We start from the raw sequence: 55970 nt of genomic DNA on the forward strand, positions 1-55970 counted from the left end.
ATCATTGTGGATGGTTTTATAGCCAATCAAGCTTTCAGCATCAAGATCAACCGAGCAGTTCACACTGTGCATCGGCTGCTGAAAGAAAGCGGATAATGTTTCTGCTAGTTTTGTTTTACCTGAGCCGGTCGGTCCCTTTAAAAGAACGTTTTTTCCTAGTGCTAATGCAATCATGGCATCTTGAATGATAGAAGTATCCTGTGATTCATAGCCGCCTGTTCCAATAAGTGGACGAAATTCTTCTTCCAGCACTTTTGCTTTTGCTTTAATCATTGCTTGAATTTCTTCTGGGAGTGATTGTTCGTTAAACATGTATGATTAATTCCTCTCTTCGATCATTTTCCTCACCAAGTATACTAAAAAAACCTTTATGCACTCAATACATAAAGGTTAGACTTCTGTTATTTTGCCATTTCTTTTGTTATCGCTCCGCAAGCGATACGTTTTCCTGAGTTACCAGAAGGGTTACTTAAGTAATCATCTGCTTCTGCATGAATGATAAAGCTTCGCCCATTTTGATCGATTAATTGATTCGGGCCTCCCTTTAACATCACATCTGGTACATTCACGACAACATCAATTTGTCCATCTGCTCCCACCTCTAAATTAGGCATATCTCCAGCATGGTGCCCCTTTGGATTGTCAAAACCATGCTCTCTATGGGTTGGATTAAAGTGAGCTCCTGCCGTTTCAAAATCTGGCGTTTCACATATTCCTGTTTCATGAATATGAAAACCGTGAGGACCTGGTGGCAGCCCTTTCGCTTTCACATGCAGATCCAGCCCATTTTCTGAGGACTCTCTTATTTCAATGCTTCCTATTTTTTGCCCGCTTTCGTTTATGAGTGGCGTCGTGACTGGTGCTTGTTTAGGTGCTGAAACTTCGCTTGTTTCTTCGGTCGTTTCTTTTTTCGGCGGTGCATGACATGCTGATGCGGTAAAGATCAAACATATCATGATCATCCACACTGACTTTTTCATTTATGACTGCCCCCTTTTGTTATCAGTATGGACAATCACAGCAGCAGGCAAACAAAAAAAGCCGAAAATCGGCTTTTTTTAGAAGAAACGTTTTGCACCTAAGTAGGCTTTTTTCCAATATGGGTTGCTTAAGTTCGAAATTCCTACTCCATTGTCACTTGCATGAAGGAAATCTCCTCCGCCAAGGTATAGTCCCATATGAGAAGGGCCTGCTTTGTACGTTGTAAAATAAACAAAATCTCCAACTTGTGGTGTGCTTACAGGAGTCATCATATTCCAGTAGCCAGCTGTGCTTAATCTGGATACAGATGAAACTTTGTTAATGAGATAGTAAACAAAGCCGCTGCAGTCAAATCCTGCTGGTGTATTACCGCCCCATCTGTAAGGAACGCCTGTCAGCTTTTTCCCCTCTTGAATCATTGTCGTGATCTTTGCATTCATTGGTACATCATTTTTGTTATTGTCGACTGGCTTTGTTGAACCGTTAGACGTAGAACCATTCGATCCAGTTGAACCGGAAGCTGCACCATTGATTTTTAATACTTGTCCAATTCTAAGCACATCACTTTTTAAGTTGTTGGCTGTGCGGATTGATTGAACCTGTACTTTGAATTGATTCGCAATTTTCCATAACGAATCACCTGATTTTACAGTATAAGATGTTGTTTTCCCGCTAGAAGACTGGTTACTGTTTGAATTGCTTGGTTTAGTAGGTTTCGGCTGACTTGGTTTTGATGCAGCCGTCCCTTTTACTTTCAATACTTGATTCGGATAAATCATATCAGATTTTAATCCGTTCAATGTTTTGATTTCACCAATCGACATATTTAGCGAATTCGCAATTTTCCAAAGTGAATCCCCTAATTTAACCTTGTATGTACTTGATGATGAACTATTTGAATTCGTTGTCTTATTGCTTGAGCTGGAATTTGAAGATGAGTTTGAATTTGATGACTGGTTTCCGCTCGTCTTCGTGCTGCCAGATACCTTTAGCTTTTGACCAGGACGAATCAGGTCGCTGTTTAAGCTGTTTAGGCTTTTTAAGCTCGCAACTGACATTTTATGATTTTTTGCAATCAGCCATAAAGAATCGCCAAGCTTTACAGTATAGCTGGAAGTCTTTGAAGCACTTGATTTCGTTGCTTTTGACCCTGTTGATGAACTGGATTTCTTGCTTTTTTCGCCAGGAATTTTCAAGCTTTGTCCTGCAAAAATCATTGTCGTTTTTAATTGATTAAGAGATTGAAGCTCCGAAATACTTGTATTGTACTGTTCGGCAATCTTCCAAAGTGAGTCACCGCTTTTCACCTTGATCGTCTGTGCTTCTGCCGGTGCAGCAAACACAGCTGAGCCAGCGATCGCTGAAACTGTGAGGCCGGTTACTACTTTTTTCTTCATAGAGGAATCTCCGCCTTTCATGATTTTGTTCAATAAGACTTATGTACTAGTTTTGAGTTTAGCATTTAATGGTTCTGCTTCTCTTGCACTATTTTATCTTTATTTCTATTATATTACTCGACATGAAGACGTTGGGCAATAACAAATAGGCTAAAGCAGCCAACTCAAAATGCTAAAACAAAGCCATATCGTTTCTATCGGCTGTTTGTTGTATTTATAAACATTTTTTAAGGAATTTTTAAGTTGACGTTTAGAAATTTGTCAAAACAAGCACGCTGCTAGTTTCATAGTTCTATTCTACATGACAAATTTTTCTGTATCAAATGACTTTTTACTTAATTGGCTGATTTTTCTCCGCAAATAAAAAAGCATCCTTCCGAATGAAGAATGCAGCGTTCGTTATTATTTTCTTATTTCCGGATCTTTTACGGTAAGCGGGTAAAGCACGCCTTCTTTCGCAAACGACATTTTTCCCGTTTCTTCTGACACGACAAGAACAAGTGCATCGGTCATACCAGAGAGTCCGATCGCTGCCCTGTGCCTTGTGCCAAGCGAAGGACTCACTTTTTTTGATGTAAGCGGCAGCACATTTGCAGCAGAGACAAGTGTATTTTCTTTGACTAAAAGTGCACCGTCATGCAGTGGATTTCCCGGATAGAAAATGCTTTCTATTAAGGAAGCACTAATTTTCGCATGAAGGTTTGTCCCTTTTTGAATAAAATCCTCAACCTCATCGCGTCTTTGAATCACAATGAGTGCTCCATGCTTTTGTTTTGATAAATTCTCAATGGCTAAAGAAAATTGAGCAAATCCTGGTGTGAATTCTTCCATATACGCTTGTAAATAAAACGACGAGGCCTCTGCATGCATTTCATTAAACTGATCATGCAATGCTTCGAGATCACAAAGTAAACACTGCTCTGTTTCATCAAGAGAATCAATGATGTCACTTGCATCCTTCATAATGTTCATCAAATGTGTTCTCATACCGGCTTTAAATATCACTTCTTCGTTCGTCCGATGGATCATCTGACCTTTTCCCTCCTTCTTTCGCTTGTTGTTATAAAATAGCAAATTGTGCACATTCTATTTGTATGGAGGTGAGCTTAATATGACCATTCAGAAAATCATCCAATATGCTTGCAGCATTTTAGGTGTTGTCAGTCTTTCTTTTATTTATGCCCAAATGTTTAAAAAAACGAAGCCATCTAAGAAAAATAATCCGACGGAGAATTGATTTTTTTACATAGCGTGGTATAATTCCTCTCGTTATTTCTGTTCAGAGAGGAACTTATAATGAGAGAAACGAATAGCATTCGAGCAAAGCTGACACTATTTTTAACCATTTTGATTCCGATTTTAATTACCCAAGCAGGTCTTTCGCTTATTACCTTTTTAGATACGGTGATGTCTGGAAAAGTGAGTGCAGAAGACCTTGCGGGTGTTGCGATCGGTTCTAGTATTTGGACACCTGTTTATACGGGACTTGCCGGGATTTTGATGGCCGTTACTCCGATTGTGGCTCAGCTGATGGGCGCTGGGCATAAAGAAGATGTTCCCCGGGCTGTCTTTCAGGCGATCTATTTGTCCTTTCTTTTAAGTATCGCTGTGATTGTGATTGGTACGATTAGCGTTCCTTACATACTAGGAGGACTTGGACTCGAGCACTCTGTAGAGGATATTGCCCGGCATTTTCTCAGCTTTCTTGCTTTTGGCATCCTCCCGCTATTTGGTTATTCGGTGCTACGGTCATTTATTGATGCATTAGGGAAAACACGTGTGACGATGTTCATCACGCTCACAGCACTTCCTATTAACTTTGTTTTAAATTACGTATTTATTTTTGGGAATTTGGGCTTTCCAAAGCTTGGAGGTGCGGGTGCCGGTCTTGCATCTGCAATGACGTATTGGGCGATTTTCATCATGAGTATTTGTATTGTCATTAAAGCAGAACCATTTGCCTCATTTCGTTTGTTTCAAAAACTGCCTCGAATGAATATCTCCCGTATAGGGCAAATACTGAAAATTGGCCTTCCTATCGGGTTTGCGATCTTTTTTGAAACGAGTATCTTTGCAGCAGTGACGCTATTAATGGGTCACTTTGATACCATTACAATCGCCAGTCACCAAGCAGCGATGAACTTTGCTTCTATTCTTTATATTTTACCGCTTAGCATCTCAATGGCGTTAACGATCGTTGTTGGGTTTGAAGCGGGGGCTAAGAGGTATCAAGACGCGCAAAGCTACAGCTATATCGGCATTGGAACGGCGGTTTTATTCTCATTATGTACGGCCGCCCTCATCTTGTTATTCAGACCAGAGATCGCTGGTTTATATACAGCTGAATCAGCTGTTTTACAAATGACACAGCACTTTTTGATTTACGCGATCTTTTTCCAGCTGTCAGATGCGATTGCTGCACCCATTCAAGGGGCTCTGCGCGGCTATAAAGATGTGAATTATACGCTCATTGCTGCTTTTGTCTCTTACTGGGTCATCGGTCTTCCTGCCGGTTATCTCATTGGCACATATACCTCATTTGGGGCGTTTGGTTATTGGATCGGACTGATTGCCGGACTTGCCGCAGGTGCCATCGTCCTCTTTATCCGTCTTAAGTTGATTCAAAAACGTCAACTCAGGCATGTATCGAATCACTAAATACAACACAAAAAAGCAACTGACATACATCAGCTGCTTTTTTGTTTAATCATTCCATTGATACGTCCAGAAAATTTCTTCATCAAACCATTTTTGGACGACTGGTTCTTTGTTTTTCAGCTTTTGTTCAAGCTCTCTCAGCATGCCCTCTGTTTGCGTTCTATGCGCTCTCAGTGCATTTAATTTGATATCTGCCACATCTGTAATATCAATCACAATATCCGCATGTCCAAGCACTTCTTCTCTATTTTTCGTAATGGCCATGCAGTATGTGACAGGACGGTCTTCTTTTCTCTTGCGGTATAGAGCACGAATCACAGCTTCACCTGTCGCATCATGATCAGGGTGTACACCGTGTCCTGGATAAAACGTCACAATGAGTGTCGGTTTGACTTCATCAATGATGGTTTCCATCACATCTGCCAAATACTCGTCGTCTTCAAATTCCAATGTTTTATCACGCAGTCCAAGCATACGTAAGTCAGTGATATCCATTTCTTTGCAGGCATTGATTAATTCCTGTTTTCTTAATTCAGGAAGTGTTTCACGGTTAGCATATGTTGGGCTTCCCATATTTCTGCCCATTTCCCCAAGTGTCCCGCATGCATATGTGACGGGAATTCCGCGTTTTCTGCTTTGTGCAATGAGACCAGCAACCCCAAAGGATTCATCATCGGGGTGAGGCAGCATCACTAGTACATGTTCGTTCATGACTTGTCACCCTTTCTTCTACACCTGAAATGGTGTTTCACTAATTTGTAATGAGATCGCTAGTTTGCCGTCTGGCAAATGTCCAGCTAATAGCAGGCGGCCTTGGTCATCAAACACATAATCGGTTAATCCTTCTGCGTAAATCCAGCCATCTTCTGTTTTCATTCCAACACGGTATGGACCTTGTCCTTTTATTTTCGCCTGTGAATAGACGACTTTCGCGTTGCGGATATACGCCACAACCGTCATATTTTGTTCATTTACATGAGCTGAATAAGAACCAGTTGTCGTTTCAAGATGAACGAAGACTGGACGATTTAAAAACGATTCAAGATGTGTTGTGACATCTTCCGTTTGAATTGGTTTCATGAGTGGTTCCTTCCTTCATTTTGAATTAATTCTCGCAGCTTTTTCGTATGTAAGCTGATCAGCTGCAGCTGATGATCATGCTTAAGCTCACTTTCTAAAATTCTTTCCACAGCAAGCACATACTTTTGGTGTAAGGATTTCCTCGCCCGCGGATGTGTTCGTGCATCGAGTAAATCATCACATATGGCCTCGTGTAAAGAAGACATATCATCAACATCAAGCTGACGATTTTTCCATAAAGATTGATAGGCGGCTGCAAGCTCATGAGCTGACGACATATGATCACCTCTACAGTTTTGTTAACAACTTATTATGACATGATCCGCCTGCAAAAAAAAGCAAACTGCTCGTTTGGCTTAATGAGAATTCGCTGTTTTTTTCATGCGTAATTGAGAGGTGGTAAACAGTAAAATTGCCACCCAAATACAAAGGAACGTCACAATTTTAGCTGCGGATAAGTGTTCGTGATAGACAAACAGCCCTAAAAACAGCGTAATTGTCGGTGCAATGTATTGCAAAATGCCCACTTGATAAAGTGGAATTCTTTTTGCGCCTTCTGAGAATAAAAGAAGCGGCACGGCTGTAAAAACGCCTGCAAAAAATAAGAGACCGAGCGACCCGAAGCTGTTAGGATTCATAGTCACCACAGGTTCTTTTAAGAAAAATAATAAGTACACAAGTGCAGCCGGTGCGAGAAGCAGCGTTTCAATCGTCAAACCAATCGCGCTCGTGAAGCTCATCCTTTTTTTGATCAAACCATAAAAGCCGAAGCTAAGGGCTAATAAGAAAGCAACGACAGGAAATGACCCGTATTGAACTGTTGAAAGGATCACCCCAAATGCGGCAATAAGAATGGCAATGGTTTGCCATTTATTTAGTCGTTCTTTTAAGAAAATAATCCCTAATAGAACGGATACAAGCGGATTAATATAATACCCTAAACTTGCTTCTAGCATAAGACCATGATTGACTGCCCAAATGTAGACATACCAGTTGACTGAAATTAAAATAGCAGATAAAAGTAATGAAAAAAATGCTTTACCATCCAGTATGAGACCCTTTACTGTCTGCATCGCTGGGCGGACTTGTTTTAAATACAAAAGAATACCGCACATAAACACAAATGACCATAAAATTCTGTGTGCTAAAATTTCGCCTGACGAAATATGTTCCATCAGCTTCCAATATAACGGGAATAAACCCCAGAGTGTAAAAGATGCTGCCGTGTAGAGAACACCTTTTGATTGCTGTTCGTTCAATATAACCATCCCTTTCTAAATCTAACGTATATTATAGCACGCACGCAGGCGAATGGGCATATACTAATTCAGGGCATTTAGAAAGGATGATTCGCATGTTCGACTGGAACCGATTATTCCCTTTTCAAAAGCAGTTCTCAAAAGAAGCCTTAAAGAATTCAGATCCTAAAGACGTTGAGCAGTATGTCAATCAAGTCATGGAAAGTGTATTCGGCTCCAATTATCCTGCTCAGTTCCCATTTCAGGACCCGCTTTCTCAAAATCAAAAAACGAGAGAAACTGATGTCGAAAAAGAAAAAGAGCCAGAAGTCGAAGTGTTCGAGACGACTGATCATGTGTTTGTCAAAATTGAAATTGCTCGTCCGAACACAGAAAAAGTCAAAATCAAACATACAGCCAATCTGCTGTTTATTGATCATTTTCCTGAAGAAGGGACGCAGAAGAAAGTCGTCCTCCCTGCTGCTGTGAAACGAAAAGGAACGAAGGCGTCGTATCAAGATGGTATATTGGAAATTATGTTTTTAAAGCATGATGATCCAGGAATTTCTGAAATTGATATTCCATTATAAAAAGCCTGCTTTAAGAACGGAAGCAGGCTTACTCTTTTTTCTTAATAATATGGTGGATATCCGCCGCCATAAGGTGGTGGAGCAGGCGGTGGTGGCGGCGGGTAATATGGACGGGGATAATTAAAAATCGCACTTCCTAGAAATCCGCCAAGCAGTCCGCCGACTAAAGGAGCGCCAAAACCAAAAAACAAAGGGACTCTGGATTCATATGGCGGAATGCCAGGGGCGCCGCCTCGAAAATACGGAGTATGAGGGTACATGCATTTCTCCTCCTTTGTCATGTGCCTAACATCAGCATATTCATCAGGAGTCAAAATGTTTGGGCAAACCTGAAACTAGGCTTGCTCCTTTTTCCCGTGAGAGTCTGTATACTCCCCTGCCCACCGAGATACCTCATGAAACACATCATGTAACGCATTCCCTTTTTCAGTTAAACTGTAAATGACTTTGACAGGCGTCTCAGGCAGGACGGTCCGCTCTATAATCCCTTCTTGCTCGAGCTCTTTTAAGCGCTCTGCGAGCATTTTTTGACTGATCGACGGGATCGTGTCTGTGAGGTCTTTAAAACGCTTTGGTCCATCAAGCAATACATGTATAATGAGACCGTTCCACCTTTTGCCTAGGAGTAAAAAAGCTTGCTGAATGTGTGGACATAATTGGAATTCCATAAATTTCAGCCTTTCTTTTCATGATTGTTTGACAAACTAACGGTGTACAATTTAAAATAACTCTAGTTACAATAAGTAAGTTTCTCACTTTTTAGTTATTGTACCATATTATTTGCAAAAACGGGAGGAAATATCCATATGGCGACCGATCAAAAAACGATTGATATCTTAAAACAAAGAGCTTCAGTAAAAGAGTATGATACTTCTCATGAAATGACAAAAGAAGAGTTAACAGAGCTTCTTGAAATCACAACAAAAGCACCATCTGCTTGGAACCTTCAGCATTGGCATTTCACTGTTTTCCATAGTGCTGAAGCAAAAGCAAAATTACTTCCAATCGCTTACAACCAAAAGCAAGTATCACAGGCATCAGCTGTTATTGCAGTTCTAGGTGACCTTGAAGCTAACCAAAATGGCGAAAAAATCTACAGTGAACTGGCAGAACTAGGCTTCATTACTGAAGACATTAAAGAAACATTGATGACTCAAATCAATGGCGCATACCAAAGCGAGCAATATGCACGCGAAGCAGCGTATTCAAATGCTTCATTAGCTGCTATGCAATTAATGATTGCGGCAAAAGCAATGGGCTATGATACATGTGCAATGGGTGGTTTCAGTAAAGACGCGTACATCAAAGAATTCAATGTAAGCGGCCGCTACGAGCCGGTTATGCTGATTTCAGTTGGTAAAGCAGCGAAAGAAGCTCATAAAAGCAATCGTTTCGACATCGAAGAAGTATCTGATTTCCTTTAAAAATTGGAAAAGCCTCAGCCTTTATGCTGGGCTTTTTTATTTGCTTTAAATATTATTTCTACATACTTTCTTTCACCTCCCCCCTCTTTACATCTTCACTCTTTCTCCTTTTTGAAGAATGAAAGCGTTATATTAGTATGATATTCACCAAAATGATTGTTTTTTCTGAAAATGGTCTTGTGATCTAATCTGACAACTGCTATTATTATGAAATTACAAAATATTCAGGAGGAAATCATGAACAAAAAATTGATGCTGGCACTACTTATCGCGATTCCATTCATCGGACAGCTCGCATTGCTGCCTTTTGCAAATCGCATTCATCCATTTGTCATCGGCCTGCCCTTTTTCCACTTCTGGCTCTTGCTATGGATTGTACTCACACCAATTTGCACATTTATCATTTATAAGATGCAACATTCAAATGGAGGAACTGACTAATGCAAGGAAATTTAACAGCTTTATTGATTACTGCAAGTATTATTCTCATCGTCGTGGTCATCGGATTTGCCGCTGGTCGTGACAAATCATCAAGACAGTCAGTAGAAGAATGGTCTGTCGGCGGAAGAAAATTTGGCGGACTGCTCGTCTGGTTCCTCGTTGGCGCAGACTTATATACAGCTTATACCTTTTTAGGGCTTACAAGTACAGCTTATACAGCTGGAAGCGTCGCTTTTTTCGCTATTCCTTATTCCGTCCTAGCTTATTTTATTGCTTATTTCTTTTTACCGAAACTATGGACTGTTGCGAAAAATCACAACCTTACAACACTTGCCGATTATGCACGTGAGCGGTTTGACAGCAAGCTGTTATCCAGTTTGATTGCGATTGTTGGAGTACTTATGCTGATTCCTTATATTTGTCTTCAGCTGAGCGGGATTCAAGATACGTTAACTGTCGCTGGAACTAGTTATATTAATGTGAATGCAGTTGTTATTATTTCATTTATTTTAGTTGCACTTTATACATTTTTCAGTGGTATTAAAGGTCCTACATATACAGCCATTATTAAAGATATTCTCGTTTGGGTGATCATGCTGTTTATGGTCGTTTCACTGCCGATCATTCATTTTAACGGCTGGACACCGATGATGAATACGTTAGCCAAAGAAGCACCTCAGCTTCTAACGATCCCTGAAGGCGGTCCTAAAGGCATTTTATGGTTTATTACTGCTTCAGGCGTTTCTGCTCTTGCTTTGTTTATGTGGGCACACGCAGCAACTGGGGTTTTTACAGCCAAAAGCGCAGATGCCATCCGTAAAAACAGCATGTTTTTGCCTCTTTATAATATTGTATTGATTTTGGTCATCTTCCTTGGATTTATTGCTTTTTTAGTCTTACCAGAAGATACAAATCCGAGATTTGCTCTTCTTCATTTAATTCAAACATCATATGGCGGCGTGATGCAGGGACTCGCCTATTCTACGATTGCACTGGCTTCCCTCATTCCATGCTCCATCATGGCCATTGGCGCATCGAATTTATTTGCCAATAATTTATACCGTGACTTAATTCATCCGAATGTGTCACCTAAAAGATTGACCATCATTACACGTTCGATGGTGTTTATCGTCATCGGACTCGCTCTTTTATTCGGGATGCTGTTCCCAACTGCACTTGTCACGCTTCAGCTCATTGGTGTTTCAGGAATGGTTCAAATCTTCCCAGCTATTGCCATCAGCTTATTCTGGAAAAAACAATCGGGAGAAGCAACGATTGCCGGGTTAGTCATTGGAATCATCGTTACCTTTACAGCGAATATCTCACAAGTCACGTTCGGCCTTTATGAAGGTTTTCTTGGTTTACTAGCAAACGTCATCGTCATCTTGATTTTGAATCCATTCTTCCAAAAGAAAGTCACATCCAATTCTGTCATGAATGATCTATTTGAAAAGGATCATGAAAAAAAAGAAGCGCTCATAAACGAAGTGTAAGGATAAGAAAAAGCAGTCCCCTGATGAGGACTGCTTTTTTTATTTCATTTCTTTTTTCAAGACTTCAATGGCTTTTTTCATTTGTGTATCGTTGTTCTTTAGCTTATCTTGGATCTTTGTCATCAGAACGTTCGTTGTATCTCCTGTCAGAATACCGTCTGATTTAAGATCGTTGTCTGTTTGGAAGCTTTTGACGATAGACTGGAATGCTTGATCGTACTCACCGTTTGCTTTTGCTTTGTAGCCAAGCGCTTGGAACATTTTTTGAGCTGCTTTGACTTCATCTCCATTGTCATTTAGCTCATATGATTTTTTCGGGCTTAAGTAAGGCAGCTTTGCATAACTCGGAAGAGCTGCTTTGACCTGTGGTTCGATACCTTTTTTGTGGATCCAAGAACCGTCTGGTGTCAGCCATTTTGCAATGGTTAACTTGACACTAGAACCATCATTATAGTTTTGCGCATTTTGAACAGTTCCTTTGCCAAATGTCTTTTCACCCACAATTTGAATGCCTGAAGATTGGTGCAGAGCCGCCGCCATGATTTCAGCAGCGCTGGCTGATCCTCCATTTACAAGGACAACTGCCGGCTGATGGACTTTGCGTTCTTTTTCAGCCTTGTACACTTGTTTCTTCCCTTTTTCTTCAACCTGCATGATGACTTTTCCTTTATCAATAAAGTCATTGCTCATTTCAATGGCTTCTGTCATGATGCCGCCTGGATTATCTCTCAGGTCAATGACAAAACCTTTTGCCCCTTTTTTCTCGAGGTCATCAATTGCTTTATCCAGCTCTTTCGATGTGGTTTCAGCAAAGGACGTAATTTGGATTTCTCCTATTTTGTCTTTTGTGAGTTTTGCATACACCGTTTCAAGCGGAATCGTGTCTCTTGTGATGGTCACATCTACATTACCGACTCCTTGACGATTGAGATGCAGCTTAACATCCGTTCCTTTTTTCCCTCTAATGAGAGAGACTGCTTTATTGACCGACATTCCTTTGGTGCTTTTTCCATCCACTTTTAAAATATGATCATGAGGTTTCAAACCAGCTTTTTCAGCAGGAGAGCCTTTAATCGGCGCGACAATTAAAATTTGTCCATCCTTCTCTTCTACTTGTGCACCAATTCCTTCAAATGAAGAAGAAATGGTATTGTTAAATCCTTCGGCTTCCTCCTGATCCATATATGTAGAGTATGGATCATCAAGTGATGCAATCATTCCTTGGATCGCACCATCTACTAGTTTTTGATCATCCGTTTTTTCGTAATACTCATCCTTTACCTTCGTATACGCAGCCATGAGTTTACTAAACTTCTCGTCTCCTGAGACGCTGACAGCACCTTGTTTTGTGATCACAAATGTAATCGCTGAGGACAGTGCAGCAGTCACCAGAATGGCTACCACGAACTTCATTTGTTTTTTCAAAAAAACACCACCTTTATCTCCTTTCATTATTATCAAGGACGATGCTTCATCCGTCAACCAAAGGATCAACTTCTATTTGAAAAGATAAGCCATTTGCCCCTCTATTGCATAATCTTTAGAGAGGAACAGGATAAGGAAAGAAGGGATTATATGAGTGATTATGTAGAAATGCTTGCTTATTTTGGCGTATCAGGTGCCCATCCTGGCGGAATTGAGTTAACAAAAACGATGATTGAGCATATAAAACTGCCGCCTCATGCACGAATACTTGACGCTGGATGCGGTACAGGACAGACCGCCGCCTATTTAGGAAATATAGGTTATCAGGTGGAGGCCATTGATACGCATCCATTGATGATTGAAAAGGCGAACCTGCGATTCAAACGGGAGGAACTGCCGATCCGTGCTTTAGAGGCATCCATTGAGCAGCTGCCCTTTCCAGATCAAGCGTTCTCTCTACTCATCAGTGAATCTGTTTTAAGCTTTACCAAGCTGCGTGATGCACTAGCTGAGATCAAACGTGTGCTTGCTCCTGGCAGTCAACTGATTGCAAATGAAGCTGTGTTAAAAGCCCCTCTTACGCCTGAAGAGCTTGCAGCGGTTCGGAATTTTTACGGCTTCCACTCGCTCTTGTCGCTTGAAGAATGGAAGGAGCAGTTAACCGAAGCGGGCTTCCGTGACATTCAGATCCTCTCATTCGATGAACATATGGGGCAGGAGGAGCCGACAGAGATGGAATTATCTGAACACATACCCCCTTCTCTTTACGAAACGCTGCAAACACACTACGATCTCATTCAAGCACACCGAAAGCAGCTAAGTCACATTCTATTTGAATGTACCGTATAAAATGAGCGAATCTCCTATATGTTTTGTCCAAACTCTATGAAGTCTCTCGCATAGGATAAGAGTGAAAAGAGTTTGTCATAAGGAGGAAAAACATGGAGCGCTACTACAAGCTTTGTCAGCAGCACATGGGGAAAGTCGCTAGAATCACTGACCGTAATGGCAGAGTACACGTCGGACGCATTGAGCGTGTGACAAACCGCAAAGTTTATATTCGTCCAGTCGGCGGGTCTCGCGGAGGCTTTGGCTTTGGCTATTGGGGCGGATATTATGGCTGGGGTGCAGCGTATGGCATCGGCCTCGGTTTCATTACCGGCTTCGCATTAGCAGGATTGTTCTTTTTTTAAAAGAAGAATAAGAGAAGGCCTCCCGAATAGCTGGGAGGCCTTTTACTTACTTGTTTAGATTTTCTTTACTTTGTTCATGTATTCTTCAAATGTTAAATCGTGATCATGCATCGCTTTTGCGGCTTCTTTTCCCACATAGCGCAGATGCCACGGCTCATATTCGTATTTCGTAATGTCTTCTTTTCCTTTTGGATAACGGATGATAAAGCCATATTTATAGGCGTTTTTAGCCACCCATTTGCCATCTGGTGTTTCACCAAACTTTTCAGAGATCTCAAAACCGGCACTTTTTGAGGAAATGTCCATGGCTAAACCTGTTTGATGTTCACTTTCGCCTGGTAAAGCGACTGCTTCTTGTGCTTTTTCTTTGCCTTTTAATTTGACCTCACTATCAAAAATGACTTTTTGACGGTCATAGGAGCGATAGCCAGATACTGCAGCAAGCTCGAAGTTTTCCTTTTTTGCACCTTTGAATAACTTCTCAAGCGCTTCCGCTGCTTCTTTGCGGATATATCGCTTTTCAATATCTTCCGAAAAAGAGAATTCTACTTTTGGTACAACGAGATCAGAAGGTTTATAGGTTCCTGGTAATGCATATTCTTTGTTGACAAGTGCTAGCACATTTTCAGGATTTTGAATGGTTTTCAGACCGCTCACAACCTTGATGTCATTGAAATATTCACTCTTTAACGTCAGCTCTTGATTCGATGAATCTGCCTTATCGTTTGAGTTGTGCTGGGGAGATGAACTTGCTGCGTTTTTTTGTTCGTTAGTTTTGTTTGATTCAGATGTACCGCTTTTTTGATCCAGCAACTGGCAGCCTGATAGCGCGGCTGTCAAACCAAGAATCGATGCGATTGAGAGTATTTTGTAGCTTTTCTTCATGACATACCTTCCTTTTGCTCTTCTAAAAAAATAAAGATGCGCTACATTGTAGCACACCCTTTATACTATTATAAAACGGAGTCTAGCGCAATTAAGATCATTTCATCAAACGTTGTTTGACGCTCTTCAGCCGTTGTTTCTTCTCCTGTTAGAACGTGATCACTCACAGTCAAAATTGATAAAGCTTTTCGATCAAATTTTGCTGCAAGAGAATAAAGAGCGGTTGTCTCCATTTCGATCGCTAGGATACCATATTGAGCCATGAGCTCAAGTGGTTTTTCATTGTAAAATTGGTCTGCTGTAAATACATTTCCGACACGTACAGCGACATTTTTTGCTTCTGCCGTGTCGTAGGCTTTCTTGAGCAGGCCAAAATCAGCGCATGGCGCATAATCAATCGGTCCAAATGCCACACGATTCATTTGTGAATCTGTTGATGATGTCTGGGCTAAAATGACGTCACGTACATTGACATCTCTTTTGATGGCTCCGCAAGATCCAACGCGAATTAAGTTTTGAACATCATAGCTTTGAATGAGTTCATTCACATAAATCGAAATAGACGGTACGCCCATCCCAGTGCCCTGTACAGAAACACGTTTTCCTTTATAGGTTCCAGTATAGCCATACATTCCGCGCACTTCGTTATAGCACTCAACATCTTCTAAATATGTATCTGCAATATATTTCGCACGCAGCGGATCGCCTGGCAGCAATACCGTTTCTGCAATTTGTCCTTTTTCTGCTCCAATATGTACACTCATTTTTTAGCCTCCACTTACGTTTACTATGTATTTTATCCTATTTATTATAAACGATTGAGCTAAAAAAAGAAAATACCAGCTGAATCTCAAGCTGGCATCATCAATCATCTATTTAACTTATCGTCATCATTCGTTCACTGCGTTTCCACCCTGCCGGAGAGAGCTGATAATAGCACTTCCCCTTTTTCTTATCATCAATCACAACAATATCACCTGTTGTGATAAACCGCGCATTGTAATCATTAGGGACTGTATCATGTACATTAAATGTCGAGAATGCTTTTTCCAGTACATCAAGGTGTGTTCTGCCGCCAATCTTTGTCCGGTACACAGGCAGATGCCCGCTAGCAGCGCCATATTCAGGTGTCTGATAAATGGTTAAGTGAAATGCTGAAGGTTTCTTTTGAAAAAATCTCAACGTCAATTGCATTCAAATCCCTCCCCTTTTATATAAAATTGGCTGGGATCTGTCAATTTCCTTCTTCTATTTTTGTCGAATGACAGGCAATCTTTCGTCAATCTTTTTACAAATGAGAAATAAAGCGAGTCCTATCGCAAAGCCTCCTGCAACATCTGTCAAATAATGCACCCCGATATACATCCGGCTGATGCCAATGGCCAGAACGAAAAGCCCTGTGATCAAATAGACGATTTTTTGTCTTTCTTTCAGCCATGGGATCATTTCAACTAATAGATAAGCCATAAAAGGGTAGATTGTGGCTGCATTCATCGAATGTCCGCTCGGAAAGCTGTAATACGTTTCACCTACAAGGTGATCAAAGGCCGGACGCTCTCTAGCAAACAGCCCCTTTAATTCATGATTGATTGTTTTTTCTGTGAGATATAGTAGAAAAAGCATCATGATAGAGTAGTAGCGCTTATACATAAACAAGACCACACTAAAAATGAGCATGATTGGAACGAGCAGCGCGCTGATGCCTAAGTCCGTCAAAGCCAGCATGACATCATTTAAAAAAGGGAGTCTGATGCTTTCAAACCATAAGATGATCTGGTTGTCCAAATCTTGAAAAACACCAGATACCATGAGCGCAGCAATGGCGCCAAATAAAATGAAAAGATATAGGATGTACACGCGAAAGATTCCCCTCCCTCTCTCTTCAGAATCTCTTCAAAGTATAGTACCTACCACGCCTCTTCTTCAACTATCATTGCTTTTTTCAGCATATATTCAAATGTAATGTCAGCCAGCTCAAATGTTTCAAGCTCAGCAGGTATGTACCCTCTTTTGATCAGCTCCACGTAGAAGAACTCCGCAATTTCCTCTGTATCAATCACCAAATCTGCTTCTTTCATTGCATTCCGCCTCCTTTTTTATGATGTATGAACGCCGGCTGTTTTTTATTACAGTTTGTCATAATGGCTCATTCCATACATATAAATGCAGTAAACAAAAAGAAAAGGGGCTTGAGGCAATGAAATGGTTAAGCATATTAGATGGAGAAACTTTTGATCAGGTGATGGGCCGTATCTTGAGGGGATGGTTTTATGTGATTGCATTTTTCTGTGTGCCTTATTTTTTATTCGTGTTAGGACAAGTCTTTTTTTAACCAAAATGTTCGTGTAAACTTTCCAAAATAAAATCCATCATATCCTTATATTCTGGATCTTTGAAAAATTCATAGAGAATTTTATAATCGTTATAAATATCAAGAAGCTCATCCACTATAGATACAGCCAGAAATTCAAGTGAAGATTCGCTTTCTTGTTTCTCTTCCAGCTGCAATAGAGCCGTTTGGACCATATCTTCTTCTAACTCTTTTGAGGTTTCTCCGACGTAATGCACAAAAAGAAGCTGATGAACAAACTGGTCCATCTCATATTTTCTTAGGACAAGCGTTAAATCTTCCTCTTCTGTTTCCAGCCACTCTCCGTCTTTCAGCCTCGTGAGTTCGTAAATGACATCTTCCCAGCCATCTTCAAGGTAGCGCCAAATTTCAGTCCGATGACCGATGATTTTAAACAGCTCTTTTCCGTAATCTTTTACATATACAACATCGCCAATGAGGAACTCATATTCAATGTCCAGCTTTTCTGTATCGACAATCACTCCGCTATACTCATCGTAAAGCTGAAGTGATGTTTCAAAATAAAGCACCTCATTATGATTGACCTCATATAAATAGTGCTGGTCAATTTGATGGACTTTTGTAATCGTTCCGACTGTGCCGTACATGACAACGACGACAATATCCCCTACTTGATATTTTGGTGCTTTCGCCTTCATTCTGTCTCCCCCTTGCCCGACTTTTGGTCTTAACGTATCGTATGCCGGCGCAAGGAATTCTGCATGGGCAACCAAACCATGCAAAACGCCATTTTATTTCTCATGAAAAAACCGCTTCTCCATCCGGATAAGCGGTTGCGTGTTATTTTTTTTTGACTTCTACTTCGTATTGCTCAAACGCTTCGTCAAATGTTGTCATTGAGCTTAAATAATCACCATTTAATTCTAAATAAGCGCACAGCTCATGATAATCTGTGGAAGCTTTAGGAAAGCTGTGATCCTCGTACGCAGCATTTGCGAAATGGCTGATTTCATCTTTCGGTTTTGGATGTCTGAACTTCATTAAATAATGGTAAAACGACTTCACCTGTTTTTCCCTCCGCGACACACTATTTTGTTGTTATATTATACAGCAATTTGATGACTTGTATAGGCGGAGGTACAACTTATGATGAAAAGTCAAAGTAATTTCGCTTTAATAACCGCTCCATGCTCATTAATTCTTCATAGGAGATTTTTTCTGGAAGTTTTGTCTGATCCACTAAAATTAATTGATCTTCAATCTCTTTGACTGTCTCATCCTTTTGATAGGTCATCCCGCAGTGCGTGCAGGAAATGGACGGCGTTTCGATGATTTCAATTGATTGTGTGCCCGTGATCAGTTCCCAATAGACTGTTGTCTGCTCCGCATTTGCTTTATTTTCCTCACACCAATCACATGTCAGCAAGGCTATTTCTCCTCCTTTACGGTTTGTTCTTTTTTGAGCTGCGCTTGATATTTCTTCTCTTTTAATTCATCTCGTTTTTCACGTTTGTTTTTAAGTGTGTCGTGCTCAGGATTTGTCTCATATGCTTCTCTACGTTTCATTCGGCTTAAATTCTCAGGCGTAAACGATCTCGCTTCATCCTCTAATAGTGCGGTAATACCAATTGCCGGTTCTTGTTTCTCTTCATAAATTTCATTAAAATACGCATCTGCCTGGCCTGCGACGTAATGCTCTGGTTCTGGATAAGAGGTGATGACACCTTCAAAGTTACGAAGGACGACTTTGTCAGGGCTTTGCGATAATAAATAATTTGGCTGTAAAGCAATTTTCCCTCCGCCTCCTGGCGCATCTACTACAAAGCTTGGTACTGCATAACCACTCGTATGTCCTCTTAAACCCTCAATGATTTCAAGCCCTTTTGATACCGGCGTTCTAAAGTGGCCAATGCCCTCAGATAAATCACATTGATAAATATAATATGGTCTGACCCGAATCTTCACAAGATCGTGCATCAGCTTCTTCATAATCGGCACACTGTCATTAATACCTGCAAGGATGACGGCCTGATTCCCTACAGGAACACCGGCATTCACAAGACGTTCGCACGCTTCTTTTGCTTCTTTTGTGATTTCAATACTTGTATTGAAATGGGTGTTCAGCCAAACTGGGTGATATTTTTTCAAAATCTCGCACAGCTCATCTGTAATACGCTGCGGAAAGACAACCGGCGCGCGGGTTCCAATCCGAATGATTTCAACGTGCGGAATATCCCGTAAGTTTTTCAAAATGTATTCAAGCACTTGATCATTGATTAACAGCCCATCTCCGCCAGAAATTAACACGTCCCGCACCTCAGGTGTTTCTCTAATATATCCAATTGCAGCATCTAACTGCTTTTTCGGCACACCCATACCAATCTGGCCGGAAAAACGTCTTCTCGTACAATAACGGCAGTACATGGAGCACTGATTTGTCACAAGAAACAGTACACGATCTGGATATCGGTGCGTGAGCCCCGGGACAGGTGAGTCCTCATCTTCATGCAGCGGGTCTTCCAGATCATATTTTGTTTTATGAAGCTCTTCTGCAATTGGCACAGATTGCATACGTATTGGACATCTTGGATCGTCTGGATTCATCAGTGAGGCATAGTAGGGTGTAATGTTGAGTGGAATGGTTTTAGTGGAAATCTTCACCCCTTCTCGTTCCTCTTCTGTTAAGTTTACGATTTTTTCTAAATCCTCAAGCGTTTTCACGGTATGCGTCAGCTGCCAAATCCAGTCGTTCCACTTTTCCTCAGGTACATCCTTCCAAAGCTCAATGTCCTTCCAGTGACGTGCCGGTTCATACAATTTCTGATTCATATCCATTCCCCCTATCAGCATTCACTTTATACTATGCAAGTTATGTGCCAACATGGGAAAATGCCCCTATTCTTTACAAAAGGAGCTTTTACCCGTCATATTCAATTGGATGTTGTGCCTATATTTCGGCATCTGCATATTTCTTTAATTTATATTGCAGCGTTTGTCGAGGGATTTTTAAAGCAGCGGCGGTTTTTTTAATATTTCCATTATGCTGATGTAAAGCTTCTTGGATCAATGTTTGTTCAAATGAAGACACTTGATTTTTTAAGGAGGATTCAGATGTTTCTTTTTCCAGCTTTTGCTCACGTAAATGAGCCGGAAGGTATAGAGGGATGATCTCTTCCGCTTCCTTTGGCATCATCAACACGGCATGCTCTATCGTATGTTTTAATTCTCTGACATTCCCAGGCCAGTGGTGCGCCATAAACAATCGTTCCGTTTCTTCAGAAAGGCGTGTAACGTTTTTTGAAAACTGCTGATGATAGGTTTGAATGAAGTGGCGGGATAGCAGCGTGATATCTTGCTTTCTTTCACGAAGCGGCGGGATATAAAAAGATGATACATGCAATCTATAAAATAAATCTTCTCTTAAAATTTGCTTTTTCACTGCTTCGAATGGGTCCATATTGAGCGCAGTAATGAGCCGAACATCCACTTGAATGGATTTTGCGTCACCGATGCGGCGGACAACGCCATCCTCTAACACACGTAATAATTTCGTCTGCAGCGTGAGCGGCATCGCTTGCAGCTCATCAAGAAAAAGTGTGCCCCCATCAGCTAATTCGAAAAGTCCCTTGCGATCAAGTGCGCCCGTATAGCTCCCTTTGACAGATCCGAACAATAAACTTTCAAGTAATGATTCTGGGAGTGCTGCGCAGTTTTGCGGAATGAACACTTGATTTTTCCGGTCAGATTCATGGACAATGGCTTGAACGAGCACTTCTTTTCCTGTCCCTGTTTCCCCGTAGACAACAACTGATGATGGATAAGCAGCTGCTTTTTTTGCCCTTTCAAGCATTTCTTTTAAAAGAGGATCATTTGTTAAAAATGAAGCAAAATCATGCATTTGTACGGCCTCAGCCGCGTCTTGTGTCCGCTTTTTTTGCCCTAACCGATTGGAAAGAGCCGACAGCTTTGATACATCTTTTGCGACTTCGACCGCGCCTATTAACTCGTTATCTTCGATAATAGGCAATGTCGTGTTCACTGTTTCAATCCTTTCTCCATTTTTATTCAAATAGGTTTGCAGCGAATGATAAATGGGCTTTCCTGTTCGCAACACATGCATGAGCGTACTTGTCTTTTCAGTTAAAGAGGGATACACATCAAGGATGTACTTGCCAATCACCTCTTCTTTTTGTAAAGAGTCAAACTTAGCGGCATTATGATTGTAAAAAATCGTCATCCCTCGATCATCTACAACGTGAATGGCTTCATCAATAGCTTCTAAAATCAATTCAAACCAATCTGCTCTTTCGACAACCTTCCCCATTCTTTCCCCCTCACTTTCAGTGCCAAAAAACCGGCATCAATTGCCAAGTTTTCAGCGGCTTGATCAATTCTTAAAGGTTCCTGTCCTTTTCATGTTTCGCTTTTTCCTTTCTACTTCCTGCAATCATTGCGAAAAAAGCACCCCTCTTATGAGGAGTGCTTTCGTCCGGATGTTTGATAAAGAGACATATCGAATTCTTGCAGCGATTCCCTATACAGCGGCACAATCGGCTTTCCTTCCTGAAAAAACGCAAATTGGGATGGGTACAGCTTAATCGGCTGATGATAAAAAGCGAATCGCTTCACGACCTCAGGATCAATACGGCAAAAGGCATAATGCACAAGTAAATAAACATCTTGTTTCCATTTAAACAGGCGCCTGTTTGGCGGACTGAAAACTGGAGAAGCCTGAATTATGCCGCCATCCTCAAATGCCTGAAGCTGATCATTTGAAATCGTATAGATCTCCTTAGGGTGAAACTGAAAATATTGCACGTCACGTTTTGAAGCAAACCGTCTTTTTTTCTGATCTTCAATATAAAAGAACGTTTTCCCATTATCTGCGGTAACGACTGTATAATTGGGTACTGCCAGCTTCTCTTTCATTTCATATTTCATCTCACATAACAGCGGAACACGGATCGCACGCCTGTTCTTTTCATTGATCCAGCGTTTTTCAATTCCATGAAGTTTCCCGTCTGCGATTTGATAATAATCTTCTTCTTTTTCAATGACCGTTCCGTCAATTAAATCATACGGCATACTCGAAAACAGATGATGAAAGGAATGGGGCGTTTTATACGTTGTATCCAGTACATCTTTTAATGGAAAAAACGCAGCGAAGTGATTCAGCCTCATCCAAAATACAGAATCTGCATGATGCCAGTGCTTTGGCTCATCGTCCCAATATTGTCCGTATTTTTCATAGATCAGTGGAAGCAAGCAGCTTCTGTGCATGACCGAACAATGGTCCACTTGAAAGGACGCATGCTCTAAGATTTGATCTGCTTCTCGAATAAAACTCATCGTTTCCACTAAATGCTGATCAACATGCACGACCCGCTGCGAGGAATACACAATATCTATGTGAGGCTTCGACCGAAAAACATCCACCATTTTAAGCAAACGATCTTGATGGTAGATGGTATCATCGGTTAAATAACAAATGAGCTCACCTGTTATACGGGTTAATGCTTCATTAATAAGCGTCGCATATCGTGCGGTTAACAGCCGTTTTGCTGGATGAACTGTGTGCGAATACAGCTGAATGCGTTCATCACTTAAATAGGGCTGGATCTTTTGAATGGTGCCCTCTTCTGAGCCATCATCCATAATCAAAAGCTCCCAATGCGGATACGTTTGATCTACCATACTCTTTAGCACACGATCAATGAAATCTGGTTTATTGTAGCTTGTTAAAATCACCGATACTTTCATGATCATTATCCTTTTTGATTAGATTAAAAAGCCCCCCAGCTGACAATGTTCACATAAGGAACACTCACTCTTAGCTGATTTGTCGCGTTTTTAAAGACTGCAACCGTATCAAACAATTGCACGACAACCACGTTTTGAAGTACATCTCCATTGACCAAATGAACACGCGGCACTGGAATGCCAAGCTCAAGCCATGGACGAAGTAATTCTTTGATGTCTGACACATTCTCTTCCCCACTTTCTTCTAAAAGATGAAGAAGAAGTAAAATCAAGATGACTTCAAGCACTCCTTCCGACTCTAGTAATTCTTCGTTCCAACCATCTAATAATTGTTCAAATTCCATTCATAATCCCTCTCTCTTCACATTTAATCTTTACTAGAGTATGAGCGTCACTTCATTTAGCCTCAGCATTTGAAAACATTTTTAAAAATGTGTGAAGTGATTAAATGAAAAAAAGATCAGGAATCAGCGTTCTGCTTATGCCAAAAAAAAAGAACGGCATATACATAGGGGTGAGTTTGAATTGATGAAGAAAGGATGGGGAAAAAATGAGCGAAAAGCGTGCTGAATTAAAAAAGGAACTATTGAAAGTGTTTTTCAAACCAATTACTCATGCATTAACAGCTAATCTCGAAGAAGGAGGAGTTCAAATGGAAGAAAAATTGAACGATTTATTAAGTGAAGTGGCAGCTGAGGCATCACCTTCAGATTCTGCTACAACACTCGATGTATCTCAGCCAGCAAGATGGATCTTTGCAAGACTTGCACCAGGAACAGTCATTAGCATTGTCACTGACTCAGGAGATTTAATTGGGCCAGTTCAATTTGTATCATTCGATGCTTCAACAGGTGTTGTATTTGTTACACAAGAAAGCTCTGTCACACCTACAGGCTCAGCAACGACTCTATTAGATGTAGATAAAGTTGAAAGTGTTACATTCACATCTTAATGTGAGAGGATCATCATGAAGCTTCTTTATATCAGTTCTGGCTACGGCGGAATCTATCACATGTTTGATCAATGGGTAGAAGAAAGCTTCATTGATTCCCCCTTTTCATGTGTAAAGATTGATAGAGAATCTCTACCCACGAACATGCACAAAATCCGGACATTTTCTCCGGATTTTGTTTTGATGATGATCGGTGATCATGTTCCGAAAGATGTACTTCATCAATTCAAACAAGAAAAAATCCCGATTGTTCTTTGGATGACAGAAGATCCCTTTTATACAGATGTGTCAGCTGCTTGCGCACATGAAGCTCAGCTTATATTAACGATTGATGAAGGGGTTTTGCCATTTTATAAACAATTAGGCGCTGATCATACGCACTACTTTCCCATTCCGGCAAATACACGTGTCTTTCAGAAAAATGAATCGCCAGAAGAGATGTGCACGTATGACATTGCACTCATTGGCTACCCTTATCCCAACCGCATCAAAGCCATCGATACACTCTTGCAGCAAAACAAATGGCGTATTCTCGTTGCAGGTAAGGAATGGCACCGTCACTTAAACAAATCACGGAGACATTATCGTGATTTCACACTCATAACGAATTGGCTGAGTCCTCAGCAAATGGCGGACATCTATCAACAGACAGCAATTGTCCTGAATCCGCATAGGCCGGCTCAATTTGCGTATAACAAAAACAAAGCCATGATTCAAAATATGAGCCTCAATAACAGAGCATTTGACATTGCTGCAACTGGGAGTTTTCAATTGACGGATCTACCTCCGCCGCCTGCTTTTTCAAGCTTTGCTTTTTACAAAGATGAGGACGATTTGATAGAACAGGTTGAATACTATGGATCAAATGCAGGTGAAAGAAAGGCGGCCGCACTGAACAACTACGAGCAAACCGTTCGCTGGAATACATTTGATACGATGCCACAAAGGCTTTATGACATTGTAAAAAGCGCCCTATAACTGGGCGCTTTTTCTCGTTGAATGCCAGCTTATGCATGATCTTCCGCATCTCGGTGAGCTAATAAGATTTTCTCTGCCTCTTTCCGATCTGCCTCCTGTTTCACCACAAGCGACCGCGTGCGATCCATCATATATGCTCCGACAGATCCTTCTAAAAAGGAATGAATGCATTCTTTTGCATAATGAGCATGAAAAGCATATACCGCACCATTTAGCCGGCCATACGTATATGGCTGCTCATGCTTTGGCATGAAAAAGTAATGATTGTCCTTATATAAAGTAGCTTCATTGTTTTCATGCAGTGTCCAAGTTTCATTTGGGTTTTCTAACGCCTCTGTAAAAGATGCGGTGCAGTCATATCCCCCTTCCACTAAAAGCTGCAAGCACTTCTCGATATCTGCCGGCTGTCTTAGAGGAGACGATGGATGCAGATACAGCACAATATCAAAGGTTTTTCCCTCCCGCTCTAAATAAGCAAGCGCATGCTTCACAGCTAACAGTGACGGCGTTTGTTCTGTCACATGTGTGCTTGGCAGTTCAATCACATTTGCTCCGTAGTGAGATGAAATGATTTGCGTATTGACATCCTCTGAGGAGACGATGACTTCATCTAATTCAATCATTTGCAGTAACGGCTGAATGGTCCAATAGATAAGCGGCCTCTCTGCCAATATGCGTATGTGTTCATCATGCTGGCCGTCGTGACTTCTAAATGCAGGTATCATAGCTAAAATACGATTTCCCCTATACATGTCTTCTCTTCTCCCCTCGCGCACAGCTCCCTTACCATTTTCTTCCCGAGCTGACCGCAGTACTGAAGTATTCAGGTCTCTCGTTTTTCTAGTTGATCTCTTATCTCTCCATATTCTATTAAGACGACTAGCAGATGGTTATAATTTGTTCACCTAATTTATGCATGAAGTGGTTCTTTTCCTCAAACGAATGCCGCTCTTTCACATATGATGCAAAGTAGAGAAATGAGAGTTGGGGGATTAGATATGTCCAAACAGATAGAAACGACTTTGAAGACCTTTTTTCGTGACAAAACGATATTGGTTACAGGCGGTACGGGGTCAATCGGCCGGCAAATCGTGAATAAATTAACAAGTTGCTCTCCAAAGAAGATAATCGTCTTCAGTAAAGATGACAGCAAACAATACATGATGAAAAATGAGTACGCAGAACATCCAGAAGTCGTATTCGCTTTAGGAGATGTCCGGGATGCAAGCCGCGTGAGACAGCTCGTCAAGGGTGTGGATATCATTTTCCATGCAGCGGCCTTAAAACAAGTACCCACTTGTGAAGATAATCCATTCGAAGCCGTTCAAACGAATATCATCGGCGGACAGCACGTCATTGAAGCCGCCCTCGAACATGAAGTGAGTCATGTCGTCAACATTTCAACTGACAAAGCGGTTTCTCCGACGAATGCCATGGGTGCAACAAAATTGATTTCAGAAAAACTATTTTACCAAGCAAACGAAAGTATTCCGAATCAAAAAACCAGGTTTTGCTCTGTACGCTTTGGCAATGTGCTTGGATCTAGAGGTTCCGTTATTCCGATCATGCTCCAGCAGCTATTAAATGAAAAACCTTTGACCGTGACTGATCCTCATATGACACGTTTTTTTATGTCTATTGAAGAGGCTGTTTCCCTCACACTTCAAGCAGCAATTATGATGAAAGGCGGCGAAACCTTCATTCTCAAGATGGAGTCCTTACAGCTTGCCGATCTTTTAAAAGCGTTTCACGAATATGCCGCTCAAATCAATGCTCAATCTCCAGATGTTCTTGTAGTCGGAAGAAGACCTGGCGAAAAGCTTCACGAGGAGCTCACATTCCCGCACGAAGCAGATGCACTGTTTGAACATGAACAATTTTATGCCATTTTACCAAGACCACATTTGCACCCTGCCTTTCAAAAAGTCGACTTAACGAATTACACCTCAAAAGAAGCACCGCTCATTACAAAAGAAAAGCTGTTCCACATCATTGAACAATTACATCATACACATCATAAAAAATAAAAAATCGTCACACGGAAGCAGCTGCTTTCCATGTGACGATTTTTAGATGGATTAATCAAATAGATGTTTCAAATTCCCGTAGCCTTCTTTTTCAAGATCATCCTTTGGGATAAACTTTAAAGCGGCTGAGTTAATACAATACCGAAGACCGTTTGGCCCTGGGCCATCAGGGAAAACATGACCTAGATGAGAATCAGCTGTTTTACTGCGAACCTCTGTCCGCACCATTCCATGACTCGTATCAACCTTCTCTGCTACTTCTTCCTCTTCAAGAGGTTTTGTAAAACTTGGCCATCCGCAGTGGGCATCAAACTTATCTAAAGAAGAAAAAAGCGGCTTTCCTGAAATGATATCCACATAGATACCTTCTTCTTTATGATCCCAAAATTCATTTTGAAATGGCGGCTCCGTGCCATTATTTTGCGTGACTTCGTACTGCATGCGGTTTAATTCTTTTATACGCTTTTCTTTTTCATTTGCCATTATTTATCACTCCAATGGGACTCAATAAAACCGGCTCTGCCCGAACCGACATGATATCGTTCGTAGTGCATTTTGTTTTTCTTATAATAATGCTGATGATATTCCTCTGCTGGATAAAAAGGACCTGCGTCTAAAATTTCTGTAACGATTGGCTTTTTGAAAATCCCGCTTTGGCTCAGCTGCTCTTTCGATGCTTCTGCTAGCTTTCGCTGCTCGTCATGATGAACATAAATACCTGTACGGTAAGATTCCCCTCTATCGCCAAATTGCCCGCCATCGTCTGTTGGGTCTATTTGCTGCCAATACAGCTCTAGCAGCTTCTCATACGGGAACACGTCAGGATCAAACGTGATTTGAACCGCTTCTCTATGCCCCGTTGTATTTGTACATACTTCCTCATAGGTCGGATTCACTGTATGTCCGCCAGTATACCCTGATTCAACTTTGATAATGCCCGGCTGTTCATCAAAAGGTTTAACCATACACCAGAAGCAGCCTCCTGCAAATGTGGCTAATTCTTGTTTTTCAGACATATTAGTGCCCCCTTCATTTAAAAAATGGTATCATCATATTATAACATGATAAAAAATAATGAAAATGATACGACTTGTATACCTAAAATAAAAGAAAGCATTCTGTCGTATCTTTAAAATATAATGGGGGTTTAATGATTGGAACAAAGAAAACAAATGATGTACGAAATGGACACTTTACTGAGAACCGTATTTAAGCAGATCCGTTATGAAATTAACAGCCTGCTCGAAAACGAATTATCTCGGAATGAATTTCTTATTTTAAATCTGCTCCGTGAGCAAGGTGCAAAAAAAGTAACGGAATTCGCTTCCATTCTTGGAGTGTCAGCAAGTCATATTACCGCTGTGACTGACACACTCGTAGAAAAAGGCTGGATCACCCGTATCCGCTCAAAAGAGGACCGCCGCATCATCAAAATCCACTTAACCGATAAGGGTAAGGAAATTACTGAGCATTTTGAGAAAAAGAAAACCGAATACTTTATGGAGCGATTTGAATCATTTGATGACGAAGAACTAAAAACAATGATCAAATTATTTAAAAAGCTGGATAAAAGTCAAAAGGATTAAGCATAGATTTTAGCGCTCAGGACATGCTACGGATAAAAAGAGGTGGAACAAACCATGACAAGCCCTTATCTTTGTCCAAACTGTAAAACAAACAGAACGCGCTTTAATCTCATTGAGCAGCTTTCAGAACCTGTAAAGCTTGATCCAGCAACAGGAGCAGTTGTTGAAAGATACGAAGGAGAACAGCTGTCTCCTTTTCACTTGAGCTATCAAGGTCCTCAAATGAAAGTCCAGTGCGGTGTTTGTGGTTTAATTGAGGATGAAAAAACGTTCATTAAACTAGCTGAATATCATCAATATTCTTCTCCTTCTTAACATGCCGGCCTGACGGAAAACGTCAGGCTTTTTTCTATGCTTCTTTTGCCTATACAGATCGTCTTTTTCATGCATACGCTACAAAAAACACCATTGCATGAGAAAGAAGGGATTGATGACATGCAGCAGCTCTTTTATCATGACTTTCCATATCGGCCATTCGCTGACACCTACGAGCATCTTCAAAGCAGCCCTTCATCAAAAGCCTTTATTCGATTATTTCACGCTGCACCAGATCTCAGTGAGCTCGCTGTTTATGTGAACCGGAAGCAGATAATGAAACCAATGCCTTACAGCCATTTGACCGCTTATATGGAGTGGGATGAGGGAATGTATGAAATAGAAGTGTTCAAACTGGCTACAAATGAGAGAATTCTTCATTCCCGCATTCGATTTAAGAGCGGCGAGGTCTACACATTATGTATCACAGGTGCCCGTGCAGGCTTTGCACTCTTGACTGAGCAGCAGGCTACTTTGATCAAGCAAGATGACCTGTCAGCACTTACATTTGTACAGCTGTCTCCGGACCTTCCTTCTATAGATATATACGAACGAGACCATGGGGTTATATCGAAGGAGCTTGATTATGTAAACAGCACCCACATTCATCATTTCTCCCCGAACAAATATCATTTTGAATTGAAAGCCGCCGGCACTCAAAGTGTACTGCTTGATATCCCAAAAGTTCATCTGCAAACAAAGCGTGCATACCTGATTCTGCTTCATGGTTTTGCTAACGGAGATCCTGAACTTATGGCAAAGGTGGTCTTGTCTCGGCAATTATAAAAAAGAGCCTTTCCTAAAGTGGAAAAGGCTCCTTACGAGACATCTTCAGCTTTTTCTTGCTTTTGAAAATCAAAAGCAAGAATCATCGTGCCTAGAAATAATGCACAGTAGGCAATATTTAAGTAAAACTGATCGATATTTTCTGCTTTTAAAGCATTGGCAGCTGTTATGCCAAAGTACGCAGCAAATAAAAACGACAGTAAACTAAAATATTGATAGACTCGCTTCATGATTTCACTCCTGACTCACACGTTCTATTGCTTTGGATGATAATATGAGAATTCAATTTCATCGTTCTGCAGATCAATTTTATTTGCTTTCACATACATATCATTCGTCAGCGGCATTTCTGAAAGACGCACTTCAACCGTTTTTTGATCCGGTTTTACATGAACGAACTCTGGCAGCTCATAGAACTGACCCATGTAGCTTAAAACAAAACTAATCGGAATGCTCAATTGTCCAATTGAAAAGTCATCCACTTTCAAAAGCACATCACCATTATCTTCAACAGTTGGCGTAAATGAGACGTTTGCATCAATCGTTGAAGAGAAAGCTTTAATTGCGCCTGTTACTTTCACATCTTGATCGATTGCTACATGAAAGTCTGGCATATCATTTGATCCTTGATTTTTCAAATAATCATTCACAAAGCTGGTGAGTGATTCCTTTGAGCTGGATATATTAAAAGCATATTCGCTTTTCACTTCTTTGGTTGAAGCGGATTGACCGCCTGGCAGCAGCATCAAAATACCGCAGCCAATCACAATCAATAGATTGATTGCAAGTAAAATAAAAAATAAGCTTTTCCATTTTTTCATCTGTTTCACCCTATTCCTTCGGCAGTCCTTCTTTTTTCACTTCGGAGAATAAACGATTTGCCATAAGAGAGTACCCCTTTTGGTTTGGGTGGAAATCATCTTCTGCCAGTAATTTTTCATCAGAACCTTCTTCAAATAAATCTGCTACATTGATCATATCCGCATTGCCGTCTTTTTTGAGTTCCTTTTTGGCAGCGGCATTCCAGTCTTGAACGACTTCATCAATATCTCGCAGCTCAGACAAACTGAATTTAAAAGGATTGTACATGCTGACATACATGATTTTCGCATGGTCATTCTGTTCTCTCAGTTGAGCAAGAATGGTTTTAAAGCGCTCTTCAAAAGGACCTTGCTCTTTTTGAAAAGGAGCAAACGTCAAATTAAGCACATTTTGACGGACAACATGCATGAGATCATTCCCGCCGATCGTAAAGAAAATATAGTCAGCGTCTTTCAGTCCGTCCTGCACCTTTTTTTCTTTTAATCTTTTTAATAAATCTACTGTTCTACTGCCTTTAATGGCATAGTTTTTTAATGTGACAGACTGCACGCCGTCCACTGCTTCTATCTTGTCACGGGTTATGCCTGCATAGCCTTTTTTATCTTGATCTCCGATTCCTTCTGTTAAGGAATCTCCAACCGCTGCGATGGTAATATGTTCTTTTACTTTTGGTGTGTCTTCTAGTTTATCCTTTATGCCAGCCTCTTGCGCGGAACATGCAGAAAGAACAAAAGCTAGAGACATCACAATCAAAATCAAACGAGCCTTCAAACGATGATGTCCCTCCTTTTTCTGATTAAAAAAGTGTATCATGTTTTCGCCCATTTGAACATCCTTATGCTAGCTTCGGTTCAGCGTTTTGATGTCCTTGATGATATCATCATAAGGTGTGTTTTGCACGCCATCATAATTTTTCATCACTTTCCCATCTTGATTGACAAGAAAAAACAGAGACTGATGAATCACTTGGTCTTCATCTTCAGGTTTTTTTACAATGGTTTTAAAGCTTTTCATTGCGAATTTTTCAATTTCTGACTGTGAATACCCAGTGAGAAAATCCCAATTTTTAAAGGACAATGGATAGGCTTTTGCAAATTCCTTTAGCTTTTTCGGTGAATCGACCTCTGGGTCCACGCTAAAGGAAATGATATGCGCATCCAATTTTTCTTCTTTTAACCGTTTTTGCAGCTCTGTCATATGAGCAGTCATCGGCGGACAAATCGTTTCACAGCTTGTGAAAATAAAATCAGCTACCCATACTTTCCCCTTCAAATCATCCAATGACACCTTTTGGCCATCTTGGTTTTCAAACTCAAACGGCTCTATTTGATAATTTAAAGCATCCTTGATTTGCCCATTTGAACATGAGACTAAAAGAAGCACGCTTATCGTCATAAGCGCACCAAGTAAGGCTCCCCTTTTTCTATACATGATATGTCCATCCCCTTTTTCTATCAATCGGTATAAAAAGTAAAGCCTATTGCGCCCTTTCCGGTATGACAAGAAATAATCGGTGTTGTGTAGGCGATGTCAATCAGTGCTTCAGGTGTGTGGTCAAGTAGCGCTTTTTTTAGCTTTTCAGCGAGTTCTAATGCATCTGCATGTGCGATCCCAATGGCTTGAACTGTTTTTCCCTTCACCGCCTGTACATACTGTTTTGTCAGATGGCGGACAAGCGCAGAGTAGCTTCTCACATTCGCTTCTGGCGTATATACCCCGTCTGTCAAGCTGGCAATTGGTTTGATGTGAAGAAGTGAGCCGATCAGCGCCTTTCCTCTTCCGATTCTGCCGCCTTTGACGAGATTTTCTAATGTATCGATCGTGACATATAGCTTTGTTTGATGACGGATTTTATCTAATTCTGTGATAATATCTTCACGGCTTGCACCCTTTTTGGCTAGTTCTGCTGCTTTGATGACTTGAAATCCTAATCCATAGGAAATAAAATTCGAATCAATCACCGTGATATTTCCATCTACCATTTTCGAAGCGCTTTCAGCAGTTTGAACAGTACCGCTCATACCACCAGTTAAATGGATACTGATCACTTCGCTTCCATCTGCCGTCAGCTTTTCATATAATTCGACGAATTGACCGATCGCAGGTTGAGACGTTTTCGGCAGTTCCTCAGCAGCCTCCATTTTTTCAATAAATTCATCTGGCTGTATATTCACCCGGTCAATATAATCAACTCCAGAAATGGAGATATTGAGCGGAATCACGTGAATGGAAAGATCATTGATTTTTTCTTGCGGAAGGTCCACAGTTGAATCTGTTACAATTTTAATTTGTTTCACTATCGTCTCATCCTTGCTGTCTTAGTCTTTACTTATGATATTACCTTATTTCCTGCACACTTGAAAACAACTGACCTAACGTTTTTGAAATTGTCACATTTTCTTCTTGTCAAGAAAAAAATCCTTGCCAAACTGAGCAGCGGCCACTTCAAAATGGCTGCTTACCCCTTTTGACAAAGATTCCTGCTTACGCATTGTATTTCAGTGTAGGCTCCTGATAGATCTGTTCATATGTGCTCCACTTGACGTTACGTTTCACATCCTCTCTGAAAGAGTACACAGTTCTCTTTCCTTTAGATACATAGACTTTTTTCAAGAAAGCTTCAAGTCTAAATGTGAGCATGAAACGATACGTCTCATCTCCCTTTAGAACAGGGACTTCTGTTACCTTGATCTGAGCTCCATCCATCCGTCTAAAACATATTGTTTTGAGCAGCACAAACGATCAATCCTCTTTTCCAATTATCTGTTAAGCCTAAATAAATAGGTGGAATAAATCTTGATCTTTATTCACTTCAACATAGTGAAAGCCTTTTCTATCCATCCGCTCAATCAGCGCTGCATAGTCATCTCTTTCTTTCAATTCGATGCCGACTAGCGCAGGACCTTTGCTTCGGTTATTCTTTTTCGTATATTCAAAGCGTGAGATATCGTCATTTGGCCCTAACACTTCATCTAAAAATTCACGAAGCGCTCCTGCTCTTTGCGGAAAATTGACAATAAAGTAATGTTGAAGCCCTTCATAGATCATCGAGCGTTCTTTGATTTCCTGCATTCTGCCGATGTCATTATTTCCTCCACTGACAATACAGACAACATTTTTCCCTTTGATCTCCTCGCGATGAGCATCTAATGCTGCGATTGGCAATGCGCCTGCCGGTTCTGCTACAATCGCACATTGATTATACAGCTCTAAAATCGTTGTACACACTTTCCCTTCGGGTACAAGACTGATTTTATCGACAACAGACTGAAGCGATGTAAACGTCTTTTCGCCAATCCGCTGAACCGCTGCTCCGTCTACAAACTTATCAATCGAATCAAGTGTCACAACCTCGCCCTTCTCATGCGAGGCATGCAGTGAAGCTGCGCCAAGCGGTTCGACTGCAATGATTTCGGTTTCTGGTGAGATATTTTTGATATATGTACCAACACCAGATAACAGACCTCCACCTCCGACACTTGCAAATAAAAAGTGAGGCTCCACTTCGATATCATTTAAGATTTCGACAGCAGTCGTTCCTTGTCCTGCCATCACATCCAGATCATCAAACGGATGGATAAATTCGCGCTTCTCTTCATCTCCGCATTTTACGGCTTCATGATACGAATCATCAAACGTATCTCCGGTTAAGATAATTTCAACATATTCTTTTCCGAACAGCTCCACTTGTGATACTTTTTGCCTTGGCGTCGTAGCAGGCATAAAGATTTTCCCGTGGATGCCTAAATATTTACAAGAATAGGCAACACCCTGTGCGTGATTTCCTGCACTTGCACAGACAATGCCATTTTCTAGTTTATCTTTTGGAAGCTGGCTCATTTTATTAAAAGCGCCTCTTAATTTAAAGGAACGAACTACTTGAAGATCCTCTCTTTTTAAGTAGACATTACATTCATATCGTTCAGAAAGTCGCTCATTTTTTTGAAGTGGTGTATGAATGACTACATCCTTCAAATTTTGATGGGCTTTTAAGATGTCTTTCACTTGAATTAGCGTATTTTCTTTGAGCAACGGTTTCATGTACAAGATCCTTTCTCTTTAACCTTATTTAATTTGTCATTATAACATGAATATTCAAAAAATAAACCAATAGATCATGGATCCATCATAAATTTTATAAACTTTTTCGTTTTCCTGTACATTTGTTTTAATTGGGTGTTACAATTGAACCAATTAGAACCACAAAGAAAGGAATCACCCAATGGCCACTCAATCATTCGCATCTATCTATGGTGATCATCAAGATATCAAGCATGCAATTCATCTGGCAAAACAATTTTCGAAAAACGAACAGCCGGTCTTGATAACAGGAGACATCGGCACAGGCAAAACGCTATTCGCCCAAGAAATGGCGAACGTATCTGTTCCACACGCATCACTGACACACATGTATTGCCCCATCTTGAATGAAGAAACCTTACAGAAAGCCTTCATAGAAAAAAACAATCAAATTCTTTATTTAGATGAAATCGGTGCATTAAGTATTTCTATGCAGCACCAGGTCATTCACTTTCTAGAAACGTCACCTGCAACAAAAGTAATCGCTTCTTCGTCTTTATCAATAGAGGCACTCAGGGTTTCTTCTACCTTTTTACCCGAGCTGTTTTATCGTCTGAATGTTCTTCATTTGGCCCTTCCAGCTTTAGCCGAACGAAAAACAGATATTCCTGTGTTAACAAATGCTTTCTTTCAAAAGCTGAACATGGCACCTGATATTGATCCAAGTGTTTGGGAAGCCTTGCAGCAGTATCCATTTGAAGGAAATGTCCAAGAACTCAAAAATATTGTTCATTACGCTGCGTCCATACTCGAGGGCCACACGGTATTTTTACATCATTTACCGCCCTTTGTGTTAGCACCTCTTCCCTCAGCCGTGAAAGGTAAAAAGGAAGAACACCAGCTTACACTAATGGAAAAACAAGAATTTGTTTTCTTGCTGGAAGCCATTAAATCTCTCAATGAAAAAGGAGAAGCAGCCAGCAGGCGCATCTTATCTGAATTAAGCAAACAAGGAGATATCCCGCTGACCCCTCAGCAGGTGCGAAACCGCTTAGATGATCTTGAGAAAAAAGCATACGTGACGAAAGGAAAAGGCAGGGCCGGAACGAAGATTACACTTGAAGGTCTTTCATTCCTGAAGTCGCTTGATGGTTATATACCGGTTCAATAAAAGGAGGACATCCATTGTTTACTGTAAAAGAAGAAATTGCAAACGCCATTACACATGGCATTGGTGTTATTTTATCCATCCCAGCCATTGTGTTTCTCGTCTTATTCGCTGTTCAATACGGCACTGTCACAGACATTATCAGCTTTTCGATATTTGGTGCATCCATGCTGCTGCTTTATTTAAGCTCAACCCTGCTTCATAGCATTCGGCACAAAAAAACAAAAGATATTTTTGAAATCCTCGACCACTCGGCTATTTATGTATTGATTGCTGGTACATATACACCCTTTTTACTTGGACCACTAAAAGGTGCACTCGGCTATACGCTCCTTGCCATTGTATGGGCGCTTGCTGCTGGTGGGATTGTCTTTAAAATCTTTTTCGTCAAACGCTTTATTATCGTATCTACCCTTGTCTATTTATTAATGGGCTGGATGATCATCATCGCCATCAAACCGCTTTATATCCAATTAACAGGTGCAGGATTTGGCCTCTTACTGTTAGGCGGCATATTATATTCAGTCGGAACCATCTTTTATATTTGGCGGAAAATTCCCTATCATCATGCGATTTGGCACAGCTTTGTTCTTGGCGGCAGCGCATCGATGTTCTTCTGTATTTTATTCTATTGCGTAAACATTCCTGCTGCATAGAATGAAAAAACCAGCATCCACTATTCGGATGCTGGTTTTTTCTATGCACGTTTTTGTGCGTAATCACTGATCATGACAGGAGCTTTAATATGAATATCGACATTAACAGGACGCAGTCTTTTCACGATCTTCCCAGTTAAAAGACGATCCGTTCCGCTAGTTTCAATTGGTACAAGCGGACAATCGTATTCTTCAGCAAGCGCCTCTGCAATATGACGATACGCTTCTGAAAGCAATAGACTCTGCCCAGACACGATTCTTTCCTTTGCTTCTTCTAATAAGACCTCATCCGTTTGATTCTGATGGATAACCGCCATTTTTTTGAGCCATTGTTTTAAAATCGGATACCGAAAGAGCTTCGGCTTTGCCATGAAAGCAAATGGCTTCTCAAGGTGGCCGATCAATAATGTCGTTGTGACTGGATTCAGCTCTTTTGTGACATAAATAACCGGGCCATCTGGCAGCTTCTTTTGCTGATGAATGGTCATGACTGATCCTGATTGATCAATACATCCCCGGGAAAACCTTTTTACATGCTCATGAATGAGATGCATTCGTTTCGTATAGGAAATGCGTGGATCCGTTAATTCATGATCGTACAAATGCCTCATACTTTTTAAAAAGGATACAACAACATAAATCGTTAAAAACCAATAACGAAACAACCGTACTCCTCCTACTCACTTATCCTTTTTTGTCATATACGACAAATTCATAATTGTAGGGGTTCTTTTCGTCACGATGGCCTTTTTCGCGTGATACAATCGTCCATTCATCTTCATTGTAATACGGGAAATAGCGGTCTCCTTCAAACGCATGGTGAATGTGCGTGATATAGAGACGATCAGCATATGGCATCATTTCTTCATACAGCTTAGACCCGCCAATGATAAATAGCTCTGTCTCGCTTTCCCCAATTGCCAAAATATCAGCAATTGAATGAACAACCTCGCATCCTTCTGCTTTAAAAGAAGAACTTGTGGTCAGCACAATATTTCGGCGGTTAGGCAGCGCTCGTCCAATGGATTCAAAGGTTTTTCTGCCCATGACAATCGTGTGACCGCCTGTGACTTTTTTAAAATACGCTAAATCTGCTGGTAAATGCCAAGGCATTTGATTATCTAGACCAATGACTCTGTCTTCTCCTGTCGCCGCAATCATGGAAATCATACACTGACTTCTCCTTTTATATGCGGATGCGGATCATAGTTCTCAAGCACAAAATCATCAAACGTAAAATCAAAAATGCTCTTTACATCTCTTGTAATACGAAGCGTAGGAAGCGTGCGTTCCTCGCGCTCTAGCTGCATTTTCACCTGTGGAAGATGATTTTGATAAATATGAGCATCTCCGAGTGTGTGAATAAACTCTCCTGGCTCAAGATTTGTGACTTTGGCAATCATCATCGTTAGAAGGGCATATGAAGCAATATTAAATGGCACGCCTAAAAAGATATCTGCCGATCTTTGATATAGCTGGCAGGAAAGCTTCCCGTTTGATACGTAAAATTGAAATAGACAATGACAAGGAGGCAGCGCCATTTGATCAATTTCCCCCGGGTTCCAAGCGCTGACGATCAGTCGTCTTGAATTCGGGTTGTGCTCAATATCATGAATCAGCTTTGTGATCTGATCCACTGTCTCGCCGTCTCCGCTCGCCCATGATCTCCACTGTGCACCGTATACACGGCCCAGCTCTCCATTTTCATCTGCCCATTCGTTCCAAATGCGGACACCATTTTCTTGAAGATATTTGACATTTGTATCACCTTTTAAAAACCAAAGCAACTCATGAATGATCGATTTCAGGTGTAATTTCTTTGTGGTTAAAAGAGGAAATCCTTCCTGTAAATCAAATCTCATCTGGTAACCGAACGTGCTGATTGTACCTGTACCCGTTCTGTCACCTTTTTCATCCCCGTGCTGTAATACATGACGGCATAACTCTTTGTATTGTTTCATTTTTTTCATCCTTTATTTATGTTCTTGTTGTAGTTTACCTTATTTCGGCTTTTCTTGAAACCAAAAAAACATGCCTGCATGATGAGCAGACATGTTTTTCTTTTTATGCTTGATTCACTCGTTCCTGCTCTTCATCCTTAATATCTTGGTGTGAGTGAGCAATGCGGCTTGCAGCTGCTGCGGCAAGTGCAGCGACTAGGTCATCAAGGAAAGTATGCACTTCACCTGGACGGCCTTCATCTAATTCACGAATAATACCAAATTTCTCTTTATCTAAATAACCGAAGTTGGTCAAACCGATTGATCCATATACATTGACAATGGAAAGCGGAATAATCTCATCAATTCCATATAGCGGCTCATCTGTTTCAACTAAGTGCTGTAAAGGTTCTGGCAAGAGCTTTTTTTCTGCCAGCTGATCAAGGGCAAGTCCTGTTAAAACTGCATGGACAATTTCTCTTTTATTCAGCACTTTTTCAACATTTTCAATACAGACACTAAGTGGAAGGTTTGGATGATATTTTTCTTGGAGCTTCAGCACAATGTGTGCGATATCTTCAATTTTCACTCCGCGATCATTTAACATTTGTTTTGTAATCTGCACCATTTCGTTCATTGTATATTTTTTCAATTGGCATGACATCTCCTTCTAGTGGCTCATCCAGCTCGGCGGGGTGTTTTTGTCCCAGTAAATATTACCGAGTTCGTGATGCGTCTGGAATCCATCTTCTGCTGTATGGTAATGAAAGTTAAACCAATATCCGCTGTGAGGCGGCTGATCTCTTCTGACATGAAAACGGAGCAAATCTTTTCCGGTCTTGCGGTTGTAAATGTGGAAGATTTTTTCGCCATTTCCGCTTGAAGGCTGATCAGTTAAAACAACATCTTGAAATTTTTCGTCATCTTTGAAATTTGTTAAATAGTCAGTTAACACTTGTTCAATCTTCGGCTGAATCTCTTCTCTGTACTCGTCCTCAATGACAGGTGTGATTTTACGGCCAAATTTGAGAAAGGATTGATTTTCTGCACTTGACAGCACCTCTTGCTTATATTGCTCAAAGGGATCTAACTGTTCTTTGCTTTCCTCTTGCGTTAGTTCCCAGCTGCGCATTTCATCTGATGTATCATAAACAGCTGTATAAGGCGTTTTATCAGATGAAGAAAGTTCAGAGGGCTTGTCTGTCATCAAAGCCGACGGAGGAGAGACTAAACCAAAAGTTGCAATTGTAAAGAGCGCAACAAGCGTTTTTCTCATCCACATCTTCATGATATCTAATTCCTTCCATAAGTTATCATACTGCTATTCTAGCATATAATGAATTTTCAGTCATTCAATTTGGTCACCGATTTGAGACTTTCTTTTTCATAATAAAACGTTTACAATGGCAGTAATGACGACTAAAATTTGGGAGGAATGGGTATGCTTGAAGGGTTTTTTATTACGGCTTCCTTGCTGACATTATTTTATTTTGTCTATATGGAGATTACAGATTAAAAGCCCTGAATAAGGGCTTTTTTAGATGATTGACAAGGAATTAAAAAGAATTGTCTGCACACCTGAACCTTTAGCGAGGGCTTTTTTCTTTCTCAATATATCCATAATGAAATTGGGCTGTTTTTCGTTTTAAAACGTGAAATTGATAGGAGTCTGCTAGAAATCGGGTGCTTTTCCAATGATCTTTTAAAACCACTCTTTTTCTCGCCACTCTCAGCGCTTCTTGGACGGCTGTTTCGTGGTCAAAGTGGTGCTCTGCCGCATGACGGAGCGGTGCGATACTTGAAGATTCTTGAATCGTCTCCTCAAACATCGGATCAAAATAGACGACATCAAATGATTCATCAGAGAGCTTTTTTAGATGCTCGATACTGTCTCCACTTACAACAGATATCCGGTTCATCGCTTCATCTGCCTCTCTTACCCCTGTCTCCCATGTGTTTAGTCCTTCTCGCACTAGCAATGCTGTCATCGGACTCTTTTCGATACCGACGACCCTTCCATTCGCACCTACTCGCAGGCTTGCTGTAATGGCATCTGATCCTAGGCCAAGCGTACAATCTAAAAAGGAATCGCCCGGCTGAAGCTGCGTGGCTTCGATTAAAGGATCCTTTTCCCCGCGCATGAGCCGCTTCACCCTGAACATCGCTGAGCTTGGATGGAAGAAGAACTTTTCACCATTTGGCTGATACCATTCAAATCTTTCTTTCCCCACAACAAGGACATCTCCTCGTTTCATCGCAAGCTGCTTGACGGATTGTTTGCGCCTTTCTACATACTCACCATGTAAATCCTCTGCAAGGGCTTTTGCTGTTTCAATTGTTTGTTCATTTGCTCTAAAGCTTGTTGTGATAAGCATGCGGTTCCTCCATCATGATCAAGAAAAAATGCCCTGACTTGATCACAGGACATTTCAACATGTGTATTAGCAATGTTTTTCAAATGCAGATAAGACGTTGTTCATGATGTCTTCCATTTCATGACCTTCAATCTCGTCACGCGGAATAAAATGAACGAGTTCATTTCCTTTTAAAAGTGCCATAGATGGAGACGATGGCTCTTCGCCTGTGAAGTATTCTCTCATTTTTGCCGTTGCTTCCCTGTCCTGACCAGCAAAAACTGTGACAATTCGATCTGGAGTTTTTTCTGCCTTCATCACAGCTTGAGTAGCAGCTGGGCGTGCTAAGCCGGCAGCGCACCCGCATACAGAATTAACAACTACAAATGTCGTTCCTTCTGCTTCTTGCATCGTTTGTTCTACTTCTTCTTCCGTTGTTAGTTCTTGAAATCCTGCACTTGTCAGCTCTTGACGCATCGGTACAACGAGCTGGCGCATGTATTCTTCATATGCCATTGACATAAAAAAGCCCCCTCTATAATCCTTATGTTGTGAATAAAGGATACTATAGAGAGAGCCAATTTTCAAATGTTCGATATCAGATTAAATTTTCATGATTCCGCCTGTATTGGCTGATGTCACAAGTTTTGAATATCTAGCAAGATAACCCGTTTTTACTTTTGGCTCAAAGCCTTTCCAGTTTGCTTTTCTTCTTTCCCATTCTTCCTCTGGAACATCTACGCTTAAAATGCGCTGTTCGATATCGACAACGACATGGTCACCATTTTCAACAAATGCAAGCGGGCCGCCCTCAGCTGCCTCTGGAGAGACGTGCCCAATAGACAATCCGCGAGAAGCGCCGGAAAAACGTCCGTCTGTAATTAAAGCAACCTTTGGTCCAAGTCCCATGCCGACGATTTGTGAAGTAGGTGCAAGCATTTCAGGCATGCCAGGTCCGCCTTTAGGTCCTTCGTAGCGAATGATGACAACATGTCCTGCTTCTACTTTTCTATTAATGATACCTTCAAGGGCTTCTTCCTGGGATTCAAATACGATCGCAGGCCCCTCGTGGCGTGTGATCCCGTCTTGTACCCCGCCCGTTTTAATGATGGCTCCATCTGGCGCAAGGTTTCCAAATAAAACGGCTAAGCCGCCTTTTTCAGTAAATGGCTTGTCAATTGGATAAATGACGTTATAATCTTTTACCTCATGCCCCGCAATGTTCTCGCCAAGCGTTTTCGCAGTGACAGTCATTGTATCTAAATGAAGAGCTCCTTCTTTTTTAGACAATTCATTTAGTGCCGCTGTAACACCGCCTGCTTCATGTAAATCCTCAATATAAACGTCTGAAGCTGGAGCAAGTTTTGATAAATGAGGAACACGTTCTGCTACTTCATTGATACGTTCAAGTGAATATTCAACACCTGCTTCATTCGCAATTGCCAATGTGTGAAGAACGGTATTGGTTGAACCACCAAGTGCCATATCTAATGCAAATGCATTATCAATTGCTTTTTCAGTGACAATATCCCGTGGTTTAATATCTTTTTTGATGAGCTCCATGAGTTGTTTTGCAGACTTCTTCGCAAATTCTCTTCGTTCTGGTGATGTCGCCAAAATCGTTCCATTTCCAGGAAGAGCGATCCCGAGTGCTTCCGCTAAACAGTTCATTGAGTTAGCTGTAAACATACCTGAACAAGATCCGCAGGTTGGACAGCCAAACTGCTCTAATTCATTTAACTCCTCTTCATTGATTTTACCTGACTGGTATGCACCAACGCCTTCAAATACAGAAGAAAGAGAAATTTTTCTGCCGTCACTTGTTCTACCCGCTTCCATCGGTCCCCCGCTCACAAAGACAGTCGGGATATTCACGCGCATCGCTGCCATCATCATTCCTGGTGTGATTTTATCGCAGTTAGGAATACAAACCATTCCATCAAACCAATGAGCAGATACAACGGTTTCTACAGAGTCCGCAATGATTTCACGGCTTGGCAATGAATATCTCATCCCGATATGACCCATGGCAATTCCATCATCGACGCCAATCGTATTGAATTCAAATGGCACTCCGCCAGCTTCACGAATGGCTTCCTTCACAATCTTCCCGAATTCCTGAAGATGGACATGTCCTGGGACAATATCAATATAGGAATTACATACGGCAATAAATGGCTTGCCGAAATCCTCATCCTTTACCCCCGCCGCTCTTAGTAAGCTTCGGTGAGGTGCTCTGTCGATTCCTTGTTTAATCATGTTACTGCGTAGTTCTGCCATCTGTTTAAAAAGCCTCCTATACTACAAGTCTTGTTGACTGCATGATTTTGAGTTGATTTTATTTTACAAATTTTCTGTTTATTTAGCCACCTATGAATGACCGGTGACTAACATGGCTGCTGAAGCAAGCGCTCAGCAAGGTTCGTGTCATAAAATCTGACCTCCAATATTCTATATTGGTACTACTATATAGAGTTTTTTCGTATATTTCAACAATATTCAAAATAATTTTTCTAAAAAAATTTTTCTGTCTATCATTTTTAGAAAAACAAGCTGCTTTTCATTGGCAGCTTGTTCATCTTTCTCATCATTCTGATGCATTCTTTCTACTTTCTGTCATTTGCTTCCATACAGAGCCTTTTGCTTCTTCTCCATGCTCAATGCGCTCAATCGCCATTTTCACTTGAAGACTGACTTCAAACTCAGGGTCTTGCTCTGCTTCTTTTAATGCTTCAAGTGCCGTTTCGTCCCCTTCTTCGTAAAGAAACATAGCTGCACGCCAGCGGACGAGCTTACTCGGATCCTTTAATGCTGCGATCATGGCTTCGATAGCACTCGGGTCACCAAGGTCAGAAATACAGTCACCAGCCGTTCTGCGGACCGTCACTGTTTTGTCTTCGAGCCCTTTATATAAAATAGGCAGAATGGCAGGATCTTCAATCATGCCAGCATTCACAACGGCTTGTCTGCGAATAGACGTTTTGGGATCCTCCATTGCTTTCATTAAAACAGGTATATCCTTTAGCTCTGGCTGCATTTGCTCTAAATGGGCAAAACGTTTTTTCCAATCTTCCTCTTGCAGCATGTCTTCTGTTACATCATATGCCTTTCGGTTCACCTGTCTATCTACAGCTTCCTGTCCTTCTTTCACTGCCTCTGTTAAGCGGGCTAAACGCTCATCATCATAGGCTGCTTGCAGCTCCTCTGTGACTTCCTCACCGATATCAGCAAATTCTCCAAAACGAACGCCGTGTTCTTTCCACACACGTTCAAACACGACATTGTCTGAGCTGCTTCTAAGCTTTAAAATGGCTGCTTGAAAACGTTCAGGCATGCCAAACCGCTCTTCTCTTTCACCGTCTGACAGTTTGACCTGCATTGGAATCCCATTAAACATTTGGACAAACACTTTCACTTCACCAAATGTGTCATCGCCTGACTGCGATCCTTCCTGAAGACCTTCTGTTTCTTGTCCAAAGGCTTCTCTAACCTGTTGTAAAATACCCTGCCAGTCAAACTTTGCATTTCGCTCAACCGCTAAGAAATCTGCAACATGATAAACCCCTTTTACACCTTCAATGCTTAAAATACGCTTGATCATTTCTGGCGCTTCGTCTTTTTGATCCTTTTTGTAGTTGTTGCTTTTACCGCCAGCAAGTGCTTCTGTCAAAATTACCTTCATGGTATTCGGACTTGGCGTTGGTTCTATTGCTGTTATTTTCATTGATATATCCTCCTTACACACATAAAGACCCTACTCATCTGTAAGGCCGCATTCTTCTTTCCACTTCTTGATAAATAAACTCATCAATTCATGCCGCTCATCAGCAAGCTGCTTTCCTGCATGAGTGTTCATCAAGTCTTTTAATTTGAGCAGTTTTTCTTCCATATGCTTTAGCACAGAGCCCTGCTGCGTGTCCTCTGTATAATGGGGCTCACCTGTAGCGCCAGCATACGTAAACACTCTAGCGATACCGCTTGCTCCTATCGCATCCAGCCTATCGGCATCTTGAACAATGGCCCCCTCTAACGTCATTGGCTTAAACTGCTTATGCCGATGACGAAAAGACATCGTTGTAATGATGTCCATGATATAGCGGACATCCCGCGTGTCCAATTCCCACAAAAGGAGCTGGTTCTCAAGCTGCTTTTCAGTGACCTTCCATTCACTTGACAGCTTTTCATCAATGACATCATGTACAATCGCTGCCATCTCGATGATAAATAGAGAGCCGCCTTCCTGATTTGCAATACGGACGGCAAGCTGGCGCACACGAGCAACATGAGCCGCATCGTGTCCAGTCGGTTCATCCTTCAGCCTGTCTGAAACAAAGGAGGCAGCTGCCTCCAATTGTTTTCGCTGCATGACTGTCAGCATCTTATTTGTTGAGCAGAGCGATGATTGAGCTTTCTAATTCTTTTGGTGGTGTTTTCGGCGAGAATCGTTCAATAACTTCTCCGTCTTGGTCCACGATAAATTTTGTGAAATTCCATTTCACTGTTTTTGTCCCAAGCACACCTTTCGCTTGACTTGTTAAATGCTTGAACAGCGGGTGCGCCTCTTCGCCTTTGACATCTACTTTCGCAAACATAGGGAAGGTCACTCCATAATTCAAAGAACAGAATTCTTGAATGGCTTCTTCTCCTTCTGGCTCTTGGTTCATAAATTGGTTACACGGAAATCCTAAAATTTCAAGGCCCTTTTCATGATATTGATCATATAACTCTTGTAATTGTTTAAATTGAGGAGTCAGCCCACATTTGCTTGCTGTATTTACAATAATGAGCACTTTTCCTTTATAATCTGCCATCGATTGTTCCTGACCGTTAATGGTCTTGACCTGAATATCATAAATTGACATCTCATAGCCTCCTAGGATTCACTTTTTCCTATCGTAACATGCTTCTTTTAGAAAATCGCTTTTTATGCTCCCGTTTAAAAGAGTCCTGTTACACTGCCGTCTTCTAATAAATCCATTTCAAGAGCCGCGGGTTTTTTAGGTAATCCAGGCATTGTTAAAATGCTTCCGGTTAAGGCTACAATAAACCCTGCTCCTACAGACGGCTTTAACTCTCGAATCGTAATGGTAAAGCCTTTAGGTCTGCCGATTAAAGCTGGATCATCCGAAAGAGAATATTGTGTTTTTGCCATACAAACCGGTAAATGAGCCCAGCCGTTTTTTTCAATGGCAGCCAGCTGCTTTCTTGCTTTAGTTGTAAGCGTGACCCCATCTGCCCCGTAAACCACTTTGGCCACTTTAGATAACTTTTCTTCGATGGAATCATTCTCTTCATACAAATAGGTAAAGTTGTTCTTTTTCTTTTCAATGAGTGCTGCTAGTTCCTCGGCAAGAGCTGTCCCGCCTTCGCCTCCTTCTTCCCATACATTCACGGCTTTGACTGGATGGCCATGTTTGCCGCACCAATCTTCTATCGCTTGAATCTCTTCTTTTGTATCCGTCATAAACCGGTTTACCGCGACGATATATGGAAGACCAAAAGCTTGCACGGTTTCAATATGCTTTTCTAAATTATGTATACCTTCTAATACGGCGTGTGCATTCTCTTCTTTGAGTTCGGTTTTCTTCATTCCGCCATGCATCTTTAATGCTCTCACTGTTGCGACAATGACAACTGCACTAGGTTTGAATTCACCAGCTCTTGTTTTAATGTGCAGGAACTTTTCTGCTCCAAGGTCTGCACCAAATCCAGCTTCTGTAACGACATAATCAGCTAATTTTGCTGCCATTTTGGTTGCAATTAAACTATTGCATCCATGTGCAATATTAGCAAAAGGACCGCCATGGACAAGGGCTGGGGTTCCTTCAATCGTTTGAACAAGGTTCGGTTTGAGTGCGTCTTTTAAAAGTAGCGTCAGAACACCTTCATATCCAAGTGCTCCCACTGTGACTGGCTCGCCTTCTTGATTATAGGCAACAACAATAGAAGAAAGACGTTTTTTTAAGTCGCTTAAGTCTTCTGCTAAACAGAGGATCGCCATCATTTCGGAAGCCACTGTAATATCAAATCCGTCTTCTCTAGGATACCCATTTAACTGACCGCCAAGTCCGACAACGACCTGTCTTAATGCACGATCGTTTAAATCAAGCACCCGCTTCCACACAATGCGCCGCGTGTCGATACCGAGTTCATTTCCGTGATGGATATGGTTATCAATAAATGCAGATAAGGCGTTATGTGCAGATGTAATGGCATGAAAATCCCCTGTGAAATGAAGATTGATTTCTTCCATTGGCAGCACCTGTGAATATCCTCCGCCCGCTGCTCCGCCTTTAATCCCCATTGTAGGACCTAATGATGGCTCACGCATCGCAACGATCGCTTTTTTGCCAATTTTTTCAAAGGCTTGACCAAGGCCGACAGTTACGGTGGATTTCCCCTCACCTGCTGGCGTAGGGTTAATCGAAGTGACAAGAATCACGTGTCCTTCTTTTTGTTTCTTTAAACGGTCAAAAATAGTCAAAGATATTTTCGCTTTTGTGAAACCATAGCATTCTAATTCTTCGTCATGTATTTGCAGCTTTGCTGCGATGTCTTGAATCGGTCTCAGCTTAGCCTTTTGGGCAATGTCAATATCAGATAAATGCTTTGTGATCATAACAAAATGGCCTCCTTTTTTTACAGAAACAGCATTCTTTTTTGCTCTATTTTTCATTGTAACATAATTGAAACATTGAAATATCGCCAGAAAGTTCCTATAATGAAGTGAAATTAGCTTTGGTTCAGGGGGTGGCGAGTTGCCTATTAACATACCAGTTCATCTGCCGGCAAAACAAATACTAGAGAGCGAAAATATTTTCGTCATGGATGAGACAAGGGCATTCAAGCAAGATATCCGTCCTTTGAATATCGTGATCTTAAATTTAATGCCAAAAAAAATACAAACTGAAACGCAGCTGCTGAGAATGCTCGGAAATTCTCCTTTACAAGTGTACTTCACGTTTTTGATTCCAAGTACACATACACCGAAGAATACGTCGAGAGAGCATCTAGATGAATTTTATACGACCTTTGAATCGATCCGCCATAAAAAATTTGATGGAATGATCATCACTGGCGCACCAATTGAGCACTTACCTTTTGAAGAAGTTTCTTATTGGAAAGAGCTGCAGGACATTTTGGACTGGAGTAAAACCAATGTAACGTCTACCCTTCATATTTGCTGGGGTGCACAGGCAGGTTTATATCACCATTACGGGATTGAAAAAATCAAGCTTCCCGAGAAAAAATTTGGTGTATTTGAGCATATTGTGAAAGAGAAAAAAGAAAGATTAGTCAGAGGTTTTGATGAAGTATACTATGTCCCACATTCTAGGCATACAGATATTAATACAGAACAATTAAAAAACACGCCGAATTTGAAAGTCTTGAGTATGTCTGAAGAAGCGGGTGTTTGTTTAATTGTTTCAGATGATGATAAACAAGTATTTTTAACTGGACATCCTGAATATGATACAGATACATTGATGCAGGAATATGAAAGAGATTTGTTGAAACATGATACAGTCCAAAAACCTGTTCACTATTTTATAGAAGATGGTGACACATTAATCCCAGTAAATCGCTGGAAAGCCCATGCAACCTTATTGTTTATGAATTGGCTAAATTATTATGTTTATCAAGAAACACCATACGTTTGGGAATAAAATAGACTGTGGTCTGATGATAAATCGTCAAAATGTGTTAAAATACAAATGGCTCTGTCTTCCATTATCAATTGAATCTGTTTGTTTTTTAAAATTAGTTTAATTCTTTCGTAACGAATGATATGCTCTAACTGTTTATATGTTATCTTTATGTATATGTAGACCTATGAGATTAATAGTTTTCGTACGAAGTTTTGTTGTTGTTGATTACATTTGAGGTGAATATTCTTGAATACCAATAAAAAAATATTAATCTTGACCGCAAATTATGGAAATGGACATATGCAGGTAGCAAAAACACTGTATGATGAATGCAAATCCCAAGGGTTTGAACATGTTGTAGTTTCTAATTTGTATCAAGAATCGAATCCCATTGTGTCAGAAGTGACTCAATATTTATACTTGAAGAGCTTTTCCATTGGGAAACAATTTTATCGCTTGTTTTATTACGGTGTAGATAAAATTTACAATAAACGCAAATTTAACATTTATTTAAAGATGGGAAATAAGCGTCTCGATGAATTAATTCAGTTACACAATCCGGACATCATCATTATTACATTCCCGATGATTGTTGTACCAGAATACCGAAACAAAACCGGTAAAGTGATTCCGACTTTTAATGTCATGACAGATTTTTGTCTCCATAAGATTTGGGTACATGAAAACATCGACCGATACTATGTTGCAACCGATTATGTGAAACAAAAATTAGTGGAAATCGGCACACATCCAAGCGATGTCAAGGTGACAGGTATTCCTATTAGACCACAGTTTGAAGCAGACGTGCCAAAATCGATGATCTATAAGAAATATGGATTATCATCAGATAAAAAAGTTCTTCTCATCATGGCCGGTGCTCACGGTGTACTAAAAAATGTGAAGGAATTATGTGAGGCGCTGCTTCTCGACAGTGAAGTACAAATTGTTGTTGTATGCGGAAAGAACGCCGCGCTGAAACAATCGCTTAGCGTTCTTGAACAAGCACACCCAGATCAATTGAAGGCGCTTGGATATGTGGAACAAATTGATGAATTGTTCAGAGTAACAGATTGTATGATTACAAAACCAGGCGGCATTACTTTAACAGAAGCAACTGCAATCGGTGTCCCGGTCATTCTTTATAAGCCTGTCCCTGGACAAGAAAAGGAAAATGCTCTTTTCTTTGAGGATTATGGCGCTGCCATTGTCATTAACCGACATGAAGACATTTTAGAATCTGTGACCAACTTGCTGCAGGACGAAGAAAAATTAGAAACAATGAAACAAAACATGAAAAAACTGCACTTAAAACAATCTTCTCAAACCATTTTGGAAGATATCGTTGAGCAGTCAGATCTCATCATGAATAACAAAACATATGCTCGCGCATTATCATAAAAAGGTGTCCGTCATTGACGGACACCTTTTTCCTCACCCTTGATTTCCATTTGTTGTGTATACTTCTTCAAACGGCTGAACGACAACAAAGCCGCTTCCGGTAAACTTCATTTGAATGGACTCTCCGCTTCCCCTGCCAATAAACGTTTTAAAGGAAACATCTGTCACAAATTCAGTTTTTAAATCCCCTGACCACGCAACAGTCGCATTCGGATCTGTATAAACAGAATCACCCGGCTGAACAATGAGTGTCAGCGGCTCATAATGACTTGTGATTGCAACTAAGCCTGCCCCTTCTAATTTGACATTAAATAATCCGCCTGCAAGCATACCAGACACTTTTTTCATCAATTTGATATCCCAGCGGACAGATGGTTCAAACGCAAGCAGGTCGTTTCCATTCACAAAAATGGATTCTCCTTGTGCCAAACGAAGAATCGAGATTTTTTTACCTTGATCTGCCACATATAATTTCCCATCACCTGTCGCCTTCATTAGTGAGGTGCCTTCTCCTGAAAGCATTTTTTTGAACATCTTGGAGACGCCGTGCTCAAAAACACCTTCACGTTCAAATTTGATTTTCCCTCGATAGGAAACCATGGAACCCGTTTTTGCCCAAATCGTGTCAGTCAAATTAATTTCTAAAAGTCTTGGTGTTTCAAGTTCGAAGACCCCTTCTCCTTTATCTTCTTGCTGCGTATTCTGAACAAATTCTTCAAGTGTATAACGATTCATGATTGCACCTCTTTCTGTATTTTTTTTTATATACGGACAAGCTGCACGTGAGGTTCCGAAAACGTTTTATATTTCATTGTTATTCACCAAAAAAACAAAAAAATCAAACATTCTGCTCAAAATTTGGCTCGCCTGCTTGACGCTTTACTTTTGATGGTGTATAGTGGAACCATCATTTAACAACTGCAAAGTCGTTAGGTGATGAAAATTTTTTTTAGTATGCCAAAAGGTGTGCTACAGTACTAGGAGGAAAAAGCAATATGCAAAACGGTAAAGTAAAATGGTTCAATAATGAAAAAGGTTTCGGCTTCATTGAAGTTGAAGGCGGAGACGATGTATTCGTTCACTTCACAGCTATCGAAGGTGACGGCTACAAGTCTTTAGAAGAAGGACAAGAAGTTTCTTTTGAAATCGTTGAAGGTAATCGTGGACCTCAAGCTGCAAACGTAACAAAAATCTAATCAACTAAATCAATGATGAAACGACAAAATAAAGAGAGGCATATGCCTCTCTTATTTGATTTTCAGCTGAATTTCAATTGCTAAAATATTTTGCTTCAGTCGTTGTTCAATTTCAGAAATATCTTTTTCGAGAAAAGGTCTTCCCTTCTTTGCTACATCTACTAGCTGCTCTAGATCGCTGTATACCTCTTGAAATGTTCGATGTAATACCGTTTCGAAATCCTTATTATCCATGCCGGCCTTCCCCTTTTCCTCTATTATCCGTCACTTAGTCAAAAAGTAACTCAACCAAAACTTTCTATAGTTATATCGGCTCATTTTTCAGAATATGTTCTCTTTTTACACATTCTATCCGTTTTTTTTCATGAGCGGATGTTTGAGCAGGGAAAACCGGGGCGGCAGCCGCTTACTTTTTAAGCAGCGTCTGTCCGTATTCTTTTATTTTCTCTCCTACTGTGCATTGCTGAATACAAAAGGAGTGGGCGTATTTTTTTCCATATTCTTTTCGAAAGTGCTTCTTAATCAAACAATCTGAACAATACGTGTCTTGGAGATCCGTCAATTCTTGTACTGCTGTTTTTTTATCCACATTATTCAGCTCCGTCTGCTTCTAATTTCAATTTACTTTCAATTGGAACGTCTGCAAGCATCTGCCTTGCAAGCTGATCCGCTTCTGCATTTTGTTTACGATCGATGACTTCATATGTTGGCGTAAGCCTCAGCTCCTTTAAAGCCGCTTCAATCCGGTCGAGCCATTTGTTATGTATATCATCATAACAAGGCCATTCTCCTTTTAACTGATTCATGACAACAAGTGAATCGCCTCTAATCGTGACAGAATTTCTGCTTGCTCCAAGATCTTTTAAAGCTTTGACAGCCTCAAATAAAGCCGCATATTCTGCTTCATTATTGGTGATTCCTTGGAAGGGCTGATTTTTTCTCAAACGATAAGCATCTTCTCCGAGCTTATAGTAAACGACAACCCCAAGACCAGAGTCGCCTGTTTCTTTGTGAAAACTTGCATCAAAATAGACCTGAAGCTGATCAGGTTCAAGCTTTAGTTCTTCATTTAGTTTTTCAAGTTCTTTAATAGACCACATCGCCCCTTTTTCATCTTCAAATGATAGGAGTGACTGTGGTTCTTTTTTGTCGATATGTTTTGCTAAAATCAAGGCCTCTTTTAGCTCCATCCAATCTTCTTGGAAAAAAGCAATGGACCCAATCGATTTCACTTTCATTGTATAGTGTGCTCTTAATTTCATTGATCACATCGCCTTCCCGTACTTTTAAGGTAAACGTTCGTTATGCTATAATCAAAAAGTTACATTTCACAATGAGAAAGGAAGTTCATGTCACTTGTTTAATGAAGGTATTTGGATCTTATTTGCGATCATTAATTTTATCATTGTTCTTCTATTTTATAAAGGATTTGGCAAGATGGGCCTTTTCGTCTGGATTGGCTTTGCGACGGTTGCTGCAAATTTACAAGTGGTCAAAACCGTTGAATTGTTTGGCTTAACGGCAACACTTGGAAACATTTTATACGGCAGTGTATTCTTTGCAACGGACGTATTGAATGAAAAATATGGACAAAATGAGGCGAGAAAAGCTGTCTGGATTGGTTTTGCCACTCTTTTAACACTAACCGTTGTCATGCAGGAGGCTTTACTTTTCCATCCCGCTCCATCCGACATTTCTCAAACATCCCTGGAAACCATTTTTGGCTTTATGCCAAGGGTCGCACTTGGCAGTCTTGCTGCTTATATCATCAGTCAAATGTTAGATGTTTATGTATATTCGTTTATTCGCCGGATATTTCCTTCCGATGGTGCGCTCTGGGTGCGCAACGCTGGAAGTACGATGATCAGCCAGCTGCTTGATACACTGATCTTCACAACAATTGCCTTTCTTGGCACCTATCCATTTCATGTATGGATCGAAATCTTCATCACGACTTATGTGATTAAATTTATCGTCGCCGCGATTGCGACACCATACGCGTATGCAGCGAAAAAAATGGTTCCGCTTGATGAAAGGGTGAAATAAATTGCCAGCTGAAATATACATTGATGGTGCTAGCGCAGGTAATCCGGGTCCTTCTGGCATCGGCATTTTCATTAAATATGATGGAAAGGCAGAATCTTTCTCGATTCCTCTTGGATCAATGAGCAATCACGAAGCAGAATTTTCCGCTCTCATTGAAGGGATGAAAATCTGCGTAGAAAAAGGACTGCGATCCGTTTCGTTTCGAACAGATTCACAGGTAGTTGACCGTGCAGCCAATGCAGGATTTGCTAAAAATCCAGCCTTTCAGCATTTTATAAAAGAGATGATCGAGCTTCAAAGCCAGTTTGATTTATTTTTCATTAAGTGGATTCCAAGCAAGGAAAATCAAGTAGCTGATCAGCTCGCTAGAAAAGCGATTCACCTTTCTAAAGGATGAATCGCTTTTTTTCGGTTATGCTAATGTATGAGGTGATACTGATTGGATAAAGAAAATAAAGGTCGTGTCACAAATGGGACAACGCCTCAAGGTGATGCGCAAACAAAAGATAAGCAGCCACTATCTCAGCTCGAAAATAGAGCGAAGAAAAGCAATACAAAAAGATGAATTTAGGGATCAGCTTAGCTGATCTCTATTTTACTTAACCGATTCACCATCGGTTCAATTCCTTTGATTTGATGGTATCGCAGCATGGCAGCAGCCCGTTCTTGATTGATGTTCACCTTCGTCTCATCTATTGGACAGCTCAGCGGGACATCACATTTGATCTCTGCCAATAAACGGGAAAGCTTCAAATCTTCTAATCCTGTTTGCATTTTCTTTTGCTGGGCAGCCGTTAGTTCATGAACATTTTCTAATAATCCGTCAATGGTTTGATATGTTTGAATAAATTTTAATGCTGTTTTTTCGCCGATTCCTTTGACGCCTGGGTAATTATCACTTGAATCCCCCATAAGTGCTTTCATATCGATCAGCGCCTTTGGAGAGATGCCCATTTCCTCTTCAAATAAAGCTTTAGTATAATGTTTATAGTTCCCAATTCCTTTTTGCATTAGAGCAACCGTCACTTGTTCATTCAATATTTGCAGCAAATCTCTGTCCCCAGTTAGGACAGTCACACGTGCTTCATTCTGATAGACTGCCGCCAGCGTGCCGATACAATCATCTGCCTCAAAGCCCTTTATACCAACGTTTACAATTCCTAGTTCTTCTGTCGCTTCCTTTGCTAAATCGAATTGCGGAATGAGCTCGACAGGTGCCTCTCCTCGATTTGCTTTATAATCTTGAAACAATTCATTTCGGTATGTTTGGCTTCCCATATCCCAGCAGCAAACAATATGGGTTGGCTCAAATGTTTGAACAGCGGTTAATAAATGCTTCAAATAGCCATTTACTCCATTCGTCGGGACACCGTGATCATTTATCATAAAATTTCGATGGACAGCCGTTGCATAAAACGATCTGAATAGAAGCGCCATGCCATCAACAAGCAATACGTGTTTATTCATTCTTATAAACTCCCTTTTTCAAAACAATACTCCTATTCTATCATAGAACATAGAATTCGACATAAAAAAGGCGCCTTCTTCTTTTGGAAAAGAAGTGGCACCTGGGGATTACTTTTGACCGTATTGCATTTTTTTCGATTCTGCTTCTGCGTAGGACGGCATCTCTTTTTGTTTAGGGTGACGCTCATCCTGCTTTTTTGCATGCTGTTTTTTTTCCATCATCATTCCCCTTTCTCGGTTCACTTGTTAAGATGACCAAAAAAGAGAAAGTTACTCTTTACTTCTGTTTTCGTTCGACATACTCCCTGACCATATCAATCGTGACATGCTTACGCAGCGGAACAATTCCGCCTCGTGCAAGCTCATTCATCTTCGAAGTAATTTCATTGATCTCGTCAGTTGTAAATGGCTCGTTTTGCTCACACTTCAAAACAGCAGTCTCTATTGCCTGCTCTCTTTTCTGCTCAAGCGCAAGAAACGATTTGATATGAGCATTCTGTTTTTGTGAATGTGCGGAAATTTCTTCGTGTACGCTCGTCATTTTTTATCAACTGCTTTCTTTTTTATATAGTCTATCATGAATCAAATGGTTTTCAACTGGTTCTTCCATTCATTTGTTTGCTTGTATACTTGTTCTATCATCGCCTGCTCTTTCGCATCTGTCGTTAAGCTCATGATAAATGTTTGTTTTTGTTCACTCAGCTGCTTGAGCGCTTCTGTTTCATATCTTTCAGTAAAGGTCTTCACCATCATATCGTATCTGCTCTGTAGTTCTTCTTTTTCTTTATCTGCCCATTTCGTCGTTAACTGGAAAAGAACATCTCGAATCGATTCTATAAACGCTGCCTTCCCGTTCTGTTCAAAGAAAGCTTTCGCTGATTTTTGCTTCTTTAAGAGCGGCTCAAACGGCGTCAGGTCCGCTTCCACTTCAATTTGTTTCAGCGCGGCATTTTTCTCATCTGGCGGCGACAGCCGGAGAGAAAAGTAAGGATCTTCTGCACACGCAGCCTGCAATCCTTTCTCCCACTCCTCTTTGAAATATTGAGTGATAAACGATTCCATTCGAATATCAAGCGCTTTTATCTCCTGTACAAATTCAAATTCATAATCCTTTAGCGCCTGTTCAAGCGCTTTTTTCAACTCCTGTCTGAAGTCCCCTTGAGATATTCCAGGATAAAAGGCTGTCTTTAACAGATCATTTGCATAAAGTGACAAGCGCTGAACAATGTGGTAAAGCTGTTCGTGCAAGTCCTTTTTCACACTTTCTGTCACTAGCTTAGATCGTTTAATATGACTCATATGATCAACGATCGCTTCATAGGATGAGTCTATCTTTTTCTTTTCTGCTTGCTTTTCATCTTCCGACTGATGCAGCGTCTCATGCAGCTTGTCAACTGTTCTACATAATGTACTAGCTTCAAAATACAGAAGCTCAATCGCATCTTTCGTTAATTCTTCCTCAATAAAATAGTCGAGCTGTGTTCTAAGCTGTGCATACTGGTTATAAGGCGACTGTCCCTTTCCTTCGATCTCTTCCTTACTCGATACGTGATGAAGGTTTGGATGCCGGATGCCTTCTTTTGTGAGCTCATTTTTCACATAGTCAAAGACGGTTTCAAGCTCTGTTTGATCCTTTGCGAGGTCAGCTGCATTGATAATAAAAAACATTTTATCCATGCTAAATGAATCTTTTACAAGCCCGAGTTTACGTAAAAATGACCGGTCTGCTTTTGA

The 55970-nt window shown here is 40.8% G+C and carries 74 protein-coding genes (2 of these 74 cut by a window edge); 22 read left to right on the plus strand and 52 right to left on the minus strand.

Annotated features, from left to right (window positions below):
* The 4 genes from NSS65_RS09920 to cdaS form a co-directional block, all read right to left on the minus strand.
* Positions 1-312, minus strand: partial view of a MoxR family ATPase gene (locus NSS65_RS09920; protein ID WP_034280579.1) — the start only. Its footprint begins 567 nt before the window's first position; 312 of the gene's 879 nt are visible here — the first part of the coding sequence; the start codon lies at positions 310-312; its stop codon lies beyond the left edge, outside the window.
* Between the two features lie 89 nt (positions 313-401).
* Entirely contained in the window at positions 402-980 is a 579-nt protein-coding gene (locus NSS65_RS09925; RefSeq protein ID WP_034280578.1) for a superoxide dismutase family protein, read from the minus strand.
* Positions 981-1058: 78 nt separating this feature from the next.
* Positions 1059-2378: a peptidoglycan endopeptidase gene (locus NSS65_RS09930; protein ID WP_041117706.1), complete on the minus strand. Its 1320-nt coding sequence runs from the start codon at positions 2376-2378 to the stop codon at positions 1059-1061.
* Positions 2379-2780: 402 nt separating this feature from the next.
* Positions 2781-3407 (minus strand): sporulation-specific diadenylate cyclase CdaS, encoded by a 627-nt coding sequence (gene cdaS / locus NSS65_RS09935; RefSeq protein ID WP_024422691.1) that lies wholly within the window; start codon positions 3405-3407, stop codon positions 2781-2783.
* Positions 3408-3489: 82 nt separating this feature from the next.
* Here cdaS and NSS65_RS09940 point away from each other — a divergent pair, with 82 nt between their 5' ends.
* Together NSS65_RS09940 and NSS65_RS09945 are read left to right on the plus strand one after the other, a co-directional pair.
* Positions 3490-3615 (plus strand): hypothetical protein, encoded by a 126-nt coding sequence (locus NSS65_RS09940; RefSeq protein ID WP_008359993.1) that lies wholly within the window; start codon positions 3490-3492, stop codon positions 3613-3615.
* 59 nt (positions 3616-3674) lie between these two features.
* Positions 3675-5036, plus strand: coding sequence for an MATE family efflux transporter (locus NSS65_RS09945; RefSeq protein ID WP_326134789.1), 1362 nt, complete (start codon positions 3675-3677; stop codon positions 5034-5036).
* Between the two features lie 45 nt (positions 5037-5081).
* Here NSS65_RS09945 and bshB2 read toward each other — a convergent pair whose 3' ends face one another.
* From bshB2 to rarD, 4 genes are all read right to left on the minus strand, one after another.
* A complete protein-coding gene (gene bshB2, locus NSS65_RS09950) occupies positions 5082-5747 on the minus strand; it encodes a bacillithiol biosynthesis deacetylase BshB2 (RefSeq protein ID WP_024428328.1) in 666 nt (221 codons plus the stop codon).
* 18 nt (positions 5748-5765) lie between these two features.
* Complete coding sequence (locus NSS65_RS09955) at positions 5766-6116, minus strand: YojF family protein (protein ID WP_024428327.1); 351 nt, start codon at positions 6114-6116, stop codon at positions 5766-5768.
* A complete protein-coding gene (locus NSS65_RS09960; protein ID WP_024428326.1) occupies positions 6113-6394 on the minus strand; it encodes a hypothetical protein in 282 nt (93 codons plus the stop codon). The genes NSS65_RS09955 and NSS65_RS09960 overlap by 4 nt, the downstream gene beginning before the upstream one ends.
* Before the next feature lie 78 nt (positions 6395-6472).
* Positions 6473-7384, minus strand: coding sequence for an EamA family transporter RarD (gene rarD, locus NSS65_RS09965; protein WP_326133383.1), 912 nt, complete (start codon positions 7382-7384; stop codon positions 6473-6475).
* A gap of 86 nt (positions 7385-7470) precedes the next feature.
* Between rarD and NSS65_RS09970 the strand changes: the two genes are divergently transcribed.
* Positions 7471-7944, plus strand: a complete 474-nt coding sequence (locus NSS65_RS09970; protein WP_034280567.1) for an Hsp20/alpha crystallin family protein — start codon at positions 7471-7473, stop codon at positions 7942-7944.
* Positions 7945-7985: 41 nt separating this feature from the next.
* On the opposite strand, the gene NSS65_RS09975 is transcribed toward NSS65_RS09970, so the two are convergent.
* Together NSS65_RS09975 and NSS65_RS09980 are read right to left on the minus strand one after the other, a co-directional pair.
* Entirely contained in the window at positions 7986-8204 is a 219-nt protein-coding gene (locus NSS65_RS09975; protein WP_024422697.1) for a hypothetical protein, read from the minus strand.
* A gap of 75 nt (positions 8205-8279) precedes the next feature.
* Positions 8280-8612: a winged helix-turn-helix transcriptional regulator gene (locus NSS65_RS09980; protein ID WP_024428324.1), complete on the minus strand. Its 333-nt coding sequence runs from the start codon at positions 8610-8612 to the stop codon at positions 8280-8282.
* A gap of 138 nt (positions 8613-8750) precedes the next feature.
* On the opposite strand from NSS65_RS09980, the gene NSS65_RS09985 reads away from it, so the two are divergent.
* From NSS65_RS09985 to NSS65_RS09995, 3 genes are all read left to right on the plus strand, one after another.
* Positions 8751-9368 carry a nitroreductase family protein gene (locus NSS65_RS09985; RefSeq protein WP_046311503.1) on the plus strand — a complete coding sequence of 206 codons (618 nt, stop codon included), beginning with the start codon at positions 8751-8753 and terminating at the stop codon, positions 9366-9368.
* Between the two features lie 237 nt (positions 9369-9605).
* A complete protein-coding gene (locus NSS65_RS09990) occupies positions 9606-9809 on the plus strand; it encodes a DUF3311 domain-containing protein (RefSeq protein WP_024422700.1) in 204 nt (67 codons plus the stop codon).
* Positions 9809-11302: a sodium:solute symporter gene (locus NSS65_RS09995; RefSeq protein WP_061109252.1), complete on the plus strand. Its 1494-nt coding sequence runs from the start codon at positions 9809-9811 to the stop codon at positions 11300-11302. Before NSS65_RS09990 ends, NSS65_RS09995 begins: the two co-directional genes overlap by 1 nt.
* Positions 11303-11341: 39 nt before the next feature.
* Here NSS65_RS09995 and NSS65_RS10000 read toward each other — a convergent pair whose 3' ends face one another.
* On the minus strand, positions 11342-12727 hold the full coding sequence (locus tag NSS65_RS10000; protein ID WP_061109253.1) for a S41 family peptidase: 1386 nt from the start codon (positions 12725-12727) through the stop codon (positions 11342-11344).
* A gap of 150 nt (positions 12728-12877) precedes the next feature.
* On the opposite strand from NSS65_RS10000, the gene NSS65_RS10005 reads away from it, so the two are divergent.
* On the plus strand, positions 12878-13576 hold the full coding sequence (locus tag NSS65_RS10005) for a class I SAM-dependent methyltransferase (protein WP_041117718.1): 699 nt from the start codon (positions 12878-12880) through the stop codon (positions 13574-13576).
* Positions 13577-13668: 92 nt separating this feature from the next.
* Positions 13669-13920, plus strand: a complete 252-nt coding sequence (locus NSS65_RS10010) for a hypothetical protein (RefSeq protein WP_024422704.1) — start codon at positions 13669-13671, stop codon at positions 13918-13920.
* A 54-nt stretch (positions 13921-13974) separates the two neighbouring features.
* Here NSS65_RS10010 and NSS65_RS10015 read toward each other — a convergent pair whose 3' ends face one another.
* The 12 genes from NSS65_RS10015 to cgeC all read right to left on the minus strand — a co-directional run bounded on the left by NSS65_RS10015 (position 13975) and on the right by cgeC (position 23220).
* Positions 13975-14805 (minus strand): M15 family metallopeptidase, encoded by an 831-nt coding sequence (locus NSS65_RS10015; protein ID WP_024422705.1) that lies wholly within the window; start codon positions 14803-14805, stop codon positions 13975-13977.
* 68 nt (positions 14806-14873) lie between these two features.
* Positions 14874-15569, minus strand: a complete 696-nt coding sequence (gene deoD, locus NSS65_RS10020; RefSeq protein ID WP_012010274.1) for a purine-nucleoside phosphorylase — start codon at positions 15567-15569, stop codon at positions 14874-14876.
* A 112-nt stretch (positions 15570-15681) separates the two neighbouring features.
* Entirely contained in the window at positions 15682-15999 is a 318-nt protein-coding gene (locus NSS65_RS10025; protein WP_034280548.1) for a hypothetical protein, read from the minus strand.
* Between the two features lie 54 nt (positions 16000-16053).
* Entirely contained in the window at positions 16054-16662 is a 609-nt protein-coding gene (locus NSS65_RS10030; RefSeq protein ID WP_061109254.1) for a phosphatase PAP2 family protein, read from the minus strand.
* 50 nt (positions 16663-16712) lie between these two features.
* A complete protein-coding gene (locus tag NSS65_RS10035) occupies positions 16713-16883 on the minus strand; it encodes a YozD family protein (protein WP_065214722.1) in 171 nt (56 codons plus the stop codon).
* A 250-nt stretch (positions 16884-17133) separates the two neighbouring features.
* On the minus strand, positions 17134-17814 hold the full coding sequence (locus NSS65_RS10040; protein ID WP_024422708.1) for a hypothetical protein: 681 nt from the start codon (positions 17812-17814) through the stop codon (positions 17134-17136).
* 142 nt (positions 17815-17956) lie between these two features.
* The gene (locus NSS65_RS10045; RefSeq protein WP_024422709.1) at positions 17957-18181 is read right to left on the minus strand and encodes a YozE family protein; all 225 of its coding nucleotides are present in this window, start codon (positions 18179-18181) and stop codon (positions 17957-17959) included.
* 79 nt (positions 18182-18260) lie between these two features.
* Positions 18261-18542 carry a YokU family protein gene (locus NSS65_RS10050; RefSeq protein ID WP_012010281.1) on the minus strand — a complete coding sequence of 94 codons (282 nt, stop codon included), beginning with the start codon at positions 18540-18542 and terminating at the stop codon, positions 18261-18263.
* 2 nt (positions 18543-18544) lie between these two features.
* Complete coding sequence (ablA, locus tag NSS65_RS10055; RefSeq protein WP_034280543.1) at positions 18545-19945, minus strand: lysine 2,3-aminomutase; 1401 nt, start codon at positions 19943-19945, stop codon at positions 18545-18547.
* Between the two features lie 118 nt (positions 19946-20063).
* Positions 20064-21440, minus strand: coding sequence for a sigma 54-interacting transcriptional regulator (locus NSS65_RS10060; protein WP_120208104.1), 1377 nt, complete (start codon positions 21438-21440; stop codon positions 20064-20066).
* A gap of 146 nt (positions 21441-21586) precedes the next feature.
* Entirely contained in the window at positions 21587-22882 is a 1296-nt protein-coding gene (locus NSS65_RS10065; RefSeq protein WP_120208106.1) for a glycosyltransferase family A protein, read from the minus strand.
* 17 nt (positions 22883-22899) lie between these two features.
* The gene (gene cgeC / locus NSS65_RS10070; RefSeq protein ID WP_326134790.1) at positions 22900-23220 is read right to left on the minus strand and encodes a spore maturation protein CgeC; all 321 of its coding nucleotides are present in this window, start codon (positions 23218-23220) and stop codon (positions 22900-22902) included.
* A 206-nt stretch (positions 23221-23426) separates the two neighbouring features.
* Between cgeC and NSS65_RS10075 the strand changes: the two genes are divergently transcribed.
* Complete coding sequence (locus tag NSS65_RS10075; RefSeq protein ID WP_024422714.1) at positions 23427-23828, plus strand: hypothetical protein; 402 nt, start codon at positions 23427-23429, stop codon at positions 23826-23828.
* 15 nt (positions 23829-23843) lie between these two features.
* On the plus strand, positions 23844-24806 hold the full coding sequence (locus tag NSS65_RS10080; protein ID WP_326134791.1) for a DUF3880 domain-containing protein: 963 nt from the start codon (positions 23844-23846) through the stop codon (positions 24804-24806).
* A 29-nt stretch (positions 24807-24835) separates the two neighbouring features.
* Here NSS65_RS10080 and NSS65_RS10085 read toward each other — a convergent pair whose 3' ends face one another.
* Positions 24836-25558, minus strand: a complete 723-nt coding sequence (locus NSS65_RS10085) for an acylneuraminate cytidylyltransferase (RefSeq protein WP_046311519.1) — start codon at positions 25556-25558, stop codon at positions 24836-24838.
* A gap of 246 nt (positions 25559-25804) precedes the next feature.
* Between NSS65_RS10085 and NSS65_RS10090 the strand changes: the two genes are divergently transcribed.
* Entirely contained in the window at positions 25805-26833 is a 1029-nt protein-coding gene (locus NSS65_RS10090; protein ID WP_144496168.1) for an SDR family NAD(P)-dependent oxidoreductase, read from the plus strand.
* A 51-nt stretch (positions 26834-26884) separates the two neighbouring features.
* Here the strand turns inward: NSS65_RS10090 and msrB are convergent, their stop codons facing one another.
* Positions 26885-27316 carry a peptide-methionine (R)-S-oxide reductase MsrB gene (gene msrB, locus NSS65_RS10095; protein WP_061109260.1) on the minus strand — a complete coding sequence of 144 codons (432 nt, stop codon included), beginning with the start codon at positions 27314-27316 and terminating at the stop codon, positions 26885-26887.
* Positions 27316-27849: a peptide-methionine (S)-S-oxide reductase MsrA gene (gene msrA, locus NSS65_RS10100; protein WP_024422720.1), complete on the minus strand. Its 534-nt coding sequence runs from the start codon at positions 27847-27849 to the stop codon at positions 27316-27318. Before msrA ends, msrB begins: the two co-directional genes overlap by 1 nt.
* A gap of 138 nt (positions 27850-27987) precedes the next feature.
* On the opposite strand from msrA, the gene NSS65_RS10105 reads away from it, so the two are divergent.
* The 3 genes from NSS65_RS10105 (at position 27988) to NSS65_RS10115 (ending at position 29520) form a co-directional block, all read left to right on the plus strand.
* Positions 27988-28419, plus strand: coding sequence for a MarR family transcriptional regulator (locus NSS65_RS10105; protein ID WP_007500780.1), 432 nt, complete (start codon positions 27988-27990; stop codon positions 28417-28419).
* Positions 28420-28473: 54 nt separating this feature from the next.
* A complete protein-coding gene (locus tag NSS65_RS10110) occupies positions 28474-28734 on the plus strand; it encodes a hypothetical protein (RefSeq protein ID WP_024422721.1) in 261 nt (86 codons plus the stop codon).
* Positions 28735-28803: 69 nt separating this feature from the next.
* Complete coding sequence (locus NSS65_RS10115) at positions 28804-29520, plus strand: DUF4397 domain-containing protein (protein WP_227001665.1); 717 nt, start codon at positions 28804-28806, stop codon at positions 29518-29520.
* Positions 29521-29552: 32 nt separating this feature from the next.
* Here NSS65_RS10115 and ypmT read toward each other — a convergent pair whose 3' ends face one another.
* From ypmT to ilvA, 7 genes are all read right to left on the minus strand, one after another.
* Positions 29553-29750, minus strand: coding sequence for a protein YpmT (ypmT, locus tag NSS65_RS10120; RefSeq protein ID WP_024422723.1), 198 nt, complete (start codon positions 29748-29750; stop codon positions 29553-29555).
* Positions 29751-29774: 24 nt separating this feature from the next.
* Entirely contained in the window at positions 29775-30341 is a 567-nt protein-coding gene (locus tag NSS65_RS10125; protein ID WP_024422724.1) for a YpmS family protein, read from the minus strand.
* Positions 30342-30351: 10 nt separating this feature from the next.
* On the minus strand, positions 30352-31113 hold the full coding sequence (locus tag NSS65_RS10130) for an SGNH/GDSL hydrolase family protein (RefSeq protein ID WP_024428150.1): 762 nt from the start codon (positions 31111-31113) through the stop codon (positions 30352-30354).
* A 69-nt stretch (positions 31114-31182) separates the two neighbouring features.
* The gene (locus NSS65_RS10135; protein WP_227001735.1) at positions 31183-31737 is read right to left on the minus strand and encodes an SCO family protein; all 555 of its coding nucleotides are present in this window, start codon (positions 31735-31737) and stop codon (positions 31183-31185) included.
* Positions 31738-31796: 59 nt separating this feature from the next.
* Positions 31797-32639 carry a DegV family protein gene (locus tag NSS65_RS10140; RefSeq protein ID WP_024422727.1) on the minus strand — a complete coding sequence of 281 codons (843 nt, stop codon included), beginning with the start codon at positions 32637-32639 and terminating at the stop codon, positions 31797-31799.
* Positions 32640-32826: 187 nt separating this feature from the next.
* Positions 32827-33078, minus strand: a complete 252-nt coding sequence (locus tag NSS65_RS10145; RefSeq protein WP_326134793.1) for a YpmP family protein — start codon at positions 33076-33078, stop codon at positions 32827-32829.
* Between the two features lie 36 nt (positions 33079-33114).
* Positions 33115-34383 carry a threonine ammonia-lyase IlvA gene (ilvA, locus tag NSS65_RS10150; RefSeq protein ID WP_024428146.1) on the minus strand — a complete coding sequence of 423 codons (1269 nt, stop codon included), beginning with the start codon at positions 34381-34383 and terminating at the stop codon, positions 33115-33117.
* A gap of 181 nt (positions 34384-34564) precedes the next feature.
* Between ilvA and NSS65_RS10155 the strand changes: the two genes are divergently transcribed.
* Together NSS65_RS10155 and NSS65_RS10160 are read left to right on the plus strand one after the other, a co-directional pair.
* Positions 34565-35533, plus strand: coding sequence for a sigma 54-interacting transcriptional regulator (locus tag NSS65_RS10155; RefSeq protein WP_024428145.1), 969 nt, complete (start codon positions 34565-34567; stop codon positions 35531-35533).
* A 14-nt stretch (positions 35534-35547) separates the two neighbouring features.
* Positions 35548-36186 carry a hemolysin III family protein gene (locus tag NSS65_RS10160; protein WP_024428144.1) on the plus strand — a complete coding sequence of 213 codons (639 nt, stop codon included), beginning with the start codon at positions 35548-35550 and terminating at the stop codon, positions 36184-36186.
* A 41-nt stretch (positions 36187-36227) separates the two neighbouring features.
* On the opposite strand, the gene NSS65_RS10165 is transcribed toward NSS65_RS10160, so the two are convergent.
* The 12 genes from NSS65_RS10165 to NSS65_RS10220 all read right to left on the minus strand — a co-directional run bounded on the left by NSS65_RS10165 (position 36228) and on the right by NSS65_RS10220 (position 47099).
* Positions 36228-36851, minus strand: a complete 624-nt coding sequence (locus NSS65_RS10165; protein ID WP_024428143.1) for a hypothetical protein — start codon at positions 36849-36851, stop codon at positions 36228-36230.
* A gap of 19 nt (positions 36852-36870) precedes the next feature.
* Positions 36871-37356 (minus strand): type 3 dihydrofolate reductase, encoded by a 486-nt coding sequence (gene folA, locus NSS65_RS10170; RefSeq protein ID WP_024428142.1) that lies wholly within the window; start codon positions 37354-37356, stop codon positions 36871-36873.
* A complete protein-coding gene (locus NSS65_RS10175; RefSeq protein ID WP_024428141.1) occupies positions 37353-38147 on the minus strand; it encodes a thymidylate synthase in 795 nt (264 codons plus the stop codon). The genes folA and NSS65_RS10175 overlap by 4 nt, the downstream gene beginning before the upstream one ends.
* Before the next feature lie 103 nt (positions 38148-38250).
* A complete protein-coding gene (locus NSS65_RS10180; RefSeq protein ID WP_024428140.1) occupies positions 38251-38778 on the minus strand; it encodes a phosphatidylglycerophosphatase A in 528 nt (175 codons plus the stop codon).
* An 18-nt stretch (positions 38779-38796) separates the two neighbouring features.
* A complete protein-coding gene (locus NSS65_RS10185; protein ID WP_326134794.1) occupies positions 38797-39414 on the minus strand; it encodes a YpjP family protein in 618 nt (205 codons plus the stop codon).
* A 298-nt stretch (positions 39415-39712) separates the two neighbouring features.
* Entirely contained in the window at positions 39713-40501 is a 789-nt protein-coding gene (locus NSS65_RS10190; protein ID WP_211043327.1) for a class I SAM-dependent methyltransferase, read from the minus strand.
* 66 nt (positions 40502-40567) lie between these two features.
* Entirely contained in the window at positions 40568-41002 is a 435-nt protein-coding gene (locus NSS65_RS10195) for a BrxA/BrxB family bacilliredoxin (protein WP_024422738.1), read from the minus strand.
* 81 nt (positions 41003-41083) lie between these two features.
* Positions 41084-42760 carry a dihydroxy-acid dehydratase gene (ilvD, locus tag NSS65_RS10200; protein WP_024422739.1) on the minus strand — a complete coding sequence of 559 codons (1677 nt, stop codon included), beginning with the start codon at positions 42758-42760 and terminating at the stop codon, positions 41084-41086.
* A 307-nt stretch (positions 42761-43067) separates the two neighbouring features.
* Complete coding sequence (locus NSS65_RS10205) at positions 43068-44204, minus strand: conserved virulence factor C family protein (RefSeq protein WP_065214714.1); 1137 nt, start codon at positions 44202-44204, stop codon at positions 43068-43070.
* Positions 44205-44234: 30 nt separating this feature from the next.
* Positions 44235-44846: an HD domain-containing protein gene (locus NSS65_RS10210; protein WP_231122788.1), complete on the minus strand. Its 612-nt coding sequence runs from the start codon at positions 44844-44846 to the stop codon at positions 44235-44237.
* Between the two features lie 13 nt (positions 44847-44859).
* A complete protein-coding gene (locus tag NSS65_RS10215; RefSeq protein ID WP_342467266.1) occupies positions 44860-45342 on the minus strand; it encodes a glutathione peroxidase in 483 nt (160 codons plus the stop codon).
* Positions 45343-45416: 74 nt separating this feature from the next.
* The gene (locus tag NSS65_RS10220) at positions 45417-47099 is read right to left on the minus strand and encodes a formate--tetrahydrofolate ligase (protein ID WP_326134795.1); all 1683 of its coding nucleotides are present in this window, start codon (positions 47097-47099) and stop codon (positions 45417-45419) included.
* Positions 47100-47238: 139 nt separating this feature from the next.
* On the opposite strand from NSS65_RS10220, the gene metA reads away from it, so the two are divergent.
* Together metA and NSS65_RS10230 are read left to right on the plus strand one after the other, a co-directional pair.
* Positions 47239-48147, plus strand: a complete 909-nt coding sequence (gene metA, locus NSS65_RS10225) for a homoserine O-succinyltransferase (RefSeq protein ID WP_024428133.1) — start codon at positions 47239-47241, stop codon at positions 48145-48147.
* 228 nt (positions 48148-48375) lie between these two features.
* Entirely contained in the window at positions 48376-49527 is a 1152-nt protein-coding gene (locus NSS65_RS10230; RefSeq protein WP_024422744.1) for a diglucosyl diacylglycerol synthase, read from the plus strand.
* Positions 49528-49560: 33 nt separating this feature from the next.
* On the opposite strand, the gene NSS65_RS10235 is transcribed toward NSS65_RS10230, so the two are convergent.
* A complete protein-coding gene (locus NSS65_RS10235; protein ID WP_024428131.1) occupies positions 49561-50262 on the minus strand; it encodes an AIM24 family protein in 702 nt (233 codons plus the stop codon).
* Positions 50263-50522: 260 nt separating this feature from the next.
* On the opposite strand from NSS65_RS10235, the gene cspD reads away from it, so the two are divergent.
* Positions 50523-50723 carry a cold-shock protein CspD gene (gene cspD, locus NSS65_RS10240; protein WP_003215784.1) on the plus strand — a complete coding sequence of 67 codons (201 nt, stop codon included), beginning with the start codon at positions 50523-50525 and terminating at the stop codon, positions 50721-50723.
* 51 nt (positions 50724-50774) lie between these two features.
* On the opposite strand, the gene NSS65_RS10245 is transcribed toward cspD, so the two are convergent.
* The 3 genes from NSS65_RS10245 to NSS65_RS10255 all read right to left on the minus strand — a co-directional run bounded on the left by NSS65_RS10245 (position 50775) and on the right by NSS65_RS10255 (position 51985).
* Complete coding sequence (locus NSS65_RS10245; protein ID WP_008346368.1) at positions 50775-50957, minus strand: hypothetical protein; 183 nt, start codon at positions 50955-50957, stop codon at positions 50775-50777.
* A gap of 172 nt (positions 50958-51129) precedes the next feature.
* Complete coding sequence (locus NSS65_RS10250) at positions 51130-51312, minus strand: zinc-finger domain-containing protein (RefSeq protein ID WP_024422748.1); 183 nt, start codon at positions 51310-51312, stop codon at positions 51130-51132.
* Between the two features lies 1 nt (position 51313).
* On the minus strand, positions 51314-51985 hold the full coding sequence (locus tag NSS65_RS10255; protein WP_024428130.1) for a ribonuclease H family protein: 672 nt from the start codon (positions 51983-51985) through the stop codon (positions 51314-51316).
* A gap of 94 nt (positions 51986-52079) precedes the next feature.
* Here NSS65_RS10255 and NSS65_RS10260 point away from each other — a divergent pair, with 94 nt between their 5' ends.
* Genes NSS65_RS10260 through NSS65_RS10270 form a run of 3 tightly spaced genes read left to right on the plus strand, consistent with a single transcriptional unit; the run spans position 52080 to position 53334 of the window.
* Positions 52080-52769 (plus strand): queuosine precursor transporter, encoded by a 690-nt coding sequence (locus NSS65_RS10260; RefSeq protein ID WP_024422750.1) that lies wholly within the window; start codon positions 52080-52082, stop codon positions 52767-52769.
* A 1-nt stretch (position 52770) separates the two neighbouring features.
* A complete protein-coding gene (locus NSS65_RS10265; RefSeq protein WP_041109559.1) occupies positions 52771-53166 on the plus strand; it encodes a reverse transcriptase-like protein in 396 nt (131 codons plus the stop codon).
* 42 nt (positions 53167-53208) lie between these two features.
* Positions 53209-53334, plus strand: coding sequence for a hypothetical protein (locus tag NSS65_RS10270; protein WP_003215584.1), 126 nt, complete (start codon positions 53209-53211; stop codon positions 53332-53334).
* A 14-nt stretch (positions 53335-53348) separates the two neighbouring features.
* Here NSS65_RS10270 and NSS65_RS10275 read toward each other — a convergent pair whose 3' ends face one another.
* From NSS65_RS10275 to NSS65_RS10285, 3 genes are all read right to left on the minus strand, one after another.
* The gene (locus NSS65_RS10275; RefSeq protein ID WP_144496170.1) at positions 53349-54236 is read right to left on the minus strand and encodes a 5'-3' exonuclease; all 888 of its coding nucleotides are present in this window, start codon (positions 54234-54236) and stop codon (positions 53349-53351) included.
* A gap of 277 nt (positions 54237-54513) precedes the next feature.
* Positions 54514-54777 (minus strand): YpbS family protein, encoded by a 264-nt coding sequence (locus NSS65_RS10280; RefSeq protein WP_024422753.1) that lies wholly within the window; start codon positions 54775-54777, stop codon positions 54514-54516.
* Between the two features lie 41 nt (positions 54778-54818).
* Positions 54819-55970, minus strand: partial view of a dynamin family protein gene (locus NSS65_RS10285; RefSeq protein WP_144496171.1) — the 3' portion only. It continues 2445 nt past the right edge of the window; 1152 of the gene's 3597 nt are visible here — the last part of the coding sequence; its start codon lies beyond the right edge, outside the window; the stop codon is at positions 54819-54821.

The sequence above is a fragment of the Bacillus sp. FSL K6-1006 genome (genome assembly GCF_038593175.1).
GTDB lineage: Bacteria > Bacillota > Bacilli > Bacillales > Bacillaceae > Bacillus > Bacillus safensis.

Coding starts and splice junctions, on each gene's coding strand:
- NSS65_RS09925 (WP_034280578.1), bottom strand. CDS start 980: ATGAAAAAGTCAGTGTGGATGATCATGATATGTTTGATCTTTACCGCA.
- NSS65_RS09930 (WP_041117706.1), bottom strand. CDS start 2,378: ATGAAGAAAAAAGTAGTAACCGGCCTCACAGTTTCAGCGATCGCTGGC.
- cdaS (WP_024422691.1), bottom strand. CDS start 3,407: ATGATCCATCGGACGAACGAAGAAGTGATATTTAAAGCCGGTATGAGA.
- NSS65_RS09940 (WP_008359993.1), top strand. CDS start 3,490: ATGACCATTCAGAAAATCATCCAATATGCTTGCAGCATTTTAGGTGTT.
- NSS65_RS09945 (WP_326134789.1), top strand. CDS start 3,675: ATGAGAGAAACGAATAGCATTCGAGCAAAGCTGACACTATTTTTAACC.
- bshB2 (WP_024428328.1), bottom strand. CDS start 5,747: ATGAACGAACATGTACTAGTGATGCTGCCTCACCCCGATGATGAATCC.
- NSS65_RS09955 (WP_024428327.1), bottom strand. CDS start 6,116: ATGAAACCAATTCAAACGGAAGATGTCACAACACATCTTGAATCGTTT.
- NSS65_RS09960 (WP_024428326.1), bottom strand. CDS start 6,394: ATGTCGTCAGCTCATGAGCTTGCAGCCGCCTATCAATCTTTATGGAAA.
- rarD (WP_326133383.1), bottom strand. CDS start 7,384: ATGGTTATATTGAACGAACAGCAATCAAAAGGTGTTCTCTACACGGCA.
- NSS65_RS09970 (WP_034280567.1), top strand. CDS start 7,471: ATGTTCGACTGGAACCGATTATTCCCTTTTCAAAAGCAGTTCTCAAAA.
- NSS65_RS09975 (WP_024422697.1), bottom strand. CDS start 8,204: ATGTACCCTCATACTCCGTATTTTCGAGGCGGCGCCCCTGGCATTCCG.
- NSS65_RS09980 (WP_024428324.1), bottom strand. CDS start 8,612: ATGGAATTCCAATTATGTCCACACATTCAGCAAGCTTTTTTACTCCTA.
- NSS65_RS09985 (WP_046311503.1), top strand. CDS start 8,751: ATGGCGACCGATCAAAAAACGATTGATATCTTAAAACAAAGAGCTTCA.
- NSS65_RS09990 (WP_024422700.1), top strand. CDS start 9,606: ATGAACAAAAAATTGATGCTGGCACTACTTATCGCGATTCCATTCATC.
- NSS65_RS09995 (WP_061109252.1), top strand. CDS start 9,809: ATGCAAGGAAATTTAACAGCTTTATTGATTACTGCAAGTATTATTCTC.
- NSS65_RS10005 (WP_041117718.1), top strand. CDS start 12,878: ATGAGTGATTATGTAGAAATGCTTGCTTATTTTGGCGTATCAGGTGCC.
- NSS65_RS10010 (WP_024422704.1), top strand. CDS start 13,669: ATGGAGCGCTACTACAAGCTTTGTCAGCAGCACATGGGGAAAGTCGCT.
- NSS65_RS10015 (WP_024422705.1), bottom strand. CDS start 14,805: ATGAAGAAAAGCTACAAAATACTCTCAATCGCATCGATTCTTGGTTTG.
- deoD (WP_012010274.1), bottom strand. CDS start 15,569: ATGAGTGTACATATTGGAGCAGAAAAAGGACAAATTGCAGAAACGGTA.
- NSS65_RS10025 (WP_034280548.1), bottom strand. CDS start 15,999: ATGCAATTGACGTTGAGATTTTTTCAAAAGAAACCTTCAGCATTTCAC.
- NSS65_RS10035 (WP_065214722.1), bottom strand. CDS start 16,883: ATGAAAGAAGCAGATTTGGTGATTGATACAGAGGAAATTGCGGAGTTC.
- NSS65_RS10040 (WP_024422708.1), bottom strand. CDS start 17,814: ATGAAGGCGAAAGCACCAAAATATCAAGTAGGGGATATTGTCGTCGTT.
- ablA (WP_034280543.1), bottom strand. CDS start 19,945: ATGAATCAGAAATTGTATGAACCGGCACGTCACTGGAAGGACATTGAG.
- NSS65_RS10060 (WP_120208104.1), bottom strand. CDS start 21,440: ATGGGGAAGGTTGTCGAAAGAGCAGATTGGTTTGAATTGATTTTAGAA.
- NSS65_RS10065 (WP_120208106.1), bottom strand. CDS start 22,882: ATGATCATGAAAGTATCGGTGATTTTAACAAGCTACAATAAACCAGAT.
- cgeC (WP_326134790.1), bottom strand. CDS start 23,220: ATGGAATTTGAACAATTATTAGATGGTTGGAACGAAGAATTACTAGAG.
- NSS65_RS10075 (WP_024422714.1), top strand. CDS start 23,427: ATGAGCGAAAAGCGTGCTGAATTAAAAAAGGAACTATTGAAAGTGTTT.
- NSS65_RS10080 (WP_326134791.1), top strand. CDS start 23,844: ATGAAGCTTCTTTATATCAGTTCTGGCTACGGCGGAATCTATCACATG.
- NSS65_RS10085 (WP_046311519.1), bottom strand. CDS start 25,558: ATGTATAGGGGAAATCGTATTTTAGCTATGATACCTGCATTTAGAAGT.
- NSS65_RS10090 (WP_144496168.1), top strand. CDS start 25,805: ATGTCCAAACAGATAGAAACGACTTTGAAGACCTTTTTTCGTGACAAA.
- msrB (WP_061109260.1), bottom strand. CDS start 27,316: ATGGCAAATGAAAAAGAAAAGCGTATAAAAGAATTAAACCGCATGCAG.
- msrA (WP_024422720.1), bottom strand. CDS start 27,849: ATGTCTGAAAAACAAGAATTAGCCACATTTGCAGGAGGCTGCTTCTGG.
- NSS65_RS10110 (WP_024422721.1), top strand. CDS start 28,474: ATGACAAGCCCTTATCTTTGTCCAAACTGTAAAACAAACAGAACGCGC.
- NSS65_RS10115 (WP_227001665.1), top strand. CDS start 28,804: ATGCATACGCTACAAAAAACACCATTGCATGAGAAAGAAGGGATTGAT.
- ypmT (WP_024422723.1), bottom strand. CDS start 29,750: ATGAAGCGAGTCTATCAATATTTTAGTTTACTGTCGTTTTTATTTGCT.
- NSS65_RS10125 (WP_024422724.1), bottom strand. CDS start 30,341: ATGAAAAAATGGAAAAGCTTATTTTTTATTTTACTTGCAATCAATCTA.
- NSS65_RS10135 (WP_227001735.1), bottom strand. CDS start 31,737: ATGACGATAAGCGTGCTTCTTTTAGTCTCATGTTCAAATGGGCAAATC.
- ilvA (WP_024428146.1), bottom strand. CDS start 34,383: ATGAAACCGTTGCTCAAAGAAAATACGCTAATTCAAGTGAAAGACATC.
- NSS65_RS10155 (WP_024428145.1), top strand. CDS start 34,565: ATGGCCACTCAATCATTCGCATCTATCTATGGTGATCATCAAGATATC.
- folA (WP_024428142.1), bottom strand. CDS start 37,356: ATGATTTCCATGATTGCGGCGACAGGAGAAGACAGAGTCATTGGTCTA.
- NSS65_RS10175 (WP_024428141.1), bottom strand. CDS start 38,147: ATGAAACAATACAAAGAGTTATGCCGTCATGTATTACAGCACGGGGAT.
- NSS65_RS10185 (WP_326134794.1), bottom strand. CDS start 39,414: ATGAAGATGTGGATGAGAAAAACGCTTGTTGCGCTCTTTACAATTGCA.
- NSS65_RS10190 (WP_211043327.1), bottom strand. CDS start 40,501: ATGCTTATCACAACAAGCTTTAGAGCAAATGAACAAACAATTGAAACA.
- NSS65_RS10195 (WP_024422738.1), bottom strand. CDS start 41,002: ATGTCAATGGCATATGAAGAATACATGCGCCAGCTCGTTGTACCGATG.
- ilvD (WP_024422739.1), bottom strand. CDS start 42,760: ATGGCAGAACTACGCAGTAACATGATTAAACAAGGAATCGACAGAGCA.
- NSS65_RS10205 (WP_065214714.1), bottom strand. CDS start 44,204: ATGAAAATAACAGCAATAGAACCAACGCCAAGTCCGAATACCATGAAG.
- NSS65_RS10210 (WP_231122788.1), bottom strand. CDS start 44,846: ATGCAGCGAAAACAATTGGAGGCAGCTGCCTCCTTTGTTTCAGACAGG.
- NSS65_RS10215 (WP_342467266.1), bottom strand. CDS start 45,342: ATGTCAATTTATGATATTCAGGTCAAGACCATTAACGGTCAGGAACAA.
- NSS65_RS10220 (WP_326134795.1), bottom strand. CDS start 47,099: ATGATCACAAAGCATTTATCTGATATTGACATTGCCCAAAAGGCTAAG.
- NSS65_RS10235 (WP_024428131.1), bottom strand. CDS start 50,262: ATGAATCGTTATACACTTGAAGAATTTGTTCAGAATACGCAGCAAGAA.
- cspD (WP_003215784.1), top strand. CDS start 50,523: ATGCAAAACGGTAAAGTAAAATGGTTCAATAATGAAAAAGGTTTCGGC.
- NSS65_RS10245 (WP_008346368.1), bottom strand. CDS start 50,957: ATGGATAATAAGGATTTCGAAACGGTATTACATCGAACATTTCAAGAG.
- NSS65_RS10255 (WP_024428130.1), bottom strand. CDS start 51,985: ATGAAATTAAGAGCACACTATACAATGAAAGTGAAATCGATTGGGTCC.
- NSS65_RS10275 (WP_144496170.1), bottom strand. CDS start 54,236: ATGAATAAACACGTATTGCTTGTTGATGGCATGGCGCTTCTATTCAGA.
- NSS65_RS10280 (WP_024422753.1), bottom strand. CDS start 54,777: ATGACGAGCGTACACGAAGAAATTTCCGCACATTCACAAAAACAGAAT.